A 57,671-nucleotide genomic window follows, 5' to 3' on the forward strand; every position below is an offset into this window, starting at 1 on the left:
AGCACACTGAAGCGATGCTCAAAGTGAAAATGCTCAATAGAATGACTGGGCTAGGTATGCCTGAATATCAGGGAAACAGCTGAAACCACAGTGCTGCTTGAGCTATCAGGATTTGATCAACAAGGCCCCTCAAATGGCCCAAATACTACCCCTGACTCATTAATTTCAATCATTTGAAGCTTCCTTCAAACTCAGCTTCAAACAACCTTATAGATTCATTGATAATTTCGTTATCAGGCAGGCCATCCTTCAGCAAGCAGCTTTGTGACCACACGCCTTCTGGTGTAGCCATAAAGGTAGGTATCGACATGTTATTTTCTTTAGCTACAAGTACCAATTTTTTAATAACATAATAAGAGTGAGTCGCCATAAAAAATTGAATTCCGGCCTGTGCTAATACGGTAATGATTTCCAGAAGTTCAATTATCGCTGTGGGGTGCAGCGCCGATTCTGGCTCATCAATAAATACGATAGAATCTTTATCTAAAAAGCGGTTACCCAGAAGAGTATCAAGAATGGCTATTTTCTTTACTCCTTCCGCAGCAGACATAATCGAGAACTTTGTATTGCCTTTTTTATAAATCCAGCTGTTGGTCTTGCCATCAAACTCGACTTTCCCTGAAAAAACATTCTCTAAACGCTTTCGAGAATCAGCGAATGCACTATGGTTACGCCCTTTTTGCGTCGGGATTTTTAATGCTGCCACTAAATCTGAGTAAGTCGCATCGAATCCAAAAATTTTGTCTACCATTGAAGACTTGTATATCACATCCATCAAAGATAAGACTTCTTTAGGTGGCAAAAAAACAGAGTTGGAATCGCGCTTTGATAAATTATTGAGGTTAGGTGTTACTTTCTTCGTAGTATCTTTTCCAAACCCAAATGCCAATGAGCTATTGTCTTGCAGAGAAATAGCTGCATTTAATCGATTACCTTCACCTTTAGTCACCAGTTCACCGATTTTTTCAACCTGAAAAGTCCAGTAAAGCTTGTCACTCAATACTTCAGAATAATCCTGATTGCTATTCCCTTTGTTGGCTTCTTCATGGCTACGAATTGCACTATACAAAGCTTTAAGCAGGAAAGTCTTTCCCGTACTGTTTTCTCCCAGCACAAGGTTAATGTTCCCTAACTCGCTTCCCTTTGCCTTTATAATTGGGCCGTAATTTTTCAGTTCAAATTCACGAATCATAGTAATACCTAATGTAAAAATTACATAACTTATTGCTTAGTCTAAGGTTACTTCACCCAAAAGCAACTCAGCGTTAGCAGCAAATGACGCTTTTTGCTGCGACTGCTGCACTTGCTGTTTAAGTGTTAAAAGCCAATTCCGGTATTCAAGGTCAGTGGTTAAGGCCATGATTACCTCTATTTTTCCTCTAACTTGATTTCACCGGAAAGTAATTTGGGAAGTAGTGTATCTCTTAGCAATGAAAGGGATCCGTTCTCACTGGTGTTTTGAGCCATCATTACACACAAGTTACCGACTATTGACTCAAATTTCTTAATGATGCTCTGAGGTGGCACTACTACTTTAAAGTTCTTTAGCGTAGGCCCACTCCAACTAGGAAATGTAGAACCCGTTGTTAAGTTCAAAAGGTTATTTAACTGACTTTTGAACAAGTAGTTAGCAAAAGCAGGTGAATCATCTGAGCGGATAGAGCATACCCCCCTTCCCAGACAATATTCACCATCACTAACTACATAGCGACCAGTGGTTGAACCGCGAACACATACAATGAGATCCTTATCCTTTGATAGCTTGGTTGGGGCCGTTGTCCACTTTTGAGCCACAGGGTGATATACACCAAACTCAACAGGGCCATTGACTAAAGGAGTTCCCTCATTTTGGTCATTGTATGTAGTCCCTTTAGGAGACTGACCCATTATGACTTCTACGATGGATGATAAAGTGCCTACTTCCCACGCCTCAGGAATCAACCCCAGTTCAGATTCAACTAGCTTGTCGGGGAATAGTGAGGCAGTCGCCGCATCCATACCCTCGGGTTGTTCGCCATTCATCTTGGCTTTCACGGGGTCGAAATCGACAAACCATGACTTGAAGATGGCTTGCGCCATTTCTTCTAGGGTTTGGTTGGTTTGAGTGTTGAGTGCTATTTTGTCATTCAAACTATCCAAAATTTTCACTGCAGAGTTTTGATAAGACAATGGAGGAAGACTAATAGGAAGTTTTTTCAAATAATTTAAATTAATTTTCGGTACACCAGTATGTTCTGACTCGCCTCGAATCTTATCGATCGCCTTCTTTGAAGAAACCCAGTAGTAAACATACTTTGGATTTGCTTTCGCTGGATCTACTCTCAAACGCATTTGATTAGATGAAATCAAATAAGAAGAATATGGCTCTTGAGGCACAAAACCAGTTTGCCCCAACGTCCCTTTTTTTGTAAATATAATGTCTTGAGGTAAACATTCGGAACGAGCTAAGCGAATATATGTATCATCATCTACGTAGACAAATTCATCAGATTTAAATTCATCCAAGCCTAACGATAAGTTGCTGCCTCGAATTACTGGTATACCTGACTCTGTATAGCTAGATGCCTTTAAGTTTGAGCCAAATGGACCATCAACAGCTCCATCGCTACCAAGTGCAATTTCACCTAACGTTGTCAGATCAAAACTCATAACCCAACCCCGCTAAGTTCTTCGTACTCTCAACTGCTAACGTCACCAGCTCAACCTCGTTATTATTCTTCATTGTTTTTTTCCTGCTGTGCCTGTAAGGCTTGCTGTGCTTTATCGCGCTCGCGCTGCAATTCTTGTTTTAGCTCTTCTTCACTTGGCAAGTAAGGGAGGTATTTGGCTGCAAACAACTGCTTTTGGTCCGACAGCACCGAGTATTCTTCGCTCTTTTCGCTGCACAACACCAGGCCGATGGTGGGGTTGTCGTCGCCGCCTTTTAGTTTTTCGTCGTACAAACGCACATAGGTGTCCATTTGCCCCACATCCTGATGTTCGTAATACAGCGCGCCTATTTGTCTTTCTAAGGCTCGCACGCTCCAATTCTGCGCGATGGCCTCTTGCTGATACCATAAGCGCGCGCTGTCTTTTTCTATCCGCGACAGTTGGTTGTAATGAGACCAGCTCAATTCGAGAGACACTGTCTCTCGTTTTTCAAACGCCAGATAAAACCGGCGCATATTGTGCAGGTTAGTCACATCAAAGCCTTTACCAAACTCACGGGTCAGCTGCTCAGAAAGCTGCTTTAACTGCGCCTTGCCATACTCTGCGCGGTTATTGCCTTGCTGTTCATGCTCAACTATCAAACAGCCGATCTGCCAGTAGGCTTGCACCATCGCCGCATTAACCGTCTGTTTAACTTGCCCTCTTGCCTGCTCAACGATTTGCTTAATGTCGTTTAGCAATGATGCGCTGCTTAACTCAGAGCTCATAGCCCAGCCCTTTGAGGTTCTTTTTGATTTGAGCTTCCAGCTGTGCGGATTCCGCAAACTGCTCACTCAGTTTAGCGGTTAGCGTTGCCATTTTCTCAGCGAAAGGCACACCATCGTCTTCTTCCTCAGCGGCACCCACATAACGCCCCGGCGTCAGTACACAATCGTGTTTTTTAATCTCTGCTATGGTTGCTGATTTACAAAAGCCGGCCTGATCTTCGTAAGTCACGCCGTTCAATGCTTCACCTGTTTTCCAGGCGTGGTACAGGTCGGCGACTTTCTGGATATCATCTGGGGTAAAGTCGCGCAGTACACGGTCTTTCATATAGCCAAGGTTACGCGCATCAATAAACAGCACCTCGCCTGTGCGATCACGCAGCTTGCGGCCCGATTTATCCGTACGTGCATTTTTGTTTTTGGTTAAGAACCAGATACAAGCCGGGATCTGGGTATTGGTAAACAGTTGTCCGGGCAGCGCCACCATACACTCGACCAGATCCTGCTCAACTAAGGCGGCACGAATGTCGCCTTCGTTGTTGGTGGTTGAACTCATCGAGCCATTGGCAAGTAACAAAGCCTGAGAGCCATCCGGGGCAAGATGGTAAAGAGCATGTGCTGCATCCAGGCAAAGTTGGCGTTACCTGAAGGCGGTGTGCCGTATAACCAGCGCGGGTCGTTATCATCGACACCCGTATTCCACTCTTTCATGTTGAAAGGCGGGTTCGCCATAATGAAGTCAGCGCGTAAATCGGGGTGCTGGTCATTAGTGTAGGTACTGGCAGGCTCTTTACCAAAATCGTAATCCAGACCGCGAATCGCCATGTTCATCGCAGCCAGCTGCCATGTGGTGTAGTTGTATTCCTGACCGTAAATCGAGATCCTTTGTTTTTGCGTAAGCGGGTCGATGTCTTTTTGGTGAGCCCGGCGCTCAATAAACTTCTCAGATTGCACAAAGAAACCGCCGGAGCCCATTGCCGGGTCATACACTCGGCCTTCAAACGGTTCAATCATCTCTACAATTAGTGAAACGATAGACGCTGGGGTGTAGAACTGACCGCCTTTTTTACCTTCGGCAAGCGCAAACTGACCTAAAAAGTATTCGTAAATATGGCCCAGAATATCTTTACTGTTAAGCGACTTATGATGAAACGGAATGGTCGCAATAAGGTTGATCAGCTCATTGAGTTTTGCCTGATCAATTTTTAAAGCGGCGTAGTGCTTATTGAGCACACCTTTTAGCTTTTGGTTGTCGCGCTCAATGCCTTCCAGGGCGTTATCAATCAGATGCCCGACAGATGTGATCTTCTTGGTGATTTTTTGCTGGTTTGGGCCATCAAACTCTAACTCAGCACCCCCAATGACCAGAGGGCCATTGTCTTGCAGGAACTGCCAGCGAGACTCCGTTGGCAACCAGAATACGTTTTTCTCTTTGTAATAATCGCGCTGCTCCAGCTCAAGTGCAATTTCTTGCTCAAGCTCCTGCGGCGTGACCCCTTCGGGGTCGAGATAATACTCGTGTTCCGGGTCTGCGAATTCCTGTTTCAGCTCTTGCTGGCGCAGCGAGAAGGCATCAGACACGTATTTAACGAAAATTAACCCCAGCACCGCATGTTTGTATTGAGAGGCATCCAGTGATGCACGCAGTTTGTCTGCGGCGGTCCAGAGCTTACTTTCCAGCTCTTTGAGAAATCGTTGTTCTTGTTCGTTCATTTCGGGTTTCTTGAGGTCGAAAAATTGACCCTATGATACCAGTAAATCAGCAAATCCAGTCAACCTTAGCATTAACTAAGGCAGGGTTTTAAATACAAAAAAGGTGCGTATAGCCAGTTTTGGGGCACGGTGCGTCGCCGACAGACAAAACCACAACTCACCGGCGGGCAAATAAGCACCCGCTTCCCATTTGACGTGACCTTGAAAACGCAGATCGGCGTATTTTACGCGTCGTTCATTATATTGTTCAATTTAAGTGACCTATTTTACGCTTGAGCAAGTGGTTTAGCAGTGCTAGTTTATTGTTTCTTATCGCAAGCAGTGATGAGCACGGAGCGCTTTTAGCATGCTGTCAGGTCTGGGCTCAGGTTAATCTCTCTGCATTTTTTCACAGGACCACGAGTCAATTGTTATGGCTACAAGCTACAAATTAACCAGGCTGAAAGCTGGCAGAGACTATATTGCTGACAATTTTCAAACGCCACTTAGCCTGTCTGATATGGCACAACGCGCATACCTCTCGCCCTACCATTTTTTGCGTGTTTTCAAGCATACTTATGGCGAAACACCCAACGAGTTTTTGATCCGGCTCAGAGTCGAGCAGGCAAAGAAAATGCTGATCACAGAAAATTTTAGTATTTCAGAGGTGTGCGAGCGTGTGGGTTACACCAGCCTGGGGAGCTTTTCTTCTTTGTTTTTAAAACAAACGGGTATGGCGCCGACTTTGTATCGCCGCAAGCTGTGGGCTTTGTCGGCTGAGCCATTTTGCTTTCCCGCACGGGCCATTCCCGCCTGTTACGCTTTTCACTTTTTAGGCAAATAGCGCAATATCGGAGAAATATCTGACTGATTTTATCTGTACAATAAAAACGAATTCACAATAAGGAATATAACCATGATCACATCCATAGCGCATGCAACAATCTATGTCCTTAACCAGGAAGAAGCACTTGATTTTTATATAAATAAACTCGGCTTCGAAGTCGGTGATGACATGCAAGTAGAGGGAGATTTTCGATGGCTGACGGTTTATCCGAAATCGAACTCTCAGCTTCAGCTGGTACTGGCCGAGCCAAAAGAGGGCCCCATGTTCAGCAAAGACGCAGCGGATAAAATCCGTAACCTGGTCAAAGAAGGCGCATTTGGCGCGGGCGTGTTCGAAACTGAAAATTGTCAGGAAACGTACGACGCACTTGTCGCTAAGGGCGTGGAGTTTATGCAGCCCCCCACAGAGCAGTTATACGGCATTGAAGCAATGGGTGTAGACAACTCAGGAAACTGGTTCAGCCTGGTCCAGCGATAAATGAGCGACAGTCATTAGCCGACGGGCCACTGTTCGCAGCCCATCGGCTAGTTACAAATTGCTGGAGGTGCAATTTTAAAGTGCCAAACTATGACGACTTCTTGGTGAGATAGATAAACAAGCCCAGTGCAGCCAATAGCATGGCGGTACTGGTAATTATGGCCACCGGGTAATATAAATTGCCGGCCAGCTCAAGCTGACTGTATTTAATCACCATGATCAACCCTTCCAGCGAAAGCGCAACACAAACCATACCAACAAACTTTGGCAGTGCGCGCTGAATGCCCGACACTTCTTCAGAGCTGGTTTCTCGGACTTCTGCGTATTCAGCATTGATAATGGTTGCCAGCTCAAAAACCGCCAAGCCAATAATGCCGGTATTAATTGAGTTAAGGAAAATCTGCATCACTTCTTCACCTGCCAGGAAGGAGGCATAAATATTACTGATCAAAGACACAACGATAGCGAGTGCAAGCAATAAAAAAATCAGCGCAAATACCAGTGAAATAGACCGCTTGAGATGCTCTGTTACAACTTGCTTAGATAGGCTCATAATACGATTCCAATACCTCGACAATGACGGTCATTATTCAGCGCTAAACATGAATAATAGGTTCAAAACGCTTTAATCATTGCACAGCCTGGCTGAAAGCGGCCTTAACGAGGTTTCAGCCAGCTCTGAGGCTTGCGTGTGTAGTTAGGCTCCCAGCCTCTGGGCAGGGAAGCCCCCTATCAGCAAAGCTATTTATTTGCGGCAAATAGCTGTTCAAGCAGTTGTCGGGACAGCTTCACGCCTTGCTCTGTAAACTGAACCGATTTTTGCTTTCCCCTGGGGTCGTGGATTAAGCCTTTTTCGTAAAGCCTGTTCATCACTTCCCAGTCAATTTGCTTCCAGGCACGGCCATCTTCGCTCAGTGTCAAAGACAATATCGTCAGCGCCGCGTCATCAATTTTATGCTCATCTATATTCATTGAAACCTCCATCCGGGACTCATTGCTTATCAACAGCCGTCACTAAAACTAAAAGACAACCACCGTAAAAACTACGTAATCTGAAATTTTTCCAGCGCAAAAAGCCCTTAGAACAAGCTAAACCCATAATAAGTGTCTAACTAGAAAACCGAGAAAGCAATGTTACCTGGCGTTGTAAAATCTACAGCTGTAGCGCACACCTCGAACATTCCCCGGGGAACCGGTATTTGTATCTGTTACGCTGGATGATTACACCTCCCGGTTTTGACTACAGTGTGTAAAACCAAAGCTGTAACAAGCAAATAAGCTACTGTCACTACATGCTTGGCAATAACACCAACTGAAGCCCCTGATTGGTATGCAAGCCACCCATCCGTCAATGGCATCACAGTGCCCAAAAGTGCCGCCCAGAATAGCGTTTTGTAATTTCTGAAATATAACAAAACACCGATAATGAGAGAAACAAACAAGGTGCGAGAAGCATATATATGTATCCAATCCAAATCTTGAGGCGATGCCAGTACTGTGCCTCTAATGTCTGAAAATCCTATTGGCTGGATATACGCAAATAAGGCGTAAAAGCCTTGTAGTACAGCCATAAGCAATACCAGTGTAAAAGCGACTTTCTTTATCATTTTTTCTTCCCAAACTTGTATAACTAATGACCCTGGCCTTTGAACGTATAATGTGAGTCGATAAAAATTCTATTTACACAGTGTCGTGCGGTTCCTTTTTACAATGTTACAGTTCCTATTAGCAAAACATGTTTTGTAACTGAATATGATATTACCGCACGGGGCAAGGTGTTGTTACTTTCCAGCAAAGCACACCCTTTATCTAATAGGCCAGCAGCTGCATGTGAGCACATTTACGGTGGCGCTTTTCGTAACAGTAAGTACATTTGTTACACTGGGCGTATGCGCTTCCCTGACAGCCAGATAATAGCAACCTCCCTTCTTTAGATAACTGCCGGGCATCAGGAACACCGCTCAATTACTCATAGCAACTACATTGGTGATTAGGTCAATATTACTATTTCGAAAAATCACCACATCAGCTTTAATGCTTACTGTATCTCGCGAGTATCAAGAACACCTGGTTTACCTGTGTTCATCCTGAACAACGACAGCAAACAACCGCGCCTTCGGGCGCGGATGGAGGATTTGTATGACTACTTTACACGCAAGATATAAAACATGGTTGCTCATAGTCACCAGCATGATTTTGGTTACTTTTAGCCTGGCCGCAAAGGCAAATAACGACTGGATCATCGGATCTGGGATCTATGATATCACTGGCCCGGCTGCCGATCGGGGCATGGTAGGTTATGGCGACACCGAAGAAACGACCCAGGGCATACATACCCGGTTGTGGTCACGCGCCTTTGTGATCGGCAAACCGGGGAGCAATCGGCTTGTTACCTTTGTTAGTGCCGATCTGCAAAGCATCACCCAGGGTGTACACCAGGGCGTGCTTAAAAAGATTTCCAGCGATCCCATGCTGGCTCCGTTCTTTAATCAGACCAATGTGATGCTCAGCGCCACCCATGTTCACGTCGGACCCGGCGGCTATGATCACAACATCATGCTAAATATGAGTGCACTTGGTTATGACGAAGACAACTATAACACCATAGTTAACGGCATTTATATGTCCATACGCAACGCCTTTTTGAGCCGGGATCTGGGCAGCATACGTATCAATCAGGGTCAGCTGTCAGGCGCCGCAATTAACCGCAATGTCACCGCGTATAACCGCAATCCGGATGCCGATGACTATGCCACCAACATCAATGAAACCATGACAGTGCTGAAGCTCACCAGAAGCAATGGCCAGGAAATTGGTATGATCAACTGGTTTGGCGTGCACAATGTGTCGAGTAATCAGACGCAGCGGCTGATCACTGGCGATAACAAAGGGGTTGCGGCGCAACTGTTTGAAAAGCAAAAAGGCGCTAACTGGCCGTTGTCGGGTCAGTTTGTTGCCGCCTTTGCCAACAGCGAAGAAGGCGATGTATCGCCCAATGTTTGTGGCGCAGAGGATGGCTGTGCGGGTAAAGGCAACAACGAAGCCAACGTGGCTTTGTCAGCACAAAAGCAATATAACAAAGCAATCAGCTTGTACAACAGCGCATCCGACACACTCAATGGCACACTGGACATGCGTTTTCAATACGTAAAACTGCCAGGATTAGGGGTTGCGAGCCAGTACACGGGCAACGGCAACCAGGTATTGTGTAAAGGCGCCATCGGTTTTTCGATGACTGCCGGTGCAACCCATGACGGTCCGTCTGGTCAGTCAGGCGTCTTCGAAGGGATGACACAAGACAATGAAGGCAGCAGCTGGAACCGCATCTCAGTGATCGGCGCGGTTGGTGGCATATATCAATTCATTAAAGATTTTGGCACGCTGCTGGGACTGGATAAAGATGTGCTGGGCAGCAGAACCGATGAGGCCTGCCAGTATCCAAAGCCGACTTTTTTACCTATTCAGCTAGGTAGCGGTGCGCACCTGTATACTGACACCCTGCCTTTCCAGCTCTTTCAGATTGGCAATCTGGCACTGGTCGGTATCCCTGGAGAAATGACCACTATGGCCGCGCGTCGCCTGCGTAGCGACTTACAGACAATTCTTGCACCTCGCGGCATCACTAAGGTGATATTTGCTGGCCTGGCGAATGCGTACGGTGGCTACATTACCACCAAAGAGGAGTATCAGGTTCAGTATTACGAAGGCGCCCATAACCTGTTTGGCCAGTACAGCCTGGCTGCGTATCGCCAGATCTTTGCCGGACTGGCCAGTGCTTTAGTTAACGACCAGCCCGTTGCAACGGGGCCAAGCCCGCTGGACTGGTCCAATAAACAGAAAGTCGATGCCATTGGCGTGGTTTATGACGACAAACGCGTATGGGAGTCTTTCGGACAAACCTGGAATGATGCCAACAGCAGTTACAACCGTGGCAGTACTGTTAAGGTGAAGTTTCGCTCCGGTCATCCGCAAAACAATTTCAAAACCATGTCGAGCTTTTTGGAGGTACAAAAATATGAGCATGGTATCTGGTCAACCATATTAACCGATAACGACCTGAGCACTAAATTCACCTGGATACGCGATACTGCAGCGGATTGTCTGGCGTGCTCATTCGCTCAGCTGGAATGGACCATAGATCCGGCGACGCCCAAGGGAGTTTACCGTATTAAACACCAGGGCCACAGTAAAAGCGCCTGGGGCGGGCAGATCCAAAGTTATTCCGGCACCAGCCGCTCATTTCTGGTGAAATAACTGAATTCATCTGAAGGCCGTGCACTGCATGGCCTTTTCATTTTACCTGAATTGTCATCTACAGCCCACATAAGGTGAATATCAAGCCCAACACACCAGGTTACAACTTCAGTAAAATCGAACGACGCAAACATAGTCTGGGTTGGGCAGGTCAAAACAGGCGTTCACCGTCTCAGCGTCAATGACTTTGCTTTTTATATACGTCTTCCCCTCGGATATATCAAACCGTTTCAAACACTTTGAGTAGTCTCCAGAGCCGTTGATCACGCATCCGATTTTGTTCTGAAATGAGGCAACAAAGCCTGCGCTTATTGGTAGTCACACAAAGTAACCCCTATGGCACAACTGACATTGCATAAAATGTCAAAAATACATAATTTTTGCTTATTTTGGCATTTTAATGAAGTGGTGCCCCAGCATGACGTCGTGTATGGCGCTGGAAAAATGAACCGCTGAACTGTGCGCGGTTGTCTGGTAATTCAGGTGAGATCTTAAAATTGGTATCATCTTGGCTTCATAGAAATCGCAGCTGTCAATATTGGTGCAGGCTAACTATATTTGCCAATAGTAAATTGGTATGACCAACAAGGAAAGAAATAGCATGATGACAACCGATACCGTTGCAAACACAGATGCCCTTATAGGCACCTTGTACCGTGAAGCGACGCGGATACCGCCTGCACAGTACAGAGTTTGGGCTCTGGAGCAGCTCTCCAGAGTAATAGAGTTTGACGCCGCATTCTGGGGCAGCGGTAACAGCGCTGATATGCATTTTCATTACGCTTGCCACATCGGATTAGATGATCAGTATGCCCAACAACTGAAGCAAACCTTACCCATCAATCCAATTAAAAACGCCGTGATCAGTAGCCTGGGCAGGCCAGTGAACATGCAGGATGTGATCGACGACGACACCTTCTACCAGTCACCGGTATATCAGCAACTCTTCAAACCCTATGGTATTGAGCGCATACTGGCCGCCGGTCACTTTGATCATGACAATGGCCTGTATTCACTGATCAGTTTATACCGCTTTGACCGCCAGCACGTTTTTACCGAGCAGGAGCGCAATTTACAGGCACGACTGATATTTCACCTGGTCAACGCCGTATCACACGCCTTTTTTCTGCACCTACGAGTTGGCAGTGCGCTGCAACAAACTCAGGATCACGCCACATCGGCTATTTGCGATCGCAACGGTTGCTTTCATGAAGTCCAGCCCCGGTTTGTTGCGTTATTGAATCAGTATTTCCCCAACCGCAGGGGAGTGACTCTGCCCTTTACGATTGGTAAAGACCAAACCACTACTGAAATTAATAACCTGGCCGTGTCCTTTAAATCCCTGGGCGAGCTGGTGCTGGTAACCCTAAGGTTGCCGGGGCCTTTGGACAGTTTAAGCCGGCGCGAAAGCCAAATCGTGGAATGGGTGTGTAAAGGCCTGACTTTTAAGGAGGTCGGCAGGCAGCTGAATGTGGCCCCTTCAACGGTATCTAATCACTTATACCGAATTTATGACAAGGTAGGGATTAACAGCCGCAGTGAGCTGGCGCAACTGGTTGATAGCCAGCGCGCTGGGTGACGTGAGTCGGGTCCAGGGTTGCATCAGTGCTAACCGCTGGATATAAGTACACAGAGCACTTATCACACTTTATTTAATCCGCCCGGTTAGAGAGCCGAGTGGCGTTAAGCAGATCCCGGGTCGCAAGCGCCCGGGATGACAAGGGTGTTGGTATCAATAAAGGGAGCAGTTTTTTGCTCTAAGTTCATTAATGGTTCTTAGCGTTATTCATGCATATAAATACAGCTCTCTCGAACCTCAAAGAGACTAATCGCCGTAATCTTTTGCGGCTTGTTCAATCTTTTCAAAGTTACGCTCTCTCGACTCAGCCTTCAATGCATAACTTAAAAAGCACCCACCAACAAAAAACTGGGCGACCATGATAAAGTTGTCTCTCACGTATAACTTTATATATGCGTTATCAATCCAGGAATATTTATAAGCAAGGACTTCCAACCAAGTGACCAGGTCCATAATAATTGTCAGACCAATTAATAGAAAAATAGTGCACTCTTGAGCGGAAAGAGTCTGCTTCTCATATACTATTTTATAAAACTTAAGCCCTGTCCTGTTGTAAAGCAGCAAAGCCAGATCTCTGCGATAGAAAATTGGTAGTAGAAACGAAATACTCATTAGCGCTTGTGCCAAATAGTAGTGCGTTCTCCACTGGATTATAGTAGGAAACACTATAAAGCTAAAAACGACAACAACTGCATAAGAAAGCAAAAACCATCTTGCTGTGGGTACTTTCCAGCAAAACAGTAATCCAAGCGCAATAAAAATGGGGTGAGTATAATCAGCAATAGTATAAATATCATACATAGACATTACTCTTTCTCCTGCTCGTTCTCTTGAACTTCATCTGAATTCGGCTCAGCAAAATCAAACGCATTGGTCAGATCTTTACCAAATATTAAAAATACCTCAAACAGCTGTACACTGCTCATATCGGTTTTACCGGACTCATAGTTGCTGATGGTGGCCTGATCAACACCGAGCTTTTTAGCCAGGGTGGCCTGAGACCATTTACGCTCCAGGCGCATGCGCCTGACCGAGCTCTGAATGTAGCGTCTGAATCTTTCTGTTTTGTTCCTTCTTGTTATGTTATTCACACACTTGTACCCTTTCCTTATACTGTGAGCGAAAAATACCACCCAATAACGCGCGCAAGCAACTAATTTTTAACATAAGAAACAAAAACTAGGCACTTTATGAATCTATTTATAAGCCTATTTTTATCAAGGCGTTAAACTATCTGAATTCGGCCCAGAATAGTCCGTTTACTTTTTATTCAAAATCAGAGGGTAAAAACGGAGATATTTCGCTTTTACAGCAATGCAGCCTGCTCAACCACTATGGCATGGCGCTGAGCCAGGCGCAGGTGGTCTTTGTCGTAGCCGCCGCCAATCACGGTGGCAACCGGGATACCCGCTTGCTGGCAGGTTTTGAGCACCAGAGCATCGCGTTGCTCCAGGCCGCGCCAGCTGATGTCCAGTTTACCCAAGCCATCGTGCTCCCAGATGTCCACACCGGCATCGTACAGCACCAGATCCGGGTTTACATCACTCAGCAGCCCTTTCAGCGTGTCTTCAACAATACTCAGGTACCGGGCATCTTTGAGGTTGGTCGCCAGGCCGATATCCAGATCGCTTTGGTGTTTGCGAAACGGAAAGTTCTTTTCGCAATGGATGGAGCAGGTAAACACATAGGGATGGTGTTTAAGCATAGCTGCGGTGCCATCCCCCTGGTGGACATCCAGGTCAAAGATAAGCACATTATTTACCTTACCTTGCTCTATCAGGGTCGTGGAAGTAAACGCTAAGTCATTCACCATGCAATAGCCAGAGCCAAAGTCATAATGAGCATGGTGGGTGCCCCCGGCCAGATGGCAGGCGATGCCATTTTGCAGTGCCAGTTCGGCTGTTTTGAGTGTACCAAGCGGGGCGGTAAAAGTCCGCGCCATCAGTTGTTCCGACCAGGGCAGGCCAATACGGCGCATGGCTTTAACATCGAGCTGGTTGCGCCACAAGTCCCACAGGTAGGTATCACAGTGTACCGTTTCCAGTGCTTGTGGCGAACCCAGTTGAGGCTGATACAGGTTGTCGCCAATCAATCCCAGTGCCTTCACCTGCTGATATAAATTGGCGAATTTACTCATCACAAAGCGGTGATTTGGGTCAAAACTAAATGAATAGTTGGGGTGATACACCAAAGGCAGACTGGTATTAAGGGATTGGCGATTTATATACATATCCAAAACAATGCAAAATACGGATGGCGTGAGTGTAACGCATCTTTCCAGCTGAGGGTTAGTGTGGCACCATATCGGTCCCTTTACTTTGCCTGTTTTGCTTTATGGAACTGAACTTTGCCGATTTTTCGCCAACCCAGATTTATCACCTGATGACTCAAACGGTGATCCCAAGGCCCATTGCCTGGGTGTTAACCGAGTCGGGCGAGCACAATTACAACCTGGCCCCCTTTTCTTATTTTACGGCGGTATCCAGCGCCCCGCCTTTGTTGATGTTTTCAGCCGGAAAAAAGCCGGGCGGAGAAATCAAAGACACTGTTAAAAACATTAAAGCCACGCAGCGCTGTGTGATCCACATTGCCTCAGAGCAAGACGCAGAATTAGTGACTCAGACTGCCGCGACCTTACCCCATGGCGAATCTGAAATCACAGCAAACAACATCGCGCTCACTGAATTTACCGGCTTTACCATGCCGCGGGTAGCCCACTGCGATATTGCCTACGGCTGCGAACTGTATGAAGTGCAGGAAATCGGCGACACGCCGCAAAACCTGGTGTTTGTGAAGATAGTCAGCTTATATTTGAGCGAAAAAGTTACGGAGCTGGACCACAAACAGCGTATTAAAGTACTGGCCGAGAAAGCCAAGCCACTCGCGCGCCTTGGCAGCGCAGAGTATAGCGGGATCACTGCCCCGTTTACTAAGGCAAGGCCAGACTAATCGGCAACCGCGCTACCAACTCGGGCATTATGATCTGCAAACGCAGTGAACGCCCTCACTGCGCTTGCCAATTATAAGCTCAACTGACCAGCGTTGTTAACCAATCACCAGAAAGCCAACAAACGCGATGCAAGCAGCCAGCAGTGCATAAGGCAGCTGGGTAATTGCGTGGCTAACCAGGTTGCACCCTGAACCTTGCGCCGCTAACACGGTGGAGTCGGAGTAAAAGCATGCCTGGCTACCAAAGGACGATGCCGATAACAACGCGCCAATCACCAGCGGAATATTTGCATCAACCGCCACCGCCAGAGGCAATACAATGGGAATGGTGACTGCAAATATGCCCCAGCTCGACCCGGTTGCAAAAGCCAAAATTGCCATGGATAAAAACACCATTGCCGGTAGCACATCGGCCGTCATGTAAGGGCTGAGCGTGTTGATGACATATTGTGGTAACAACAACTGATCACACACATCTTTAAAAATAAACGCCGCAATCACAGTGCCAATAGCTGGCAGCATGCATTTAAACCCATTGATCATCTGCTCCAGCATATCGGCCAGCGGCATTAATCGCTGTGCCAGATAAAACGGCATAGTCACAGCCAGCGTCGCCAGCAGACCTTTCCACACATCAATGTCAAAATATACCGTAAAGGTCACCAGCAAACCCAAAGGCAGTAAGAAGTTATACAACTTGCCTTGGGTATCTGCCTGTTCAAATTCCTGCTCTATCGCTTTTGCCGCATACTGATCCGGGGTTTGCACCTCTTCAAGATCAACTTGCGCCAGCGCTGGGTTGCCGCCACGCGCCGCCAGCTCTGCTTTTTTCATTGGGCCAAAGAGCGGGATCACACCCAGCACCACCAGCGGCACCATAATCACAGCCACCCATGCATAGAGCATGTAGGGAATAGCCGCAATATACGTACTGATCCCTTGCCCTTCCGGGGCCACACCGTTATCAACCAAAAGGCCACCAAAAAATACCGCCCAGGTCGACAGCGGAACCAGCACACAGATAGGGGCAGCCGTTGAGTCCACAACATAAGCCAGCATTTCGCGGGAGATTTTGAATTTATCGGTCACCCGGCGCATGGTTTCGCCGACGGTCAGGGCATTAAGGTAGTCGTCAATAAAGATCACCACGCCCAGCACATAAGTCATCAATAGCGACGATTTGGGTCCTTTGGCCAGCTTCAGAGCACTGCGGCCAAAAGCCAGCGCACCGCCGGTATGCACTAGCAACGCAATCAGGGCACCAAAAGAGCCACAAACCAAAATCAGCCAGCCGATGGTTTCATCGCCCATCACTTTAAGTGATACCGCTGCAAAGTTTGTCAGTACGCCCGATATATCCACCAAAGCCAGGCCAACCAGGGCCCCAACCACCAGAGATAAAATTGGACGACGAAGAATAATTGCCAGTGTTAACACGACAACAGGGGGAATAATGCTAATTGCACTGGGCTCAGCCATAACCATTTCCCAAATTTCTATAAACACAAAAGCACGCCTGGCATGGCGAGCAAGTTCTGCCTAATTTTGGGTTGACGAAATGCTGTATGGCCCTCATTGAAACATCGCTGCGAAAATAAACGCAGTTCAACACGACGTCAATCGTTTTATACCAATTTGCTTAATTAAGTGTTCTATCTTGAAGCGAGAAAATTTGGTCGATAACAAGGCAAAAGCTTCGCTATTTAGTTGTTCTAAATGAGAAATTTTTAACACCGTTAGCGTCCTATTTGCTCCTTCAAATTGAGCAAGTATTAAGTGAAATTGGTATTGATCACACTTTTACGATTTTTATTCAGCTGAGGCTGCATCCCTGTCTCTTTCGTTTGGTTTATGTATACTAGCCGCTTTTAGTCAAGAAGAAGAATAATAAGATGATTGGAATAGGCGAGGGTGCAGCCATTAGTGCTGCGTTTGTTTGGGCGTTTTCAACCTTGCTGTACAAACGCTTTAGCCATCACCTTAGTCCGTTCGAGTTGAATGTCAGTAAGGGCGTGATAGCATCAGCCTTGATGGTGCTGTGTTTGCTCCTTGTTCAGGATACCGGCTATCCAGCCCAGTTATCGAGCTGGGCCTGGCTTATCGCCAGTGGCGTGCTCGGTATTGCCATTGGCGACAGCGCCTACTTTGCCGCACTCAGAAACATTGGCCCGGCGCGCACCTTAGTCGTAGAAAGCCTGGCACCTGCGATTGCGGGTATGCTGAATATGCTGATCCTGGGGGTCTATCTTGGCCCGGTTGCCTGGCTGGGTATTTTAGTGACCACTTTTGGCGTGATGCTGGCGATAAAACCTGGCAAAGCGCAGCCTATTCCCAATCCAAAGCATTACTTTTTAGGCATTGCGTTTGCGCTGAGTGCCGCAACCTGTCAGGCCGCGGGCATGGTGCTCTCCAAAGGCGCATTAAACAATGAGTCCATCGGCAGTTTGTGGGCCGCCTTGATCCGTCTTGTGTCAGGCACTTTTTTTGTTGCCTGTCTGGTTGCTTGCCTGAAATCACACAGCCTCAACACAGCACTCACACTCAAACAGCTTTCAGGAAAACGCTGGCTATTCGTGGCGGTGTTTTTTGGCACCTTTATCGGGCTGTGGCTACAACTTATCTCCGTTAACCATACCGATCCGGCCATTGCACAAACTATTTTCGCGACCGCACCGTTAATGGTGATGACGCTGAGCCTGATCCGCAAAGAGGCGGTTACCAAAGCAATGCTTTGCGGCGGTGCAATTGCTTTATTTGGGGTGTTTTTGTTGTTGCAAGGGTAAAAGTAGCGTGCAGAGGAGTTTCCTTTTTTGATACCCGTTTACTTAATTAAGTGGACAGCACTAATGCTAAAACTAGTTGTTGAAAAATCTTAATTAAAATAAAATGATGTTTTAAATATAGGGAAAACTGATGAAATATGTATTTACTTTACTGATCTTGCTATTCAGTGCTGGCTCTTATGCCAACTACCAGTCTCAAGGCAAAGTAACTAGTATTATGACCTCTTATGGTAAAGTTATTGTAACAGTTAAAAACGTCAATGGTGCCCTCGATAAATTCTGGCTGACACCTGATTCAGAAATAAACCGAGTCTCAATTTCTTTATTCCTTACAGCAAAAGCTTCCGATGGTACTGTTTGGGTGAGTGGCTCAGATACGATTGATAGTCTCCAATACCCGCAAAAGGCGCGGAGATTCATTTCGATGGATTATAAATAGAGCCTGAATACTGAAAAGTAGCCTTAATGGCTTCTTTTCTATACAGATTATCTTTACTCTTAAACCCCTTTAAAAACATATTTTTCCAGTATCTTATCCAGTTCATCGGTTTTAAATGGCTTACCAAGGTGATCGTTCATGCCAATACTCAGGTATTTTTCAACTTCACTTTGCATCACATTGGCCGTTAAGGCGATGATCTTCAGCTGTGACTCATCATAACTTTCTCGCACAATGCGGGTGGCTTCCACGCCATCCATTACCGGCATCTGAATGTCCATTAAAACCAGGTCAAACGCGCCATCGCATGCCCTGATTGCGTCAACGGCTTGCTGGCCATTTTGTGCTACCACAACATCCAGCTTAAAGCGATCCAGCAACTTAGTGGCCACAATGCGGTTGATATCATTGTCTTCTACCAGTAAAACCCGGAATGTGCGGGACTGTTCCTGCCCTATAGCGCCATCAGAGCGCATTGATGGAATGTGCTCATAATTTGCCGTCTTATCGTTCAGATCATCTTTGATGAAAATATTGATAAGATCTTTTCTTAACAATGGCTTGTATAGTATAGGGTAGTCAACCATAGGCGTTATGCTCTGCTCTGAGTGAGCTGTATAAATCACCACTTTGGCAGGCAATATAGCCAGAGCTTCAAGCTTTTCTAATAATTCGTTGGCTTCATAATCTGGCAGCACCCAGTCAAGCAGCAGCATATCAAAGGTCTCGGCCGACAGCCGCGCTTCAGCTTCCGTGCCGTTGTGCGCTCGCGCTACCGTCAGCCCGATTGAAGTCGCAATGTTGACACTGACCTCCATATATATCGGGTCATCTTCAACAATGAGTACTGAGCCTTTTAGCAGGATTTTGTCTGTCTCCTCGATTGGCCCAGGGGCATGGCTCAGGATTGTCATCGGCAAACGAACCGTAAACGTCGACCCAACGCCGACTTCGCTGGCGACGCTGATATCGCCGTGCATCAACTCTGCAAGCAATTTACAAATGGTCAGGCCCAGCCCGGTGCCCCCGTAACGCCGTGTCGTTGAAGACTCAGCCTGAGTAAAGCGTTCGAATAGCTGCGCAATTTTATCCTGTTCAATTCCTATGCCGGTATCACTGACTGAAATCTCGATCCAGTCACTGGACACGTCGTTAGGTTGACGGTGTACCCCTAGTGTAATTGTCCCTTGTTCAGTAAATTTGGCGGCGTTAGAAGCAAAGTTTAGCATAATCTGGTTTATCCGAACCGGATCGCCGACATACCATTCATTAAGTTGAGGATCGATATCAAAGATCAATTTCACTCCTTTGGTGTTAGCTATAGGGGTGATCAGGGATCTCAGGTTGTCCAGCAATTCTTCAAACTGAAAAGGGATTTGTTCAATGTGAAGCTTCTTTGACTCTATTTTTGAAAAGTCGAGGATATCGTTGATGATGGTCGTCAGTGCATTCGCCGAGAACCGCACTTTCTCCAGGTAGTTTCTTTGCACCGACGTCAGTTCAGTCGCCAACAGAATATCAGTCAAACCCATGATCCCGTTCATCGGTGTTCTGATCTCATGCGACATGTTGGATAGAAACAGAGACTTGGTTTCGGCAGCCTGATTGGCCTGCACATTGGCTTTTTTTAGGTCATTCATTACGCGTAATAACACAACGACAATCAGTGTAAAAACCAAAAAAAGAAAGAGAAGAGTCGTTTGTATCATCTGCCAGTAAACGATATCTACCTGCTCGCCAAGCCGCTGAGTGTCTTGCAAAATAGCCGTTGACAGTGTGCTGTTTTGTATTGGTACCAGTAAGTTAGAAGCCGTTAACGCGTTCTCAAGGATGAATGCGATATGCAAACGCATGACCCTGAAACTGCGGTCTTCCTGCTCAAACTGCTCGAGCGACGTCATGGAATGTGCGAGCTGCTCACGGACCTGTTTAATAACAGTGTGCGAATTGGTCACTTGCAGATTAGATACCAATGCGGCACTGTGACTCACGACTGCCTGTGCCTGTGCCGGAAATGCGCTTTTTTCCAATTCTTGTTTTGCAATGTAGCGGTATGAGGTTTTAAGCATGGAGGCCAGCTGCATATAAGTATCTATAGCATCATGAAACCGGGCAATAGCCTGATTCATCTCATCACTCAGCAAGTGTTGCGACGTTAGTTCATTGTATACGCTTTCGAATTCCAATTGCTTTTGTGCATGCCGGTCAAAATGGTAGATATTGCTATCCATCGCCGACAACGTCTCAAGCGAAAGCTCAGTGGTTGCCCGGTTCAACCGTGATTTCAGTACCATTTTGGCCTGGGTATCCTGCAGTTGATGGTATTGGTCGATGGCCTGGCTGCCAGCCCACCAAATCAGCAAAAGCACAGAAAGTTCAATGATATATTTCACTCTTTTAATGACCTCGGAAGTTCGCCAGAAAAAGCGTGCAGCAGCGCTTCCAGATCTGCCACATCTTCATCGCTGAGTTCCAGCCCCAATTGCCCTCTCGCCATCAACCGGATAGCATCCGACAACTGTGCCACCGAACCATTATGAAAATAAGGGCCTGTGCTGACAACATTACGTAAACTGGGTACTTTGAAGACAAACTTGTCCTGCTGATTGCGGGTAAGCTGGTACCTGCCAAAATCCTTTAGTAATTCACCTGGCATGCGATCAAGACGGCCCATTTTCTGATAAATATTGCCTCCAATGTTACGCCCCTGATGACAGGTCACGCAGCCCAGTTCAACAAACTTGCGATACCCACGCTGCTGTTGAGCACTTAACGCGTGCTTATCCCCCAACAGATAAGCGTCAATAGGTGTATTTTCGGATACCAGTGACATCTCAAATGCCACAATAGCCTTGGTTATGTTCTCAGGTGTGATCCCGTCATCCGACAGCGCATTGAAGCTACTAACAAAGTGCGGTTGCTGCTTGAGTTTGCTAATCACCTGAGACCAGTTGCTGGCCATCTCTAACGGATTGTGAATAGGCAATGGCAACTGGCTGTTCAGATCGGCACTGCGCCCATCCCAAAACTGTCTGAAATTAAAAACCGCATTGATAACACTGGGCGCATTTCGATTCCCCAGCTGCTGATCTATGCCTACAGAGACGGGAAAACCATCGTCTCCGCCGTTATACAAATCGTGACAAGATGCACAGGAAGTGGTGTTGTCGGCCGAAAGCAACGGGCTTTTAAACAAAGCCTTACCCAGCTGCACCCAGCCCACATCGTACTGCTTTATCCGGGGCAATGGTTGAATTGCCGCGTCGACCCATTGCGGGTCATAACTGACAAGCTCTAAACTGTTGTAAGCGAAAGCCTGATTGCGGCGCTGCGGATCAAAAAAATAAAACTGAGCAGCGAGGATCAGAAATACTGCTGTAAGTGCGCTAAATACAACCACCACATATTTGGTACTCATACAGATAACGTCCCTGGTGAGTTTCTCAGACCTCAGTAATGAGAGTAAGTATAGACACTCAAATAAAAAACTCCTTATGCTGCTGAGATATAACGAGCATGGTACTGTGGCTACGCCATTACAGAGTTGTGCAGGCTAACACACAGACGCAGTCTGGATATCACAGAGCTGGTAACGACGAATTTAACTAAAGGGTTAAATAAAATGAAAAAGCAATAGAAATCATCAACCTAAGTAAAAACCCTACCGTTCTGTAGAACATGCGGTGGTGCAAAGCAGCCGAACCTGTTTTACTGCATGAAGCAGGCGTCTGCTGTACTTTTCACACCTGCAGATAGCCTGTCACCCGTATAGGTTTTCATTCAGTTGTTGGTTAATGGCGGCCATGAAGCTCTTTGCACCAAAACAGCGTAACCGAAATAAGCCATAAGGTGTTGTAAGCAAGATAATTTTGGTCAAAAAACCGGACTCAAGGCTCACATCTATGATATGTGACAATGGAATGGCCAATGAGTCATCACCGTTATGACAAATCATATTGATCAGGTTGGGAGAGAACGTGATATGAGCTTGGCTCAGCGTGACAGCGCCGCCTACCCAAAGCCCCCCATAGGCTTGACAGTACTTCTCTAGTACCGCCTCGACTGCCCAGTCATAGCAGTAAGCATCAATAAAATAAGTCAGGCTGTCTGCCAGGCTGAGATCTGCGACAGCACTGTCTATCAAAAAGTTACAGAGCTTGGTTGTTATGGGTTTATCGGACATCAGATTTCCTTTCATGTATCTCTGTTAACCAGGCGGGAGCTTTCCATACATAATATACTGCGGGCCTGCCGGTCCTCCCAAATACAGCTCCTCACAGACCGCAAGCCCGGCCTTTACATAGCAAGTGTAGGCTCCCACATTTTGACAATTCACGCCCAGATATAGCCATTTGTACGACGTGTAATGGACACCCAGATACGCCATAAGAGTCTGTACTGCTGCAGTCCCTAACCCTTTTCCCTGATACTGTTTGCCTATTACAAATGCACGTAAACCCAAAGCGTCAGGTGGGCAATACTCATATTTTTTAGCATAGGCAAGGTCAAGCTTAAAATAGCCAACGACAGTATCTTCAAAATATATCACATGCAGATGTGTGGTATCACACTCGTCTGTTAGAAACTCGTCAGGTATAGGCGCAAAGCGGACTTGCTCTGGTGCCAGCTGTATGCTCTGAACACCTGCTATATGGGAAGAAGATAATTTCTCAATGACGACCATACCCATCCTTATATCGTTATAACCTGTTAAAATTAAGCAGTATGGCGGTAGCTAATTGCACTATACAGTGCTAACTGGATTCAAACCGCCCAGAACTAATTTAGGAACAAAAACATTAACGAACAATAACTCAGGGATCAAGCAAACCGGATGGGTGGGCAATGCACTTAAAAGGCGCAGAGCAATTACGATGAGTTCAATCATACAGAAATGGCAAACCCGCTACATTGCCTGGGAATGTACTTAAACCCTTATGCTGAATAGTGCATCCGGTGTGAGAGCTGGCTTGCCTTTCAAGTGAGTGATGTCAGGAAGAGTGACACACCTATCTATATTTATTGACTCCCTAACTGTTTCAAAAAGGCCAGTTTCTGTTGCTCTTGCGCACTCGGTGTATAGGGCTGTCGTTTCAGATCTGATAAATCCACTGCCTCCAGCGAATACGAATCCACGTTACTGCGGCCAAAACGCGCTTTTTCCTGTGGCGAACCAGACATGCGCTCCACCACAAAAGTGGTTAATTTCAAATCGGTTGCCTGACTTGGTAATACACTTTGATGGATCTTAAGTGGCACTGTCTGCACACCTTCACTTAAACGTTTTCTGGCAACCACATGCGACAAGGGCTGCTCGAGCGCAAACAGATTGGCTCTGATCCGATAAATTCCGGCTTCCTGCACCTTAAGTCTGGCGTCAATCAGCAGATCGCTCTTTTCCACACGCGCCTGCTCAAGATTCAGCAGTTCAGCGCTGGGCTTCATATACTGCACGTGTGCCACCAGTGGGATCTCATCACCTCTGACATGCGCGCGAACAGTCAGTTGCAACTCCCTTGGAAAGTCTTTTTTTGCGGGTATATTGGCAATATAGCTACCTCCTTGCTCAGTCAGGCTCTGGGTAATCAGTGTTTTGTTGCCCTCTACTTCGCTGACAAATACGGTGGCACCATAAATATCACTCCCCGTCAGTCGTAACTCTATTGGCTCAGGATAAACAAAACGATACTGACTGACTTTGAGCGTCAGTACCTCCTCAATATTTTGCGTGGGCATGGTGACCGGATAAAAATGATTGGGGGTCAGCCTGTCGGCATCTTCCAGCGTAAGTGGCTGAGAATATGGCGCATAGTGCAGCTGTTGCGCATACAGCTCAGCAACTTGAGCAGCCGCCTCCGTCATTGCAACGGGCATGTGACGCTCACGCTGTGTATCAGGTTTGGTCTGAGCCGCGACAATTAACGCTTTTTCTGCTGGTTTCTCATGCTGTGATGATTCCTGCGTCCTGGCCCCAGCACCTGGCTGAGTGATGGGCTCAGCGTCATCGCTGAGCCACCAGTAACCAAGCCCGATTGTTACAAGCATCAGAATAATAAACATCCGGGACTTCATGCTCGTCTCTCCTATGGCATAGCATTAAGCAATAGGCGAGACAGGCTGTTATTTCCTGAGTTTTCAACATAACGATAGGTACTTTTCCAGAACCAGGCTCCGGTTTCTTCATCATAGGTATTAAAGTTTACGGTATTACCATCAAGCAACTGTCGGCTTGCCTGAGCGGCAGTCACTTTACCTTCTGCGCTGTCACTGATCACAGAGAAATGATCGTAATTATCACTCATCAGCATAGGATAATGGTGCGGCATAAACCCGCTAACAGCGTCACTCTGAGACGTTATCTTCCCGCTGATTGCAATACTGGCACTACAGCTGCCAAAGTCGTCGACCCGGCTTGCACCACATGCAGAGTGTGTTGCAACAACACTGTCGTCTGTACCTTTAAGGAAAAGTTTGGTGGCGCCCATAAACAGCGTACCATCCGCTACAAAGCGCAATCTTGGTGTTCTTGCTTCAGGTAACGCCGCAATTTGTCTGGCATTGTTCACTTTCAGATCATTCAGAACACCTAACCGGCCTTCTACGGAGCCTCCCAGCCAGGCCCTGATAGCCGCTTCGAGCAACGGGTTCAGGCCTGCGGTGCCTTGCGTTACACTGACAGCTAAGTCAGCCAGTTCACTGCCACCGCCAGCTCCGGCGATATCAAAGGTTGCTACAATATTCAGCGGTGCTAGCCCTGCATTTTCCAGCCAGTTCGCCTGATTGTCTAACAGGTAGCGCGCAACCAAATCGCCCGTAGAGTGCGTGACAAGTATGCAACCTGGCTGGCAAGTACCCTGCTGTGACATTTCCCGCAGTTTAGGCCAGACGTAATCGCTGGCTATCTTGCCTTCAATACGCTCCAGTGCAGGCCAATCAATACGAACATCTGCATGCTGACTCCAAAATTCTGACCAGTAAGACTCCCCATCTCCGGATACATCGACTGGGTAACCTGAGGTGATTTGACTGGTCTGAAGACCGTGAATAAGTACAACTTTATAACCATTTGCAAACGCATTAAATGCCACCGAACTTAGCAGAAAGAGCCAAGACAGACGCAGATAGTATTTTATTTTATGCTGCATAATTTCCTCTTTATCCTATTAAAATCACTGTGTTCTGTGGCCAGCCCACAGATCTATGTGGTTCGACAATGCGCTATTTCTCGATTGAAAATGTACGAAAATCACACTCATCTGACGTCTGACCTTTTAGTTAAAGCGAATAATAAGCTAATGAGTATGTGATCAAAAATCAACCTAAAAGAGAAATTAAGTTAAACTTTTATTAACGTTTGTAGTTTGGGGAATAGCTGATAGAAAAAAGATTAGAGGTGTGCTGAATAACAAAGCATGTAGGCAAAGCAACGGCTAATTCCGACTATTAACCGGCCACCTCAACCCGATCTCTGCCATGTGATTTGGCCAGATACAATGCCCTGTCAGCCAGTTCCACCAGACTCTGCCAGGGTGCACCGGCTTTGTGCAACGCTATGCCAAAGCTGGCCGTTATCTGCCTGATTGGCGTACCTGTTTTTTTATCTTTGACCGAAAGTTTACGAATATCCTGGCGCACCATATTGGCAAAACTCACCGCTTCGCTGACACTACTGAGCGATAAAGTCAGGCAAAACTCTTCACCACCATAGCGATAGGCGTCGCCGCGGCCTTGTGCGTGATGTGCCAGTTTTTCAGCCACCTTGCGAAGAATATCATCGCCTTTTTGATGACCAAAATCGTCGTTAAAGCGCTTAAAGTGATCGATATCAACAAACACCAGTACCTTCTGCTTACTCAACGGGTGAGCGCAGAAACTAACGATATCTTCATCGAACTTCCCCCGATTTAGCAAGCCTGTGAGCTTGTCGGTGTTGGCTTCTCGTTGTGAAGCAAATAGCGCTTCTTTGAGCAGTTTAATTTCGTCATAGGCTACTTCCAGCTTATTCTGAAAGCCCAATGCATTTTGCTGCATGGCAACGGCTTCGCGGGTAAGCCGGGACACATATTCAAGCACTTCATCATAGGTACGCGGGTCTTGCTCCGAGCCACGTTTTTTCAGGTTATGTAACCCGTAGTGGCACTCAGACAAAAATGCCGAAAAATCCTGCGAAGACTCCAGGGTTTCACAAATGCCACTTTGAACCTGATCGATGGTGCCCTGAAAAGAATGAGAAATTTCATGAAATAAGGCCAAATCTTGCTGAGAAAGGTACTTATCAAACAATTCTCTGGCCAGGTGTGGCGGGCAACTTTGATAGCGAGCCAGAATCTGATCTAACTCAACATTCAGCTCAGGTTGCGATCCCACCACATAACAATAACAAATTGAATAATTCAATGGTGTCAGCGGGATCCGGTAGCGGATCATGATGGGCAGCGCCTGTTTCAGGTAGTGCGCAGAGCGAGTCAGTGTTGTATCAAATTCCATAAAGGTCCATCAAGTCACATTGTCCGGTGGCAATGTTTTATTGTTTATTTATTGTTCTACTTTTGGAGCCAAACGCATGCAATACTAAATAATTAGAAAAAATTAATCAATCATATCGTGTCATTTACAAATAAATTCAAGTCGCCATGAGTGAAACATAAAATATTCCCACTCGTACACTTTAAAAATAAATAATTCAAACCTTTGATTAAGATATAAAACTTCAGTGCTTTGGTTTCTGAAGATATCTTGATTATTGCTTATTACCTTACAATGACGACTCACTTACTCAGCGCAAGACGTGCTGATAACGCAATAAATAATGCACCCAGCGCACCATCGAGGTGCACAGACCAACGCTTGATCCCTTTCATTCGCGTCGTAATCGTTTTTGCCAGATTACTAAAGGCGGCGGCAAATAACAGATTAAGAAAAAACGCAAACAGACTAAGCATGAGCCCAAGCACGACCAGCTGCGTGCTTAAATCGTGTTCGGCAGTCGTAAATTGAGGCAAAAATAAACTGAAGAACAACAGAGCTTTGGGGTTAAGTAAGTTATTAAAACACCCACGCTTGATCAATTCAGTACCTTTACGGTGTGTTTCGGTGGGTTCAGCTCTGTCCTGTGGTCGGTTTATGCTGCGATGCTGATACCAGTGCAGCAACATTTTCACACCCAGATAAGCCAGATAGATCGCACCAATTAACTTAACTGCCAACGCGACCAGGGGCATGGTTTGCATTATCTGGCCGAGGCCAAAAGCCACTAATGCCGTCTGCACAACTCCAGCAAGCAAAATCCCCAGCGCAATAAACGCCCCAGCCCGAAACCCTTTCGTTGCAGAGTAACTGGATAATAGCAACAAATCAGGACCAGGGCTGATCACCAAAAAGAAGATGGTCGTAAAGAACAGAGGTAACAGAGTTAGATCGATCATTATATTTCCGGGCCAAACGCCAATTCATCACACAGAACTTATGGTTTTAGTGTACCTATTTAAATGCCTGAAATACATCATGGCAGAGAGGTTTTTCGGCTTTTGCAACAGACTACTTCGTTTCACCGCGCCTGAGATCATTAAACAATCCCAGTTGCCATGGCCGCATTGCCAAAAACAGGCCTACGCTCTGACGTTTGTTCAGCGGCAGACGCGCATCCTGCTGATTGAGCTGAGCAACTTCTTTAGTGAGTTGTTCCAGGCGACGGCGCACCACACTGATCGTCGCTTCACTGTAGCTACCGCGCAAATAGAATCGAAAACTGTCCTCACGGTTAAAATCCCCCTGCAAAAACTTAGTCAGTACTTGCTGTTCAATAAAGCGTTCAAGCGGGCCGCCGGGGATCCAACGAAAATCCTGTGCGACCAGTGATTTATATCGGTTGTTAGGCAGCAGTTGGATCATCTTCAGGTTATCTAAGCGTGCGAGCAAACGAATGCACTCCAGCTCATCTATCTGATACTGAGACACAATATCTTCAAACTCCCAGCCATCTCGCACACAGACAGCCACCAAAAAGAGCTTAGGGTTTTCCATCAACTCTTGTTCCTGCGCCTGTGTCAGCTGACTTACCAGCGACTGCTTTTGCTCTCCCAGTGCAAACAAATCTGCCAGGGATAATTGCATCAAGTCACAGATCTGCTCAAGCCGTTGCAGGCTGAACTGCTCAGTGGCAAATACACGTTTAACATTGGCCTCGCTCATATCCAGTGCATTAGCGACCTCTTTATAGGTCAGTTTGTGTTGCTTCAACAGCTGTTTGAGTGTTGAAGTAATTAATGGGATCTGGCTCAAAGTATTACATTCCTATACTTACAGTCTCTAATTACTATACATCTTAATTTTTGGTATACAAATATAATCCCTTCGCTAAATTGGAAAACAAGTCAACGCAAGCCAGATGGTTTGCATACCAGGAGGGAAAGACATGACTCACTTACTTCGTTCAGTTTTATGTAGCGCACTATTAGGGTTGGTTTGCACACCAGCAATGGCCAATGACAGCCATGCATCACAGGCCAGCCATCATGGTAGTCAGGCCAGTAAGTACAGCGCACTTAGCGTAGGTGAAAGCGCCGTTGAAGGCGCAAAAGTGTCTATGATTGCAGTTGCTATCCCCGTTGCAGTAGTCGGGTTCAGTGCAATTTCAGTAGGTATGGCCAGTACCAAGGTCGCCGCAGACCTATCTGACGCCGCCAGCCCAAAACCTTTGCCTATTTGTGACGATGTATTAATTGCAGGACCTGCACCTGCGCAGGCGCTTAACGAGGAGCTGTAACAATGAAATGGATACAAGGACTGTGTATGGCCGCAGCAATATGTGCCAGCACACACACTTTTGCAGGTAGCCAGAATAACGGTGAGATCCGCTTTGAAGCAAACCAGATTGCTCAGTTTGCCAAACAGGTCGAGCGTTATGCCGCAGCCCAGGGCGCACACGTGTTTATTATTGGCCGCGTGGGCCGCCCTCTGGAAGACTTGCCTAAAGGCATAGAGTTTACCCATGTCGCACTGGCGGTGTATTCCGAACTCACAACTACAGATGGCGAGAAAAAACAGGGCTATGCCATTCACAATTTATATCAGCTAAGCGGCGACCCCGGCACCAGTCAACTGATAGTGGATTATCCGACGGACTTTTTCTGGTCTGTACATGACCTTAAAGCGGCCATTGCAATACCCACGCGGGCATTGCAGCAAAAGTTACTGGATGCAATCACACAAGAAGTACCTGCCAAGGTCCATAATCCGCGCTACTCGGTAGTGGCCAACCCCTTTAACAATCAAAAACAAAATTGCACCGAACACACACTGAATGTGATCAATGCCGCACTTTACAACACCACCAACATGGCACAGCTCAAGGTGAATACGCGGGCCTATTTTGAGCCGCAAACGCTCAATGTCAGCCGCTTCAAACTGGCTCTGGGCGCGTTCTTTAACGATGGTATCGACAGTAGCGACCATCAGGATAAGGTCAAGACGACCACCTTTACTTCTATCACCCGATACCTGAATGACAACCAGTTGCTGGCACACAGCACCGTGCTGACACCGGATGGGCCGGTCGCACTGAAATACCCGCTTTAGGAGAACAGATTATGACGCATTCAACCGCTTATGCACCAAGTAAAGCATTTCGATTGGCCTCGATAGCAGTCCTGCTGATTGGCATTGCCTGTTACCTGGTTGGCCTGTTCAACGCACAAATGGCCTTAAATGAAAAAGGCTATTACCTGATTGCCCTGCTGTATGGCCTGTTTTCTGCCGTATCACTACAAAAGTGTATTCGTGACCGGCAGGAGCAAATCCCGACCTCAAATATCTATTATTTACTGAGCCTGGTCTCCACCGTGCTGGCCATCGTCTTACTGGCATTTGCCCTGTGGCGCGCCGAGTTACTGCTCAGTGAAAAGGGCTTTTATGGTATCGCGTACCTAATGAGCCTGTATGCTGCGATAGCAGTTCAGAAGAACGTCCGAGATGGTCAGGGATTAGTGACAGACACTCCTGCACCAACCGCTAAAAACACGGAAGGTGAGGAGTAAGCTGAGATTATAAGGCCGCACAGGGCGGCCTTATAGCATATAAGGGTTTTCTCCTCTTGATTCATTACTGTCAGCAGGCGCCAGCTGCAAATTCTCAAGCTTATCAAGGATCTCTGTGAGTTGCGCCCGCAACCCCGTATCATTACCCAGCTGTGACGCCTGATGCATTTGGCTCAGTAACTCAGTGACCGCTGCTAACGCCTGGGCGCTGGCATCATCACTGTAGTTATCTACCTGTACATTAGCCGACTGAATGCGTGCCAGCTGTGCCGTTAATTCAGCGATAAGTACCTGCTGGGCATCACTTTGCTTCATCTGTTCAGATTGTTGCTGACTGCTCAGTGATGCCAACACGTTCTCCAGCGCGCTCTGATGATGTGCTAACCCTGCAACGGACTGCGCCAGTGCATTCGATACATCCAGAGCCTGAGCCGACATGTTGGTTTGCTGCTGCCTGAGCACCGAGTCCAGCGCTGAGAGCAGCGTTGCCTGATTGCTGGCAGCAAGCTGATCGCTTTGAGCCATCGCCTTCCCAACCGTCTCGCTCAGTGTCTGCACCAGCTCACTTTGTCCTGACTGTTGATAAGCCACCAGCACTTCGAGCACTTCTTTGAGCTCAGCCTGCCCCTGTCGAGTGGCACTGTCACTGCTCTGCGCCGCCGAGTTTATTGTCTCAGTGATGGTCTCCAGCCAGTGCGGTAGTTGCTGGTTTTGCGCCTTGTGCTGTTCAGTAAATTGCTCCAACGCCGTCAGGATGGCTGGCTGCTCAGCTTGTCGGGTCAGTTGTTGCAGCTGTGCTGTCACGCCCTGCTCACCAAGAATGGCTCGCAATCCTTCAAACTGCTCACTGTAATTGTGACTTAACTGCGTTTTATCCAGACGAGACGCTATCTGTGACAACGCACCGCTCACTTCAGCTAACTGCTCAACCGCCAGCAATGCCGGACTTCCTGCATCATTGGCCCGATTAAGGCGCGCATAGTCCGCCTTGATCTGAGCCCAGCGCTCGTTTTCCTGTACTGTCAGGGTATCGCGCAATTCACCCAGTTTAAGCAAGTTTTCTTCACTGCCCTTACTCAGTGTTTGCGCTTCACCCCGGTAGTGATCCTGGATCAGGTTTTCCAGTTCGTCCTGATTCATGGCGGCGACTACCTTTTCGGCCATCTTGTTCATGTTGCGGTAACTGCCCTGCAACTTAAATGGTGGCTCAGTACGATAATTATCGCCCTGCGCTGCTGAGGCAATATATTGGGCGTTCACTTTAAGCACGGTTTCGCGAATGACCAGCAACTTCTGAAGTACCGCTGTAATTTCATTCGCCTGGGCCTGAGAGTAACCATATTCCAGCTCGTTCAGAGAAATGTCTTCCCCTTGCGCAATTCGGACCAGCTTGTACAAATCAGCCATATTGCGGTTTGCCAGTGGCGCCAGCACGGCATTGGAAGTGAGTGCGTTCTCCACAAAGCTCATGGCAAACTCCTGCTCACACCCGGCCAGTGTATCGCCCAGGTTGTAAATGTCAGCCCGGTTCGCCAGCATGTCCGGGATCTTAAAGCTTTCACCCGATTCGGTATACGGGTTACCCGCCATCACCACTGCAAACTTTTTACCACGCAGGTCGTAGGTTTTACTCTTACCATTCCATACCCCGTCAATGCGCCGTGAGCCGTCACACAGCGAAATAAACTTCTGTAAAAACTCCGGATTGGTATGCTGAATGTCATCCAGATAGAGCATTACGTTATTGCCCATTTCAAAACTCTGGTTGATCTTATCTATCTCTTTAGCGGCCGTCGCATTGATCGCCTGTGACGGATCTAAAGAGACCTGATCATGACCGATAGACGGACAGTTGACCTTAACAAAGGTCAGCCCCAGACGGTTTGCCACATATTCAATTAAGGTGGTTTTACCGTATCCTGGTGGCGAGATCAGTAATAACATGCCCATTAAGTCGGTACGCTTCGCACTGCCTGAGGCACCAATTTGCTTGGCCAGGTTATCGCCAATGATCGGAAAATAGACCTTATCAATGAGCTGGTTGCGCACAAATGAGCTCAGCGGTCTGGGCTTAAACTCTTCCAGTTGCAGGCGCGCTTTTTGCGCCTGAAGCACATCCGCTTTTAACTGTTGATAGCCCTGATAAGCAGGCAAAGCCTGCTCAATGTAAGCACTGGTACGGGCCAAAAACTCAGCATAATCAAGCGCAAGAGTCTGCTCTTCAATACGTAGATGTTGCCCCATTAAACCGGATACATGCGTCTGCGTCTGCACATCCCGCACCTGATAACTGAGTGCCTTATGATCCATCAGCAACAAATAATTCGCCGCTTCAATCTGACAGTCGAGGCCCGCATCTTGTTGCTTTCCATAAGCGCTCAGCCAGCCAAACGCTAGGCGGCATTTTTCTGACAAGGTGGTTAACTCAGAAAAGGTTTCTTGCAGCGTCTGCCAGAAGCCTTTGGCTTTGGCCATACTCTGGAACTGCTCCGCCAGTTTGCGTGCCTCTGCCAGCACTTCAAACTGCGGCAGGCTGTTACTGCTTGCCAGCACCTGAATGAGGTATTCGGCGCTAAGCTGCGCAGAATAACGTGCCAGACTCGCAGTGTAATCACCCAGCTGCGCTGCAAAATCGCTAAGCTGCTCACTTAGCTCACCAATCAGTAACTGGTTAAAGCGCGGATCGCTGAGCGTAGTGGCCATCAGTTGCGCCTGAGTCGCTTGCTGCTGCAGCGGCTGTAATTTCTCACGCTCTAACGCAGAGACAAATAGTTGCGCCATCACCCGGCAGCTGGCCGGATAGATCAGCAACCCCAGCTCGCTCTTCTGTTTCAGTAACACACTCAGGATCTGGGTCGCATCAAAGTCATGAATGCCTTTTTCATAGCCTTCCTGATACCTGGGCTCAGCAAACGCTTGCACTAAGGTCAGTAACGAGTCTTCTTGCCGTGCACGCTGGAGCTGCTCTATCGACAAGTCAGACTCACCTCGTTGCGCCGCACGCAGGATCTGCGCTGCCAAAAACTCACCGCGATAAATCTCTGCACTTTCGGAAGGCAAGGTTTGCGCCCAGTAATCCGCGGCCTGTGCCAACTGTGAGCGGGCTTGCTGATCGGGAATAACATCGAAGTACTCGGTCCCGGTCAGGTGCAGCATTAACTCGTCATCGCGAGGCAACAACGTCAGGTCCAGCACCTGTTTATTTACACTAAAGCCATGCTTGCCGATTTTGACGGTTTGACCGCCATCGCTGTAGATATCCTGTTTATCTCTGAGCGAGCGGATCCCCTGATCTTTACTGGCTTTGAGCTTAGCGGCAATGTCATCAGCTTTAACCTCGTCGCCAAGCTCTTTTAGCTCCTGAGTCAGACTGCGTAATTTACTGATCATAGGATCAGAGGCAAAATAACCGTTTATCTGGTCCAGCTCAGTAAAGCTTTGGGTGCGCCGACTTACCCCCTGCAAAATCCGCTCGGCAGCGGTTGCCAGATTCAGTGCCCGACGTTGGCGTTCGTCAATCAGCTGCTGTTTATGCGCTTCAAAGCTTTCGTAAACATCATCCCGCTTTGCCAGGATCTCACCCAGAAACTCATCATACTCACTGAACTGAGACTCCAGCTCCTCCAGTTGTATAAGCAACCGAGAGAGCTGCTCGTCACATTGCTCAGGCGTTTTAGCGGCGCTCAGCGCACTGGTGATACTCTGACTGAACAGCTTAAAGCGCGCGGCAAATTCGGCTTTGGCCTCAACACTGCCGAGGCTTTTGCGGCGGATCTCAACGGCCGCTTTAGCACGGTTAACCAGCGCATAAACAGCGCTCACGTCTTCAAGAATTTGCGTTCTTACCCGGCTGTCTTCAATCTCCAGATCCAGCATAGTGTGATTGAGCAGATCCAGCTCGCCGCCCAGCGTTTCCAGTGAGCCAAGATACCCTTTTAGCTCAGTGACACTGTCGCTTTGCTCACTTTTCTCATTAATCTCCTGCAACTGCTCATGATAAGGCGCAAGCGCTTTATCCTGCTGTAAAAAAGTCGCCGTGGCATGGCTGAGTATGCGAGTCTGCTCATCAATACTGCTTTGAATGGTACTGAGTACATCCAAATTGATGAATTTCACTTCCTCCAGACTGATCACTTTGCCTTTGAGCAGTTTCAGCGCATCCAGACTGGCCACAAACTCGCTGGCCAGTTTAAAGCTGTCGGGGCGTACCTCACGCAGTACCTGATGGCTTTCCTGTTCAATATCTGCTTCGGCCTGTCGGGCACTGTGCTGGATCTGACTGACTTTTTCAAACTCGTCCAGCACCTGCTCTGAGGTTTCAAAGATGTCATGCAGCTGCGAATTTATCGCACTGAAATCCGCTTCTGCCAGCCAGTGGTAACGGTCAAGTATTCCACGGGTATGAGAGATCAGGTCCTCGTAATGAAAGACACTGGGGTTTTGTTCACTGATGGCCTTACAGACACTGTATAAATCTGAGATGGCTCTGACCAGATCCGGGTTACCTATACGGCCAAGGCCGCTTGTGGGTGCAGGCGCATTGGCTGCAAACTCTGCTGAACAAAAGGGGCTTTGCCAGATCTGGATGGGATGAACCCGCTCAGCTTCTTCCTGCTCTGCTTTAAAGGTCAGTGTTAAGCCATCTTCGTAAATGCCATAACCGTGACAATAAATGGGGTTTTGCAGGTTTTTTTCGATGATGTTGTAGGCAAACAGCGCATAACGACCCTCGGTGGGCTCATAAAACACGTACAGCACGTCTTCACCATTTGGCGATTTCAGCTGACGATGAAACTCCAGGTCATCGATTTTATCTTCGAAGTAGCGGGTCTGACCGGATTGCAGATAATAGCCTCCCGGAAAAATAATACCATGGTCTTCAGGCAACTGGACGCAAGCCTGACCAATAGCGTCCTGCCTGACAACCTGCTGTGTTCGGCAGTTATAGATAAAATAACGCCACTGCTTTTCGCGATAGGGTAATACCCTGAGCAGGATAAGCTCCCCGACTCGGGCATAATGCAACTCACAGTCTGCCAATGACTGATTGCTGTCTTCCACCGGCTCGCTGTAAATCCCTTCGCCAGTTTCCGTATTGTTCTCTATTTTGATGGTCAGGTCGCCACCAACGGTTTCGACAAACACTTTGTCGAGCACATTGATGTGCGGGTGTCGGCCTTCCTCATGCTGGGCACGGTCCGTCTTAATCCATTCAAAATCAAAGCCGCTGTGCTCTGAGATGTCTCGTTCACCACGGTTGTCGATATAGTCGAGTGTATTATCCGCGGCAATTTGCCAGCGGAATACCCTGACATCGCTCAGCCTGTCACCAATCTGGAACAGCGCAAACAGCTTGCCACCCTGCACAAACAGGTGCTGCAAACGGGTGTCTTTGTAATAGGTATAAAGCTCTTCAAAGTCCCGCAAAAAGCGGGCGTCGGTCAGAAACTTGGTCTCTGAAGGGTAAGGTTCAACCTCATAATGGTCGTCTTGTAACACCAGCTTGTGCACACTAAATACATCACTGACATGCGTGCTTTGTTTAAGGCCCATAAAGACGTTGTATGCAAAGATCAGTTTGTCGCCAATCAGTACTATGTCTCTGGGAATACAATTATGCTCAGTGCGGACCCGGGCGCGGCCCTGTACTTTCAGCTCAGTGCTGCCAAACGCATCAACACGCTGGCTATTGAGGTCATCCACCTGAGTGCGCAATTCGCTGCCAAAATTACTCAGGCGGCGTTTGATCAGCTGATAAGAGCCCTGCTCAAGCGCGCTATGTGACGCAGTATCCAGACTTGTAGGTTCCGTCATATTACTTTCCTGTCATCATATCGGTGTGCGTGATAACAAATCGCTGTTCACGCACTTCAGAAAAACATTGGGGCTTTGCCCCGGCGCAGGGGGTTATTCCTGGGTTGTGTTTTTAGCTGAATTGCCGTTCAGTGAACTGCCAAGCAGGCTAAGTAATTGTTGTTTCTCCGCATCTGACGTATTGCTCAACTGCTGAAAAAACTTGCTCATATTGATGTTCTTAAGTGTCTCGGATGAAGCATTAGCCCCAGCCAGCACGCCTTTAAGGTCGTCCATCAGGTTGCGCTCGCCGTTAAGGTGATCTTTAAATACCGTCTGCATCGTCTGGCTTTCATTGACCAGACCATCGATGGATTTACCCACAGTAATAGCATTCATAAACTGGTTGAAGAACTGGCCATCACCACCCATAAAGTTGATGTCAGCATCGCTCAGCGCCTTGGCCAGCACTTGTGCCTGATGAGCCGCAATCTCTTTGTTCGCTGCCAGCTGTGCCAGGGTCAGTTCTTTTTGCTGGTTCAGTTGCAGTGTAAAGCCTTCGTAGTCACGGGCATCTTTATCCATAGCATTCAGGGCCTGAAGCTTCTCTTCCAGACCTTTAGCTTCGGCCGACATTCTGCGCTCAAGGTTAATCGCTTCAGCTTCGCCCTGCTTCTCCATGGCGTCTGCCATCGCAGTTTGTACTTCGGCCTCTGCCAGACCGATATCACGCTTACCATGCGCTTCTGCTTCAAGCTGCTGCTGTAATACTTTGGCGTCTGTTTCGCCCTGCAATGCATTCGCCTGCGCTTTCGCTTTGATCACTTCAGCTTCGGCCAGACCGGAAGCTGCGGCCTCCACTTGTGTGGCTTCTGCCAGGATTTTCTTCGATTCCGCCTGTTGATTGGCAATGCGCAATTCAGCTTCTGCCATTTTCTCCATTTCACGGGCTTTAAATTCCGCAGCCTGCTCTTGTGCTTTGGCCGCTTCAATGTCTTTCACCAGCGCTTCCTCGGCTTCGGCCTGGGCTCGGATCACAATGGCCTGCTTATCACGTTCAGCGGCAGCCAGTGTTTGCACGTCTTTAATGCGCTCTTGCTCCTGCGCCACCGTTTTTTCAACCGCAACCCGATCGCGCTGCACGTCAGCAATCTCTTTACGCTCTACTTCCAGTGCTTTTTCTTTGTTAATGCGCAGGATCTCGGTTTCTTTTTCACGCTCAATGACTTCAATTTCACGTGAACGCGCTACTTTTTCTTCCTCAATAGCGAGTACCCGCAGGCGGTTTTGCTCCGCAATATCGACTTCACGCTGCCTGTTTTGCTCTGCAATCTGGATTGCTTCATCAGCCTTGAGGCGCGCTTCTTCAGCCTTCAGACGCTCTTCTTGCTTAACGCGCTCAGCTTCGGCCTCTTCGCGTGCCTGAACGGTTTCAATTTCACGCTTTTGCTTGGCCATAGCGTCTTGTTTCTGACGCTCAATTTCCAGTGTTTTTTCCAGCGCCGCCTGATTTTGGATCTCAATTTTCGCCTGCTCGTCACACTTTAACTGGTTCGTTTCAACGTTTTGCGCTGCGGTTTTTTCTGTAATGCGACGAATACCTTCCGCATCGAGAATATTGCTCGAGTCCAACTTATGAATTGAGGTTTGCTCAAGATAATCGATGGCCACATCTTCTAATGTATAGCCCGACAGGTCCTGACCAATGACTTCTTTGATGCTGTCGCGAAATTCGTTACGGTGTGTGAACAGCTCCTCAAAGTTCATCTGCTTACCCACAGTTTTCAGTGCTTCTGAGAACTTAGCTTCAAACAGCTCTTGTAGCGTTTCCGGCTCAGACGCGCGCGCACACCCCACCTGTTTTGCTACCCGCAGTATGTCTTCTTTATTTTCGTTCACGCGGATATAAAAGGTAATGGCAATGTCGGCACGAATGTTGTCTTTACAGATCAAACCACTGCTGTCGCGGCGCTCCAGCACCATGCGCTTGGTCGAAATGTCCATCACTTCCATCTTGTGGATCACCGGATAAACAATGCCGCCTGTGGTGGTAACATCTGGCTCATTCTTCATTTTATTGATGATCAGGGCATGGCCTTGTTCCACCTTACGATAGAATTTACCAATCAATAAAATGACAGCAAAAATGACGACTATCACTGTGCCAACGATAGTCAAAACAGGTCCAAGGTTATTTAAAAATTCCATATCTCTTCCTGATAAGTTTTATAAGTTATTCCCGGGCGCTTATCCGGCGCCGTTTAAAGTTGAGCCATCACCAGGGGTTGGTGACGATCGTATAGCTATGGGTTGTTACGTTGTGCTCAATCAGCAGTGCTTTATCACCCTGAGTAAACGTATTTTCTTCATCACATCTGACTTCGACTAACTGCTCGCTGCCCTCATGGGAAACGCGCGCCTGGCCAAATGTTGCGGTGACTTTTCCGGTGGCAATCACACATTCCAGTCCGACTAACGCATCTTTACTGCTTGTTTGCTGACTTTCAAATAAGCCACGCAGGGGTCGCACCGCAGCTGCGGCCAACGGCAACGCCACGAACAGGCTACCCAGCATAAAAGCGCCGCCTGTCAGGTAAAACATCACACCATCGCCCAGCAGATACGCAAATAGTTTTTGAGCGTAAAAGCTAACCACCCAGCTCAGTGCAACGATTAAGCTGATTGACACGGTTAAAGGAACGCCGCCAAAGCCCATTTGCCATAACGAGCCGCCGTCAGCCCCCCCTTCAACTTCGATATCAGCATCGCCATCAAGCATATCGGGGTCGGCAAAACCAGCTAAAGAAATCAGCCAAAACAGTAGTACTATCAGCAGTAATGTAGAGTAGACCACTGTGGGAAAAGTGAAGGCCGTGTTTAAAAAGTCCATATTTCCTCCTTACACGGGCAATTATTATTGCATTTGCATAAACAAAAAAGTTCTGCGTGGTAGTAGTGAACTAGGCAGATGATCAGCGACTATATTGTAAACCTATTTACAAACAGCGCCCGGTCCGTCTGGCTGAGTACACTTCACTTGCCTCAAGTCAGGGCAGGTGTCGTTTGCAATGGGAAGATTCCTTCTCACCCTCTCAGTTAGAGTTGTCTGGTCTGAAGCTCATCCCCTGAACATTTAGTTAGCCTGCCTAGCACACAATCAATCTGCCACACGGCGACATAATATGTCAAACGCTTTATTGCATATTGCGAACTTTGGTAGCCGCTTTTACCATTCTTTACTTGCATTTGAACACTATTAAGTTTAAATGACAGGAACAAGGATCTGATATTGTGAGGCACCTATGGAAAAATTACTGAACGCACGCCAATTGTCGCTCGTTGCTCTGTTGCAAAGCTTTTTACTGATCATCCTGCATCAGTCTGTCGAATTCACGTTCTGGCCAGGACAGTCACCGCACTGGCTGTTTGCAGCCTACTCCCTGGCGGTGTTTTTGCCCTCAACGCTCATTTATTCAAGCTTTACGCAGCTTAAACGCGCTTTTTACATTCAGCTGGGTATATACGCCTTGCTGTTCACACTGTGTGGTTATTATGTGGGTTCCCAACTACTACCTGAACGTGCGCCTTTACCCTCACAGGCCTGGCCTTACCCGCTTATTATCTTTTTAGCCTCGGTGCTGCTCGTTCCCTGGATCACCCAGAATACACCCAAGCGCTGGTTACCGGACTACGACACCCTGAGCCATGCCATGGGCCGTTTTTTACTGGTCTTTGTGGCGGCTCAGTGCTTTACCCTGACTGTGTTTATGCTGTTGACGCTCTGGGCTGGATTGTTTGAAGTTATTGAGATCAGCTTCTTCTCCGAGCTGTTTTCAGAGCCCTGGTTTTACTACCCGGTCATCACATTGAGTCAGGCCATTGGAGTGATCCAGGCACGTAGTCGCAGTAACCTGGCCAGTCAGCTGTTCGCCATTTGCCGTAACTTTGCCACCTTATTGTTGCCAGTGCTGGTTGCCGTGGCCTTGCTGTTTATTATCGCGGTGTTATTCAGCGAGCTGGAGACACTGTGGAAAAATGGCGGAAGTGCGCTGATTTTTGTACTCGTTGGTGCCATTGTATTGTGTCTGAACTTGTCGGGTGAAGTACTGTCTCAGCGTCTGTGGTATCGCTACTTCATCGCGCTGGGGCTGATGTTGCTGCCCTGCTACCTGGCGCTCAGCGGTTGGGGATTACACCTCAGAATCGAGCAGTATGGACTGAGTCTCGCTCGCCTCTGGGCCCTGCTCATTGCCCTTGTCAGCATGGTAGTTTGTATGAGCTATGTATGGCTGCTCATGACGCACAAAACCCGCTGGCACACCCGGCTAAGCACAGTTAATCGCCCGGTGATTTTATGTTTACTGAGTCTGCTGATAGTAACGCAAACCCCGCTGTTGGACTTTCGTGGTCTGAGTGTTACCTCTCAGATAAAGCGCCTCAAAACGGGTGTCACTCAGGCTGCAGATTTCGATCCTCGCTATCTGGTAAACGAGCTGGGGAAGCAAGGGCTGCAAGCACTCGAGATACTGCAACAGGACGTCAGCGACGAGCAACTAAAACGCCGGATCGACACCGCACTGGCTCTGGAAACACAGCCGCTGACCTCGCAAACCCTGCTGGCACTTATCGAGATGTCTGAGGATGAAAAGCAGGCACTGCCGGAAGAGTTAGTAACCGCACTGGAGGTATTTGCCAGTCACAATACACATTTGTTTGATGAAGCCACTGAATTGATACTACGTACAATTCAGCTGGATAAAACACCCGAGCCGGAATATTTGTTTATCGCTAACACGCAACATCGAGTGGAGTTACGGGTGTTTTATCTGGGTACCATCGATGGCGTGCGAGGGTGGCAAACCGGCTATATGGATCAGAAAATCTATGGTGAACAATCAAAAGAACTCCTGAACGCGCTCAAGACAGGCAGCTTTGACATTGTAGAACCCAGATTTAAAGACATTCAGATTGGCGAACAGCGTTTTGAACTGAACAGCCCGTTCTAACGGGCCGCCAGTTTTGCTTTGAGGTGATTACGGACTGCTGGCCATTCACTGGCTAAAATGGAGTAGACCGCCGTATCGCGAATCGAGCCATCCGCCAGGATCTGGTGGCTTCTGAGCACCCCGTCCAGTTTAGCACCGAGGCGCTCAATGGCCCGCCGTGAAGCATGATTGAAGAAATGTGTTTTAAACTCTAACGAGAGTGCACCACAGTGCTCAAACAGGTTTTCCATCAGCAGTAATTTGGCCTCGGTATTCACCGGTGTCCTGCGCACTGCAGCGCTATACCAGGTATACCCGATTGAAGCGCGCTTATGCTCAGGTTTAATGTCATAGTAGCGCGTAGTCCCGACAATGTGATCGCTGGCAATTGATCTGACGACATAAGTGACCTGATCCTCATTGCTCTTGCTAAGTGCCTTTTCAACATAGCTTTGCATTTGCTCGGGTGAAGGCACACTGGCATACCACAGCTTCCAGCTTTCACCATCCTCCACAGCTTGTTGGAGGTCTTCAACATGCTCTCTTGCGAGTGGCTCTAATCGTATATAGTGCCCTTCTAGGGGCGTATTTTTTATCCACATATTCAGCTCATGGTTATGATAAATAGACGTCTTTAAACAGCGCATACTGTTGTGAATTCATAAAGTTCTCACTGTTACTGATATCACTCAGCTCCTGCTCAGAAAATTGGATATCAAAGGTCTCTTTCATAAAGGTCAGCAACTCGATAGTATAATCGTGCTCGTCAGTGATCAGCGCAACCTGTAGCATGATTAAGTAGCCATAGGCGCCGCCAGCGTTTCGATATAATGCATCCAGTGCGATACCAAACGCTTCGCGTTTATGTCCTAAATGAGCATGCACCATGGCCTTTTCCATTAAGATTGGCGGGCTTGAACGAACATCGTCAGACAGTTGTTCAAACTTCGTCAGCGCCTGCTCGTACTGCGCCATACTGCGGTACAGGTTTGCTTTCAGCAGCCCGTGATCCGCTTCTTCACTTTCCTTGAGTAAAGTCTCGCAAAATATCTGATGCTGCTCTCCCTCACAGGTTTCAACAGAGCGAAATAGCGTTTCGTGCACGATTGGCAAGGTTTTTATTTCTGCAGGTAATTGGTGGTACTTTTCAAGCGCCAGCTGAGACTCTTTCTTTTCCAGGTGGTCAGTGACTGCTGATATCACCTCTTCATGTCCAGCAGATTTAACCTGCTGATCATACTCTGCAAAAAAACGCACCAGACTGGAGCGGTAACTCAGATTATTAACATCGACCAGTTTATAGCCCTGTTTAGTCAGGGTAATATCAACCAGTGCAAAGGTGCCATTATTGTGGGAGAAGATATAGCGGCTTAGCCAGTAGTCACCGACTTCCCGGCTATGGCTGTATACAATATGCTCAAAAGAAGCCAGACCAATGATTGCCCCTATCGAAACATAGGCACTCTTCATCGCAAACTTTGGGTCTGCCATCCCCAATTCATTTTTCACGTAAGCTTCACTGGCATGTCGGTCGATCATGGCCAGCAACACATCCTCATTAGGGTTTTTAAACAAATACTCCAGCTTTCTGTTGGCTTCGTAAATAGTGGCTGAAGTTTCCAAAAACGTGGCTTTGTTAGTCGACGCACAGCCAGACACCACACAGATTAAAACCAGTAGACTCAATAACCGCTTCATAGTGACTCTCCGACAAATTTCATCTTGGTTTTATTTTCAAGTTGTTTGATAAAGTCCTGAAATAAAGTGTAATGAGGGTTGCTCACAACCTCTGTGACGGTCCCACCAAAACCACTATACTTATTCGCCTGTTTGAGCTTGCTAAGGTGTGCCGGTACTGCCTCAACCGGCACAAATTCCTGCAAAGCCTTGTACCGGGCATGGAAAGTCACCCGGCGGCGGTCATACTCCATGGCACTATCAATTTGCACATAAGGATCGGTAAAAGATTTCTGATAAGCCAGCGCACTAAAGTCCACATCTGCCGGCATCAGTAAAGTCACACGTTGCGACAAAGACAAAGGATACGCCTTGGCTAAAGGCTGTTTACGACGCACTGTCTGAGGGAGTTTAACATACTGACTGACATTGCCGGCCGAGAGATAAAACTCAGCCGCGCCATTCTCTCCCGGTTGCCAGAAATCAGGTACCCAGTATGATTCAATGACTGTGATGACATTTTCCCTGCGGTTGTCGGTGAAGGAGATCGGCATTTTAACTTGTACACCCGGATAGAATTGGGCGTAGTAGTTCAAAGAATGTTCCTGAAATACCTTTTTCTGCGATGAGGCCAGCTGATAACGCAGGCGCTCAGCCTGCCAGCCATAATACTGAGATTCAATCCGCCACTGAACTGGCGAGACGTAATCTGGTGCAATGATCATCTCATTGATATCAATACCATGGCGTGCTGACTTTATGTTAACTTCGGTCAAAGAACCGGACTGACTATCGACCAGTAGCGCACTGCCATAGTCAGGCTGAAACAAGCTATTCAGCTTACTTCCCTGATAGTTAATGGTCGGATCAACCCAGAATGTTTCACCGTCCAGAGTAAAGTGGGTGATCACATGATTAAAGGCACTATGAGTGGGTAAATACTCACTTATATGGGCACGCTTATCTGTCGAAACCAGGGCTGGCTGGGCGTCAACATCCAGTGCTCGCAACAGGGTATTCAGCAGCAAGGTTTTATCCTTGCAATCTCCAAAACGTTTCTCATACACCAGATGAGGCATGTTGGGTTGATGCGAATTCACGCCCAGCTCCAGACCGAGATAACGGATCTCATCCTGTACAAACGTGATCGCCTGCTCAATGGCCTGCTGTTTGGGCAGGGCTTTTAATTCACGAATATATGCCTTGAGTTCAGGGCTATGCTCGGTTTTAACTTTAAACAACTCAGCAGCCCAGGACTGCACTTCCAACCAGGAGTTGAACTCGGTGAACTGAATATAAGGAAATGGACTGAACCAGTCAGGCAGCTCGTTCTCTACCGTGTGTGCGATACTGTTTTCAACTTTCACGGTATAGGTTTGTTTGCCATCACTATGCTGGTGCTGAACCTGAGCAGTGAGGTTACCAAAGACTTTATGCGTCACTTGCTTATCTTCTGGCAGAGTCAATTTAAAGGTCAGCAGATCAACCGCAACGCCCCAGCCAAGATTGTCAAAATAACTGAACTGCTCACCCAGAACCGGGTTTTTGCCTGATAAACTATAGCGATAATCAAGCTCATCGCCGACACGAATATCCTGAAGTAAGATCAATGCGTCAAACAAGCCCAGATACATGTTGTTTTTCTGGTCATCTTCCGCGTTGATCACTTTAATATCCTGTGGTGCTAACTGGTAAACGGCTTTGCCGTCACGCCATACCGTGACATTGTGAAACACCAGTTGCTGATAGGCTGGGTTAAAGCGCACTCTGACCGTGCTGCCCTCTTGTACTCCGGCTGCATCGGTAAACACAAAACGATTATGAGAAACCGTCGTCAGGCCAGCTAAATCGCTTACCTGGCGGTCGACCAGGCGATAGTGAAGTGGTTTTCTCAGGCTTTCTGGCAACGCAGGCAATGATGACTTTGAAACCCAGGCCGGGGCCGATGAAATCGTCACATCAGGGCGTTCACCGAGCGCCCTGGCAGGATTAAACCAAACCATCAGGACGATGGCGAATAGGATGTATAGTTGCTTCATAATACTCAACTTTTTACTCTTCCCTGAACAGCTTAAAATGGCTATCAGGCATCTTTTTGTACATAAACACATCAGTTTATACAGACAGATCAGACCTAACAGGCAATTGCCAATTGCTTACTGCCTGTCCGCTTGGCTGTTTTTCCCTACTGGCTGGCTGGTTTTTCAGAATAAGCCTGAGTGCCCCACAAAGGAACGGTCGACAAGCTATGCTTAAAGCTACCTGAGGTTTCTTTGGTGGTATAAGACAGGTACATCAGCGTCTGATGCTCCGCATCAAAAATGCGTCTGACTTTCATGGCTTTAAAAAACACACTTTTTGACTGCTTGAATACCACGTCACCCGATTTGCTCTTATCTATCTGCGCTATCATTTGTGGCGTAATTTCACCTGTCTGACGACATGCAATGGAGCTGTCACTGGGATCGGATAAGCTAAGATCAGCCTCTACGCTGGCCACATGGCAAGTCACGCCGGTCACAATCGGATCTGTCATCGAGTGTAATTTAATGTCTTTGAGCGTAAATAAACCGAGAGATACATCGCCAACTTCGCTATCGGAGCAGGCGCCCAGTAGCATCATCGCCGGGAGCAGTAATAGTCTTTTTTTCATTCTCTTTCCTGAGATGTGTGATTTTCTTCAGTCTACCATTGTTGCGCAAAGCTGCTATGAAAAATATCACGCGTATAATGCATTGGCATAATGCCCTGACTGGTATTTATCATATTGTGGGCTAGTTTTATGAATCTATTCATTAATAACTAAGGTAACCCATGGAACTGACACACCTTTCAAAAGCCACAGCAGAAAAACTCAAATTACTGGTTGAGCGGATAGAACAAAGCCATATACCGCCTTCAATGCTGGATGAAACCCTCAATATCGCCACCTGGAATATTCGTGACTTTGGTAAACGACGACGCAGTGAGCTGGCCATTACGCTTATCTCGCGAATTTTGTATCAGTTTGACCTGATTGCTATCACCGAGCTGAGAGACGATTTAACCGATTTTAAGCGGGTGATGCGTCAACTGGGGCCAGACTGGCAGTTTGTGATCAGCGACTGGCAAAGTGACTTTGGTGGCAACTGGGAACGCACCGCGTTTGTTTACGACAAACGCATGGTGCAGTTTACCGGCCTGGCCGCAGAAGCGCAGCCAGACAGGCAAAAAGTCGATGACCAGTATATCAGCGAACAATCCTGGTGGCGTGCCCCGTATATGGCTTCTTTTAAGGCTGGCAGTTTCGACTTTATGATGCTGGCCATGCATGCCCGCTGGGGTACGCGTCCCGGCCGCGAGCAAGAGCTGGCCAGTTTTGGCGACTGGATAAAGAGTCGCTGGGTCGACAACGCCGATACGGTATTTGATGAAGACCTGATTGTGGTTGGCGATTTCAATATTCCCCGCATCGGTGATCGCTATTATCAGGCGCTCACCCGCTCAAGCGGGTTACAGATGCCGCTGGCACTGGCAGAAATCAACGACACAGCAGCAAGCGCCGGAGATAAACGCTATGACCAAATTCTGCATCGTGCCAGGCATGCATTTAGCTATGCCGACAAGGGCGGCGTGATCGATTTTGCAGCACAAGGTCTGATGGCTGCGATATTTGATGATACCGGCATCCCTGAAAGCAAATGGACCTATGAGCTGAGTGACCACTTTCCACTTTGGGTTCAAGTCAATACCAATAATGAATTAGCCATACTTAACAACATCATACAAAACGAGTGACAAAATATTACCCGAATAATAGACAAGTATTTCATTTAATAGCACAATGCATTTTGACGAACGATACCTGAGCGCTTAAATGCATTGCCAGCCTAAAGGTAGGGAATACTTGTTGGTGGCAAAGAGCGGTGCCAGAGTGAGTCTGAGAGATTGGGACCGGCAGGGCCGAATGTCATCCAGAGAGTGGTATTCTTTCAAACAGGCTGGCTATCAAGGCACTGTGACAGGATATCTTCGTTAACCAAATTAAGTGTAACGATGACTTCAATAAGGAAGAAGCAATGAAAGACACGAAAACCCTCACGTTAACTCTGATCTCTGGCGCACTGGCGCTGTGTACGATTTCTCAGGCGCTCGCTGCGCAATGCAACATAGTGATCCCCTCCAGCCACCATTTGGTCGATGGTAATACGCTGGGTGTGGTCGCCGGCGATACCATCTGCCTGGCAGCCGGTGAGCGCGGTCCGCTGCGTATTCGCAACGTACACGGTGAAGCCGGCAACCCGGTGGTGATCCGCAACGAGAATGGCACAGTCACAACCTCCCCTTACGAGTACAGTATTGCCGTCGAGCAATCTTCTCAGCTGCGCATTACCGGTAGCCGGGATGAAGCAGGTTACGGTATGCGTCTGGGCGGCACAGTCGGCATTGGTGGGCTGAGCGAATACATCGAGATTGATAACCTTGAAATCTACCGTGCACGTTTTGCCGGGTTATTGATTAAAACTGACCCGACCTGTGACCCCGCCACCTGGCAGGAAAATTTCACCATGCGTGGACTGCGGGTTCATCATAACTATATTCACGACACCGAAACAGGCGAAGGCATGTACATAGGCTACACAGGGAAGAGCCGCAAGCTGGAATGTGATGGTGTTGTAACCACTGTGTACCCTCACAAGCTGGCTGATGTCGACGTATACAACAACACCCTTGAAAACATTGGTGCCGATGGTATTCAGCTCAACTCGGTGGCAGGAGATGCAACGATCCGCAATAACAAGATCTATCGCACCGGCGTCAGCCCGTTTGACCCTAAATATCAGAACACCGGTATTCAGGTTGGCGGTGACTATGTAGCAGTGACGAATAACCTGATCTATCGCAGCGGTGGTAATGGCATGATGCTCGATGGCGACGGTTTAATAATCCATGACAACCGTATTCTGTACGCCGGAGAAAATGGCATTTTTGCCCGTAACCCCGCGCAACAGGACAGCACTATTAGCGGGGGCGAGGCGCATGTCTACAGTGAAAACCTGATTGTGCATCCGGCCAGTTACGGCATTAAACTGTATGCTGTCAATACCGCAACCCCTAACCTGATCACAGAAAACACCATTGAAGATCAAGGTCAGCGTGATGCAGCCAACCGTCCAATGACCTACTCTTATCTGAACAATCATGTGTTCAGACAGGAGCGTAACAACCGCCACTACGTGGTTGAGCAGTAGTCATTAGACCCTGTCAACGGTAGCGCCTGTACCTGGCGCTACCATTAATTTTTCTGACCTCTGAGTCACAACTTTCCCTGCGAAGCCGTATTCGTCACATACTGATCCAATTCAGGATTTTGATGCACGCGCGCAATGCGCTGTTGCAGACTGGCAAGCTGACTGCCGCTCAGGCGCTGCTGTTTTACATGCTTCAGTGACAAAGGGTTAATGGGCTTACCGTTTTTGTGTACCTCATAGTGTAAATGACGGGCCTGCGACAACCCGCTGTTACCCAGATACCCTATCACCTCGCCCTGCTTGACCCGTATGCCCGGTTTCATGCCCCTGGCAAACCCGTTCAGGTGCGCGTAAAGGGTCTCAAAGTCATTGCCATGTCGGATCACAACCCGGTTACCAAAGCTACCACCCCACCCCGCTTTTTTGATGGTGCCATTGCCCGCGGCAAAGATAGGTGTGCCAACGGGCGCGCCAAAATCCAGCCCGGCGTGCAACCGGGTATAACCGAGAATAGGATGCTTTCGACTGCCGAATTTTGAGGATAAACGCGCGCCATTTAACGGGGTTTTCAGCAAAAAACTCTGCGCAGGACGCCCGTCGGCAAAGTAAAAGCCGCTTTGCGCGCCCTCTGCATCATGGTGATATACCGCCAGCTCTTCTCCCTGATTCTGAAGCCGGGCAAAGCGTAACTGGCCGGCCTGCTCCAGCTGCTGCTCCAGGCCGTCTTTGGTCATTAAAATGGCTTTGTCATACATCAGAGTCAGTGCATCGCCTCGGTGTATTTCCCGCTGAAAATCAACAAAGTGAGAAAACACGGTAATGCTCTGATTGACCACATCCAGTGGCACAGAATCAGCAATCAGCGACTCGTACAGGCTCTGCGTAATGGCAACATCGTGCACCGCCTGAGCCGGACGGGTATCGAGCTGATAACGGCGTTTTAGCCATTCGCCCGTCATTGAGATACTCAGGCGCTGCGCAAATCCGCTAGCCACAGTGACTGAGTGCAATTGACCCGCAGTGAGTCCTATTTTTACTTTTTGCCCGACTGGCAGCTTGCTGAGATCCACTTCAGGGGCCATCAGCTTCTGCAACTTATACGCCTGACGGTCACTCAGGCCGAAGGGTTTCAGTAGAGCAATAAACGACTGACCCGCGGACAGGGTCAGAATCTTATGTTCAATCGGTGACTTTTGTTCAGGCTCAGCAGGCGACTGAAAAGGCGCTACTTTTTCGCTTGTTTGCTCTGTATTTGGTTCGGCCTCTACAACAGCTGGCTTGCACAGCAGGTCGCTTTGTGGCTCTGTCTGCTCAGGTAAATCTGACACAAGTGTGCTTAGCACCATGCCCACAGGAATGGCGATCATCAGATGGTATTTCATAGTTTAGTCCTTTGAGAAAATGCTCAGCGGGTCGAGGCGCTCTCCGTCAGCCAGTATTTCGAGATGCAAATGGGCCCCGGTGACACGACCACTGTCACCTAAAGTGCCTACCACATCACCGGCCGATACCCAGTCACCGGATGACACAGCAACGCTATCCAGGTGTGCATATAAACTCTGATAACCATTGCTATGCTGAATGAGTACCACCTTTCCATAGTTTTTGGGCAGGGTAGCATCATCGGCAACCAACACTTTGCCTGTAGCAACGGCCTTTAATGGCGCGCCTTTTGCGGCAACCAAGTCAACCCCGCCATGAGGTTTGTGGTCACGAAATGCTGACACATGACCAAAGTGTGCACTGATCTCATATTCACTCAATGGCCACTGCCAGTTCGGGGTCTGGGGGCTTAACAAAGGCCTCACCTGAAAAGAAATTAATGCGCAGCACACACCTATCAACAGCAGGTTAATGAAGACAAAGTGATGCCGTGCTTTAACTGGCTTCATGATCTGCACCAGTCGACTCTTATAATCAGCCAGCGACAAAGCCTCAGAAGCAAATCCTGCAACTGCATTGGGGGTCTTGTTTAGTGTGCTATGTTTGAGTGCATCCAGCAAAGTTGCCGCATATTGCTGCCGGTTAATGCCATAGCGCCTTATGGTTTGCGCATCGCAGCGCGCTTCCATGGCATTGATAAATGCCGCTTCCATTTTGGCAATCGCCGGGTTAAACCAAAACAAACACCGCAGTAACTGCCATACCATAATTGCAATATGGTCTTTGTGAGCCAGGTGCGTGATTTCATGAAGTAGCAAGGTTTGCTGTTTATGCTCTGGTAAAGCACAAAAGTAATGTGGCATCACGATGATCGGCTTTTTAATGCCCGTTGCAAACGCCGTACAATTCAGCGGCAGTACATACACAGGTACCTGGCGGCTGTTAATCTGAGTGAGCGATGAAAAAGACGCACAAAGGTCTGCCCGAAGCGGCTCAGCGCAGGCCATTAAAGCACGCAGGCTGGTGAGCTTGTTCAGTAAGCGCGCTCCCTGGCGAATACTTTGCAGCACAACCAGCAATGTTAGCGCAATAAACACCCACAGCCAGTTCCACTCATAGTTCGTAGTCAGTAAAATCTCCGTGTTTAACTGCAACTTGCCCGTCTGCTGTGCAAAATCATAGAGTATCAACGGGACAGACTCGTTTGACGTCATATCTGGCAGCGGAATGAAAGGCACAAAACTCAGAGCCAGCACAGCCCACCATAAACCAGGAGACGCAGGGTGATAACGACTCAGAAAACGGCCCACCCGCACCAGAGCAACGCTCAGAAGACACCAGAGTAACAAATTACATATCACTGCAAGTAAGGTTGCCAGACTCATCCTATTGGCCCCGCTTAGCCTGCTCAGACAAAGAGGCCAGCAGGTGCTCCAGCTCTTCAAGCTCCTGCGATTCTATCAGGCGACTGTCGGCAAACATGGCAACCGGTAACGGACCGTCCAGCTCCAGCACATTCCTGGCAAATTCCTGAGCGTAAGCGGCCAAAGTCGGTACTTTTTCAACGCGGGCCATGTAAGATTTTTTATTGCCCTGCTCGCCAATGCTCAACAGCCCCTTGTCCCCCATGCGCTCAAGTGTTTTGCGTGTCGAGGAATAAGACCAGTTAAAACGCTCAGCAATGGCATCGTGAATTTCTTTGGCAGTACGCGGTTCCTGTTGCCACAGCAGCTTCAGGATCTCTAATTCGGTGGTGTTAGGTTTCATATCTGTTGTTGTTTTAATGTGACACTTGTCGCACTTTAACAGCTAAAAAAGTGCGACACAAGTCACACTTCCTAACATGACAACAAAAATTAACTCACAGCGACTGATAAATCACCCCACTCTCTTTGCATTGCGCAAGCTTACGATACTGATTCGGGGTTGTACCCGTTACAGACTTAAAGGCACGGGTAAAGGGCCCGACGGAGGCAAAACCACTCTCCAGCCCAACCACCAGCACGGGCCAATGCTGATTATTGGGATCCCGTAACAGCTTTTGTGCATGCTTGACTCTCAGCCGGTTAATATACTGATTGAAGTTGTACTGCCGCAACTGGGGCTTCAAGGCTCGGCTCACTCTGTATTCTGGTACATCCAGCGCTCTTGCCAGATCGGCGACTTTCAGATTAGGCCGCAAAAAGGCTTTATCTTCATTGATTAACCGGTTGAGTGCTTCGCACAATGTCGTATCTTCCGTGCCTGAGCCGACAGCCTGAGTAACAGTTTGAGTAATCGCCTCAGCAGGCCCCCTTGCATCTTCAACTCTGCCGGATAGGCCAAACCGCCAAAGTAGCTGAATTTGCGTACTCATTAGTACCACCAAAGTGATAATTGCTACAGTCCAGTCTTTGAGTTCTGGCGAGCTTGCATAATAAGACTGTAATGATTTACTCACCCCCACGGCCAACCCAAAGGTGAGCAAAAACAGGAGTCGCTGTGCTTTTTCTGTTTTGCTGCTTTCATTGTAACCCCGGCATCCTTCCCAAAAAGACAGCACCAGTACACAAGAAGACAGCAAAGTTGTCAGCTCAGATAACACACCTGACAACACAGTATAGGGATCACTGAGCGATACCCAGTGCGCATTGGCGAACAAATAGCCTTGCTTTATTACAACCAGCAGCGCAATCACTATGGCCAGCGCAATATGAACCAGACCTATCGCTTGATCTTTACGAAACATGCTGCGGGCCAGCAACCAGTAACAGTTACAGGTGGCACAGGCGCCCATGCCAATCAAATACTGGTAAGCGCCCACTGAGTGACCAGTAATCTTTTTGGCAGCAATCATAGCCAGCGAGCCACAAAATACCGCAAATAAAATATGCGCCGTTTGTTTGTGTTTCACACTGAGCTGCATCAGTAAACAGACAAGGCATGTGGCCAATGCCAGATAATGAAAAGATTGTAGGGTCATAAACGGTGTACTCATTGTGGTGCGCTCAGAGGATCATAAATGCTGAATCCGCTGGCTTCAATTTATGGTTGTAAGAAAACATTACAAGCTGCGTATTTAAAATTTGGCAAAAATACAAAAAACCTGTGCCGACTTTCAAATCCGGTGCGACGTCTCTAAAAATAAGTGCCACATTAGCATTCAAATCAAACAGTTAAAATGTGGTAAACTTATGCTAACGCTCATAAAAGAACAACTTATGCCATCCTGGTCGGCAGATAAATGCCTTCAGGGTGTACTCAAAAGCTGGATAGTCATCGCGCTACTTGGTCAGTGGGCCTTTGCCGTTTATATTCTCAGCATTTATGCACTGCCTTTGCTTATTGGCGCACCAGAGCATGCCGATAAGGTATCTCCGGCACAAGGTTTCGACAGTAGTGGCGGCTTTAATTCCTTAATGTTTTTCGGGCATATAATTCCCGCTGCCCTGATGGCGATGAGCGGTATCTTTCAGCTCTCGCCGGGAATGCGTCAACGGTATCCACGCTTTCACCGCTACAACGGCCGACTCTTTTTAGTGCTCGGTATGAGTGGCGCCCTGACAGGCCTGTACCTTTCATGGGGTGTTGGGATCCGTTTGAGCGATATTGGTGCTATGGGTGTCACGTTAAACGGTCTGCTGATCCCCGCTTTTGTCTTCCTGGCCTGGCGCAGCGCCCTGAACAAGCAATTTGCCGCGCACCAGCGCTGGGCAGTGCACTGCTTTATTCTGGTCAATGGTGTGTGGGCATTTCGTCTGTTTCTGATGGGCTGGTATGTGATAAATCAGGGACCCAACGGTAACACGCGCAGCCTGGATGGCCCGGCAGATATCAGCTTATCATTTCTGTGTTACTTGCTGCCTATGTTGGTTGCTGAGCTGTATTTCTGGGCCAAGAAACGCCGTTCAGACTCAGCAAAATGGCTTGCCACCACTGCCATCGGTGTCGCTGCCCTCATTACTTTGATTGGTGTCGGCGCGGCTACGATGATGATGTGGAGCCCAAGAGTGGTGATGATTTTCAATAATCTGGTCTGATATGCGACGTAAACCGGGTGTCTTGACTTTACCCGGTTCTGCTTATATCCCTAAATATAGGTGACCGCTCAAAAAGTTGACCTCAGACAACGCCCTTTTTAGCAATCGTGGTACTTTTTACGGCGGTAATATGGGATGGCCAGAACACGCTGTGCCACCACGATGGGATTGAGTAATTATGGATACACTTCAGCTGATAGGTAGCCTGCTTGGCGGTCTGGGGATTTTCCTGGTCGCCATTGGTATGATGACAGACGGCCTGAAGCTCGCCGCCGGTGCATCGCTGCGTAAGGTGCTGGCAACCTGGACGAAAACCCCGCAACGCGGCATTGCCTCGGGCTTTTGCATGACCGCACTGGTGCAATCGTCCAGCGCGGTGACCGTTGCTTCACTGGGATTTGTTAATGCGGGCCTGATTACTATGCATCAGGCGCTGGGTATTGTTTACGGTGCCAATGTCGGCACTACCATTACCGGTTGGCTGGTTGCCGCAGTTGGGTTTAAGTTTAATATTCAGGCCATCGCACTGCCGCTGATTGGCATAGGCGCATTGATGAAACTACTGCGTCCGCAATCCCGGCTGGCGTCAGCGGGCCTGGCGCTGGTTGGCTTTGGCTTATTTTTCATTGGTATCGATATTCTTAAAGGCGCGTTTGAACATGTCGTCGCCACCTTCGATCTAAGCCAGTTCACCGCCGAGGGGTTGACTGGTATGCTAACGTTTTTGCTGGTTGGCATTGTAATGACCACGCTAACTCAGTCATCCAGCGCGTCCATCGCACTAACAATTACAGCAGCAGCCAGTGGCATGATTGGCCTGTATGCTGCAGGTGCCATGGTAATCGGTGCCAATATTGGCACTACCTCTACCTCAATACTCGCAGCGATCGGTGCCACCTCTAACGCCAAGCGCGTGGCCGCGGCTCAGGTTGTGTTTAACGCGCTCACCGCCCTGGTAGCCTTTGTACTTTTACCTGTACTGTTTTATCTGATCACCGAGATCACCGGATTTTTTAATCTGACCGCCGATCCGGCGCTGTCACTGGCGCTGTTCCATACCCTGTTTAACGTACTGGGCGTGATGCTGATCTTTCCACTCAATAACCGCCTGGCAAGCTTTTTAATGAAGCGATTTTGCAGCGTCGAGGAAACCGCAGCCCGGCCACGGTTTTTGGATAAAACCATTGCCCAGACACCGGCACTGGCAACTAACGCGCTGCTGCTCGAAACCAAATTAGTGGCCGATAAACTACTGGCGCAGTACGAAAAATCCCGTCAACCACTGGACGCTCTGGCCATTGAACAAGCGATCCAGACCATTCAGAAGCTCTGTCAGCACATTAGCAACTTTATTGTCACCGTGGAGCAGTCGGCCCTGTCGGAAGAAACCACTGGCCTGCTGGCCAAACTGATGCGTGTTGAACACTACCTGATTACCTGCAGCCACTGTGTCGAAAAGCTGGCCCACTTGCAGCCACAAAGACAACTGGCCGAACACCCCGAATTGCACGCCCAGCTTCAGGAATATCAGTCGCAGCTGGGGCATTTTATGAAAACCAGCCTGACAGCCGAGTCGATGAGTGAAAGCACTTTAACCGCCGCACTTGAACAACTACAGCAGCTGCATGACGACGTTAAGGACGATCTGATCCTTGCCGGTACCAATGCGACCCTGCCAATCGACAATATGGTGGTCAACATCAATGGCCTGTCCGATATGTGGCAGCTGACACAGCAGTGGCAAAAAGCCATGTTATTGTTATATTTGATAGAAGCGCAATTGAGCCCGGAGCAAGGCACCAGCAGTACGGAGGCTTAGATCACCACCCCGATGGATCACGAGCCGGGCAAACGTAACAGGAGCAAGGCATGGCATCAGTATGGGGCGATTATGCGGCCTGGGCAGGCATTGTCTTTTGCCTGTCTCAGTCGGCAATGTTTTCGGGGCTGAACCTGGCATTTTTTAGTCTCAGTCGCTTACGCCTTGAGGTTGAAGTTGCCCAGGGCAACCCGGCAGCAAGAACCATCTTAGCACTGCGCGAGGATTCTAATTTTTTGCTGACGACCATTTTGTGGGGCAATGTGAGCATCAATGTGTTGCTCACTTTACTGTCGGACTCTGTGATGGCCGGTATGGTGGCGTTTGTGTTTTCCACCGTGTTTATCACCTTGTTTGGCGAGATTGTACCGCAGGCCTATTTCAGTCGTAACGCCATGCGCATGGGTGCGCTGCTGGCACCCGTGCTCAGGTTTTATCAGTGGCTGCTCTATCCGGTTGCCAAACCTTCAGCCGTGCTACTCGATAGCTGGCTCGGCAAGGAGGGCATTAACTACTTTCGTGAAACCGACCTGAAAAGCGTGATTGAAAAGCACATTGAAGCGGAAGAAGCCGAGGTCGACAGACTCGAAGGCATAGGCGCAGTTAATTTTCTGACCATAGACGATACTTTGGTATCGCAGGAGGGCGAGCTTATCGACCCGCGCTCTGTCATTACGCTGCCCAGTAAGGTCGACTTTCCCATCCTCCCTGAAGTCCAGCGCAGTTGCGATGACCCATTTTTACAACAGGTAAATGCCAGCGGGCACAAATGGGTGATCCTGGCCAACGAAGCCCGCCAGCCTTTGCTGGTGATGGACGCCGATGGCCTGCTGCGTGCCGCACTGTTCAATCCAGAGCAACCCTTTGAGCCCTACGAATTTTGCTTCAGGCCCCTGATCATCCACAGTGCCGACATGAATCTGGGTGATGTGCTTAAACATCTTAAGTCTGCCGAATCCCTGGACCCGGACCACGACGGCGACATTGAAGTCGACGTGGTGCTGGTCTGGACCGAACAACCCCGCATCATTACCGGGGCAGATATCCTGGGTCGGCTGTTAAAAGGCACCGGGGAAGTGGCGGCGCAAGCTTAGCCTGAGCCACCACTGCATGCCGTTATGCGTTTTGGTCTATGTGAACAGTCGTGCGAACGCTACGACGCCTGATTGGGAATAATCTTGATCTCCACGCGGCGGTTTTGTGCTTTGCCCTGCTCGGTGTTGTTGCTGGCGACAGGCTGAGATTCCCCCATCCCTTGTGCATGTATACGTGCCGGGTTTATCTGGTAGGACAGCAAAGACTGCTTCACACTGTTTGCGCGTTGCTCAGAGAGGGTCTGGTTAAATCCGGCTGAACCGGCCGAGTCCGTGTGACCAACGATGGTCAGAAAGGTTTTGTCATATTTTTGCATGACCCGGGCAATCCCCTGCAATGTTGTGTTAAAACCCGGGCTGATGGCCGACTGGCCGGTGGCAAAGGTGATATTGGCAGGCAACACCAGGCGCATCTGATCGCCCTCGCGCACCACTTCTACGCCGGTGCCCGCCAGCTCTTCGTTAAAAGCCGCTTCCTGTTGATCCATATAATTGCCAATGGCCGCACCGGCAATGGCGCCTACCGCCGCACCAATGGCAATGCGCTTGTCTTTATGATTGCCCGTGGCTTTACCCAACACAGCGCCCGTTGCAGCACCTATCGCCGCGCCTTTGCCGGTGTTGTTCATTTCACATCCCGACAAGGCAGCCAGTGCAGCGGCACCCAGTAGTATCTTATTGATTGTCATATTCATTCCTGAGTTAAACGTCATTATCACAATTATTGCAATAAATGATTAACTCGAACTGAAGCAGTGGTGAGCAGACAAGCAAGGTGCCAGAGTGGCATTTATTCAGTCACGCAGCTTGCAGGACAGCGCGTAGTGGTTCTGTTAGGATGCTTTTTTACCTGTTAAACCTTTGGAAAGCCCTTGAAATTGTCATATATATCTCGCTTACTGGCGTTACCCGCGCTGCTGTTGACGCTGACAGCTCAGGCCGTGCCTGTCTATGTACAAGCCGGACCGGGGAGTTTTAATCATGCCGCACTGGACTTGCTCGCTGCCCGTCTGTCCGGAGATTATCAGCGTCATTACTCAGGCACCCCGGCGCATACCTATGCCAGTGCGGCGCAGGCACAGACCTGGGCTTTCAGCGCACTGGCCAACTCCACCATTGAAGGGCAACTGGTCCCGGCCATTGTGGATGCAATGCGCAGCTATAAGGTCACGGAACTTAGCGCTGCCGTACATATGCCCATC

The 57,671-nt window shown here is 48.3% G+C and carries 48 protein-coding genes and 2 pseudogenes (1 of these 50 running past the window's edge); 17 read left to right on the forward strand and 33 right to left on the reverse strand.

Annotated elements, in window-relative coordinates:
- Window positions 1-169 precede the first annotated feature (169 nt).
- From MHN33_RS18855 to MHN33_RS18875, 5 genes and pseudogenes are all read right to left on the reverse strand, one after another.
- Entirely contained in the window at window positions 170-1,192 is a 1,023-nt protein-coding gene (locus tag MHN33_RS18855) for an ATP-binding protein (RefSeq protein WP_239400277.1), read from the reverse strand.
- A 176-nt stretch (window positions 1,193-1,368) separates the two neighbouring features.
- Window positions 1,369-2,649 (reverse strand): restriction endonuclease subunit S, encoded by a 1,281-nt coding sequence (locus MHN33_RS18860; RefSeq protein ID WP_239400279.1) that lies wholly within the window; start codon window positions 2,647-2,649, stop codon window positions 1,369-1,371.
- A gap of 62 nt (window positions 2,650-2,711) precedes the next feature.
- Window positions 2,712-3,416 (reverse strand): PDDEXK nuclease domain-containing protein, encoded by a 705-nt coding sequence (locus tag MHN33_RS18865; protein WP_239400281.1) that lies wholly within the window; start codon window positions 3,414-3,416, stop codon window positions 2,712-2,714.
- Window positions 3,406-5,126 (reverse strand): annotated as a pseudogene (locus tag MHN33_RS18870) (class I SAM-dependent DNA methyltransferase). The gene MHN33_RS18865 and the pseudogene MHN33_RS18870 overlap by 11 nt, the downstream one beginning before the upstream one ends.
- 100 nt (window positions 5,127-5,226) lie before the next feature.
- Window positions 5,227-5,324, reverse strand: a pseudogene (locus MHN33_RS18875) (glutathione transferase); the annotation flags it as partial.
- A 214-nt stretch (window positions 5,325-5,538) separates the two neighbouring features.
- Between MHN33_RS18875 and MHN33_RS18880 the strand changes: the two are divergent.
- Both MHN33_RS18880 and MHN33_RS18885 read left to right on the forward strand, forming a co-directional pair.
- On the forward strand, window positions 5,539-5,949 hold the full coding sequence (locus MHN33_RS18880; protein ID WP_239400283.1) for an AraC family transcriptional regulator: 411 nt from the start codon (window positions 5,539-5,541) through the stop codon (window positions 5,947-5,949).
- A gap of 72 nt (window positions 5,950-6,021) precedes the next feature.
- Entirely contained in the window at window positions 6,022-6,429 is a 408-nt protein-coding gene (locus MHN33_RS18885) for a VOC family protein (RefSeq protein WP_239400285.1), read from the forward strand.
- 88 nt (window positions 6,430-6,517) lie between these two features.
- On the opposite strand, the gene MHN33_RS18890 is transcribed toward MHN33_RS18885, so the two are convergent.
- The 3 genes from MHN33_RS18890 to MHN33_RS18900 form a co-directional block, all read right to left on the reverse strand.
- On the reverse strand, window positions 6,518-6,982 hold the full coding sequence (locus MHN33_RS18890; RefSeq protein WP_239400287.1) for a hypothetical protein: 465 nt from the start codon (window positions 6,980-6,982) through the stop codon (window positions 6,518-6,520).
- A 188-nt stretch (window positions 6,983-7,170) separates the two neighbouring features.
- Entirely contained in the window at window positions 7,171-7,401 is a 231-nt protein-coding gene (locus MHN33_RS18895; RefSeq protein ID WP_239400289.1) for a DUF6429 family protein, read from the reverse strand.
- Between the two features lie 236 nt (window positions 7,402-7,637).
- Window positions 7,638-8,036 (reverse strand): DUF4267 domain-containing protein, encoded by a 399-nt coding sequence (locus MHN33_RS18900; protein ID WP_239400291.1) that lies wholly within the window; start codon window positions 8,034-8,036, stop codon window positions 7,638-7,640.
- A 532-nt stretch (window positions 8,037-8,568) separates the two neighbouring features.
- Between MHN33_RS18900 and MHN33_RS18905 the strand changes: the two genes are divergently transcribed.
- Together MHN33_RS18905 and MHN33_RS18910 are read left to right on the forward strand one after the other, a co-directional pair.
- The gene (locus tag MHN33_RS18905; RefSeq protein ID WP_239400293.1) at window positions 8,569-10,683 is read left to right on the forward strand and encodes a neutral/alkaline non-lysosomal ceramidase N-terminal domain-containing protein; all 2,115 of its coding nucleotides are present in this window, start codon (window positions 8,569-8,571) and stop codon (window positions 10,681-10,683) included.
- Between the two features lie 601 nt (window positions 10,684-11,284).
- Window positions 11,285-12,262: a LuxR C-terminal-related transcriptional regulator gene (locus MHN33_RS18910; protein ID WP_239400295.1), complete on the forward strand. Its 978-nt coding sequence runs from the start codon at window positions 11,285-11,287 to the stop codon at window positions 12,260-12,262.
- A 246-nt stretch (window positions 12,263-12,508) separates the two neighbouring features.
- Here the strand turns inward: MHN33_RS18910 and MHN33_RS18915 are convergent, their stop codons facing one another.
- From MHN33_RS18915 to MHN33_RS18925, 3 genes are all read right to left on the reverse strand, one after another.
- Window positions 12,509-13,069 carry a hypothetical protein gene (locus MHN33_RS18915; RefSeq protein WP_239400297.1) on the reverse strand — a complete coding sequence of 187 codons (561 nt, stop codon included), beginning with the start codon at window positions 13,067-13,069 and terminating at the stop codon, window positions 12,509-12,511.
- Window positions 13,069-13,353, reverse strand: coding sequence for a helix-turn-helix transcriptional regulator (locus MHN33_RS18920; RefSeq protein WP_239400299.1), 285 nt, complete (start codon window positions 13,351-13,353; stop codon window positions 13,069-13,071). The genes MHN33_RS18915 and MHN33_RS18920 overlap by 1 nt, the downstream gene beginning before the upstream one ends.
- 215 nt (window positions 13,354-13,568) lie before the next feature.
- A complete protein-coding gene (locus tag MHN33_RS18925) occupies window positions 13,569-14,492 on the reverse strand; it encodes a histone deacetylase (protein WP_239400301.1) in 924 nt (307 codons plus the stop codon).
- 104 nt (window positions 14,493-14,596) lie between these two features.
- Between MHN33_RS18925 and MHN33_RS18930 the strand changes: the two genes are divergently transcribed.
- The gene (locus tag MHN33_RS18930) at window positions 14,597-15,211 is read left to right on the forward strand and encodes a flavin reductase family protein (protein ID WP_239400303.1); all 615 of its coding nucleotides are present in this window, start codon (window positions 14,597-14,599) and stop codon (window positions 15,209-15,211) included.
- A gap of 96 nt (window positions 15,212-15,307) precedes the next feature.
- Here the strand turns inward: MHN33_RS18930 and MHN33_RS18935 are convergent, their stop codons facing one another.
- Window positions 15,308-16,690, reverse strand: a complete 1,383-nt coding sequence (locus MHN33_RS18935; protein WP_239400305.1) for a Na+/H+ antiporter NhaC family protein — start codon at window positions 16,688-16,690, stop codon at window positions 15,308-15,310.
- Between the two features lie 413 nt (window positions 16,691-17,103).
- Here MHN33_RS18935 and MHN33_RS18940 point away from each other — a divergent pair, with 413 nt between their 5' ends.
- Both MHN33_RS18940 and MHN33_RS18945 read left to right on the forward strand, forming a co-directional pair.
- On the forward strand, window positions 17,104-17,994 hold the full coding sequence (locus MHN33_RS18940; RefSeq protein WP_239400307.1) for a DMT family transporter: 891 nt from the start codon (window positions 17,104-17,106) through the stop codon (window positions 17,992-17,994).
- Between the two features lie 130 nt (window positions 17,995-18,124).
- On the forward strand, window positions 18,125-18,433 hold the full coding sequence (locus MHN33_RS18945) for a hypothetical protein (protein ID WP_239400309.1): 309 nt from the start codon (window positions 18,125-18,127) through the stop codon (window positions 18,431-18,433).
- A 59-nt stretch (window positions 18,434-18,492) separates the two neighbouring features.
- Here MHN33_RS18945 and MHN33_RS18950 read toward each other — a convergent pair whose 3' ends face one another.
- From MHN33_RS18950 to MHN33_RS18990, 9 genes are all read right to left on the reverse strand, one after another.
- Window positions 18,493-20,802: a response regulator gene (locus tag MHN33_RS18950; RefSeq protein ID WP_239400311.1), complete on the reverse strand. Its 2,310-nt coding sequence runs from the start codon at window positions 20,800-20,802 to the stop codon at window positions 18,493-18,495.
- Window positions 20,803-20,822: 20 nt separating this feature from the next.
- Window positions 20,823-21,851: a cytochrome c peroxidase gene (locus tag MHN33_RS18955; protein WP_239400313.1), complete on the reverse strand. Its 1,029-nt coding sequence runs from the start codon at window positions 21,849-21,851 to the stop codon at window positions 20,823-20,825.
- Between the two features lie 342 nt (window positions 21,852-22,193).
- Window positions 22,194-22,616, reverse strand: coding sequence for a hypothetical protein (locus tag MHN33_RS18960; protein WP_239400315.1), 423 nt, complete (start codon window positions 22,614-22,616; stop codon window positions 22,194-22,196).
- A 24-nt stretch (window positions 22,617-22,640) separates the two neighbouring features.
- The gene (locus MHN33_RS18965; protein WP_239400317.1) at window positions 22,641-23,117 is read right to left on the reverse strand and encodes a GNAT family N-acetyltransferase; all 477 of its coding nucleotides are present in this window, start codon (window positions 23,115-23,117) and stop codon (window positions 22,641-22,643) included.
- Window positions 23,118-23,452: 335 nt separating this feature from the next.
- On the reverse strand, window positions 23,453-24,505 hold the full coding sequence (locus MHN33_RS18970) for a hypothetical protein (RefSeq protein WP_239400319.1): 1,053 nt from the start codon (window positions 24,503-24,505) through the stop codon (window positions 23,453-23,455).
- 11 nt (window positions 24,506-24,516) lie between these two features.
- On the reverse strand, window positions 24,517-25,578 hold the full coding sequence (locus tag MHN33_RS18975) for a hypothetical protein (protein WP_239400321.1): 1,062 nt from the start codon (window positions 25,576-25,578) through the stop codon (window positions 24,517-24,519).
- Between the two features lie 298 nt (window positions 25,579-25,876).
- The gene (locus MHN33_RS18980; RefSeq protein ID WP_239400323.1) at window positions 25,877-26,920 is read right to left on the reverse strand and encodes a GGDEF domain-containing protein; all 1,044 of its coding nucleotides are present in this window, start codon (window positions 26,918-26,920) and stop codon (window positions 25,877-25,879) included.
- 281 nt (window positions 26,921-27,201) lie between these two features.
- Window positions 27,202-27,858, reverse strand: coding sequence for a LysE family translocator (locus MHN33_RS18985; protein ID WP_239400325.1), 657 nt, complete (start codon window positions 27,856-27,858; stop codon window positions 27,202-27,204).
- A gap of 112 nt (window positions 27,859-27,970) precedes the next feature.
- Window positions 27,971-28,714: a helix-turn-helix transcriptional regulator gene (locus MHN33_RS18990; RefSeq protein ID WP_239400327.1), complete on the reverse strand. Its 744-nt coding sequence runs from the start codon at window positions 28,712-28,714 to the stop codon at window positions 27,971-27,973.
- Window positions 28,715-28,847: 133 nt separating this feature from the next.
- Here MHN33_RS18990 and MHN33_RS18995 point away from each other — a divergent pair, with 133 nt between their 5' ends.
- The 3 genes from MHN33_RS18995 to yiaA are packed head-to-tail and all read left to right on the forward strand — an operon-like array spanning window position 28,848 to window position 30,468.
- Window positions 28,848-29,198 carry a hypothetical protein gene (locus tag MHN33_RS18995; protein ID WP_239400329.1) on the forward strand — a complete coding sequence of 117 codons (351 nt, stop codon included), beginning with the start codon at window positions 28,848-28,850 and terminating at the stop codon, window positions 29,196-29,198.
- 2 nt (window positions 29,199-29,200) lie between these two features.
- Window positions 29,201-30,010: a DUF2145 domain-containing protein gene (locus MHN33_RS19000; protein ID WP_239400331.1), complete on the forward strand. Its 810-nt coding sequence runs from the start codon at window positions 29,201-29,203 to the stop codon at window positions 30,008-30,010.
- Between the two features lie 11 nt (window positions 30,011-30,021).
- Window positions 30,022-30,468 carry an inner membrane protein YiaA gene (gene yiaA, locus MHN33_RS19005; RefSeq protein ID WP_239400333.1) on the forward strand — a complete coding sequence of 149 codons (447 nt, stop codon included), beginning with the start codon at window positions 30,022-30,024 and terminating at the stop codon, window positions 30,466-30,468.
- A gap of 30 nt (window positions 30,469-30,498) precedes the next feature.
- On the opposite strand, the gene MHN33_RS19010 is transcribed toward yiaA, so the two are convergent.
- The 3 genes from MHN33_RS19010 to MHN33_RS19020 all read right to left on the reverse strand — a co-directional run bounded on the left by MHN33_RS19010 (window position 30,499) and on the right by MHN33_RS19020 (window position 39,151).
- A complete protein-coding gene (locus tag MHN33_RS19010) occupies window positions 30,499-36,282 on the reverse strand; it encodes a DNA repair ATPase (RefSeq protein ID WP_239400335.1) in 5,784 nt (1,927 codons plus the stop codon).
- A gap of 93 nt (window positions 36,283-36,375) precedes the next feature.
- Window positions 36,376-38,469, reverse strand: coding sequence for an SPFH domain-containing protein (locus MHN33_RS19015; protein ID WP_239400337.1), 2,094 nt, complete (start codon window positions 38,467-38,469; stop codon window positions 36,376-36,378).
- 67 nt (window positions 38,470-38,536) lie between these two features.
- On the reverse strand, window positions 38,537-39,151 hold the full coding sequence (locus MHN33_RS19020; protein WP_239400339.1) for an OB-fold-containig protein: 615 nt from the start codon (window positions 39,149-39,151) through the stop codon (window positions 38,537-38,539).
- A 412-nt stretch (window positions 39,152-39,563) separates the two neighbouring features.
- Between MHN33_RS19020 and MHN33_RS19025 the strand changes: the two genes are divergently transcribed.
- Window positions 39,564-41,267 (forward strand): DUF4153 domain-containing protein, encoded by a 1,704-nt coding sequence (locus MHN33_RS19025; protein WP_239400341.1) that lies wholly within the window; start codon window positions 39,564-39,566, stop codon window positions 41,265-41,267.
- Here the strand turns inward: MHN33_RS19025 and MHN33_RS19030 are convergent.
- The 4 genes from MHN33_RS19030 to MHN33_RS19045 form a co-directional block, all read right to left on the reverse strand.
- Window positions 41,264-41,848: a GNAT family protein gene (locus MHN33_RS19030; protein ID WP_239400343.1), complete on the reverse strand. Its 585-nt coding sequence runs from the start codon at window positions 41,846-41,848 to the stop codon at window positions 41,264-41,266. The genes MHN33_RS19025 and MHN33_RS19030 overlap by 4 nt on opposite strands.
- Window positions 41,849-41,861: 13 nt before the next feature.
- Window positions 41,862-42,944: a hypothetical protein gene (locus tag MHN33_RS19035; RefSeq protein WP_239400345.1), complete on the reverse strand. Its 1,083-nt coding sequence runs from the start codon at window positions 42,942-42,944 to the stop codon at window positions 41,862-41,864.
- Window positions 42,941-44,962 carry a DUF3857 domain-containing protein gene (locus tag MHN33_RS19040; RefSeq protein WP_239400347.1) on the reverse strand — a complete coding sequence of 674 codons (2,022 nt, stop codon included), beginning with the start codon at window positions 44,960-44,962 and terminating at the stop codon, window positions 42,941-42,943. Before MHN33_RS19040 ends, MHN33_RS19035 begins: the two co-directional genes overlap by 4 nt.
- A 146-nt stretch (window positions 44,963-45,108) precedes the next feature.
- Window positions 45,109-45,576, reverse strand: coding sequence for a CreA family protein (locus tag MHN33_RS19045; protein ID WP_239400349.1), 468 nt, complete (start codon window positions 45,574-45,576; stop codon window positions 45,109-45,111).
- A gap of 161 nt (window positions 45,577-45,737) precedes the next feature.
- Here MHN33_RS19045 and MHN33_RS19050 point away from each other — a divergent pair, with 161 nt between their 5' ends.
- Both MHN33_RS19050 and MHN33_RS19055 read left to right on the forward strand, forming a co-directional pair.
- Window positions 45,738-46,700: an endonuclease/exonuclease/phosphatase family protein gene (locus MHN33_RS19050; protein WP_239400350.1), complete on the forward strand. Its 963-nt coding sequence runs from the start codon at window positions 45,738-45,740 to the stop codon at window positions 46,698-46,700.
- Window positions 46,701-46,981: 281 nt separating this feature from the next.
- A complete protein-coding gene (locus MHN33_RS19055) occupies window positions 46,982-48,154 on the forward strand; it encodes a right-handed parallel beta-helix repeat-containing protein (protein WP_239400351.1) in 1,173 nt (390 codons plus the stop codon).
- A gap of 65 nt (window positions 48,155-48,219) precedes the next feature.
- On the opposite strand, the gene MHN33_RS19060 is transcribed toward MHN33_RS19055, so the two are convergent.
- The 4 genes from MHN33_RS19060 to MHN33_RS19075 all read right to left on the reverse strand — a co-directional run bounded on the left by MHN33_RS19060 (window position 48,220) and on the right by MHN33_RS19075 (window position 52,499).
- Complete coding sequence (locus MHN33_RS19060; RefSeq protein ID WP_239400352.1) at window positions 48,220-49,536, reverse strand: peptidoglycan DD-metalloendopeptidase family protein; 1,317 nt, start codon at window positions 49,534-49,536, stop codon at window positions 48,220-48,222.
- Between the two features lie 3 nt (window positions 49,537-49,539).
- Window positions 49,540-50,922: a M23/M56 family metallopeptidase gene (locus tag MHN33_RS19065; RefSeq protein WP_239400353.1), complete on the reverse strand. Its 1,383-nt coding sequence runs from the start codon at window positions 50,920-50,922 to the stop codon at window positions 49,540-49,542.
- Between the two features lies 1 nt (window position 50,923).
- Complete coding sequence (locus MHN33_RS19070; RefSeq protein WP_239400354.1) at window positions 50,924-51,304, reverse strand: crosslink repair DNA glycosylase YcaQ family protein; 381 nt, start codon at window positions 51,302-51,304, stop codon at window positions 50,924-50,926.
- A 94-nt stretch (window positions 51,305-51,398) separates the two neighbouring features.
- Window positions 51,399-52,499 (reverse strand): helix-turn-helix transcriptional regulator, encoded by a 1,101-nt coding sequence (locus MHN33_RS19075; protein ID WP_239400356.1) that lies wholly within the window; start codon window positions 52,497-52,499, stop codon window positions 51,399-51,401.
- 211 nt (window positions 52,500-52,710) lie between these two features.
- On the opposite strand from MHN33_RS19075, the gene MHN33_RS19080 reads away from it, so the two are divergent.
- From MHN33_RS19080 to MHN33_RS19090, 3 genes are all read left to right on the forward strand, one after another.
- Window positions 52,711-53,556 carry a DUF2306 domain-containing protein gene (locus MHN33_RS19080; protein WP_239400358.1) on the forward strand — a complete coding sequence of 282 codons (846 nt, stop codon included), beginning with the start codon at window positions 52,711-52,713 and terminating at the stop codon, window positions 53,554-53,556.
- Between the two features lie 178 nt (window positions 53,557-53,734).
- Window positions 53,735-55,375 (forward strand): Na/Pi symporter, encoded by a 1,641-nt coding sequence (locus MHN33_RS19085; protein WP_239400360.1) that lies wholly within the window; start codon window positions 53,735-53,737, stop codon window positions 55,373-55,375.
- 50 nt (window positions 55,376-55,425) lie between these two features.
- Window positions 55,426-56,469, forward strand: a complete 1,044-nt coding sequence (locus tag MHN33_RS19090) for a CNNM domain-containing protein (protein ID WP_239400362.1) — start codon at window positions 55,426-55,428, stop codon at window positions 56,467-56,469.
- A gap of 59 nt (window positions 56,470-56,528) precedes the next feature.
- On the opposite strand, the gene MHN33_RS19095 is transcribed toward MHN33_RS19090, so the two are convergent.
- The gene (locus tag MHN33_RS19095; protein WP_239400364.1) at window positions 56,529-57,158 is read right to left on the reverse strand and encodes an OmpA family protein; all 630 of its coding nucleotides are present in this window, start codon (window positions 57,156-57,158) and stop codon (window positions 56,529-56,531) included.
- Window positions 57,159-57,341: 183 nt separating this feature from the next.
- Here MHN33_RS19095 and aroQ point away from each other — a divergent pair, with 183 nt between their 5' ends.
- Window positions 57,342-57,671, forward strand: partial view of a gamma subclass chorismate mutase AroQ gene (gene aroQ / locus MHN33_RS19100; protein WP_239400366.1) — the beginning only. Its footprint extends 876 nt past the window's final position; 330 of the gene's 1,206 nt are visible here — the first part of the coding sequence; its start codon is at window positions 57,342-57,344; its stop codon lies beyond the right edge, outside the window.

The sequence above is a fragment of the Pseudoalteromonas sp. OOF1S-7 genome, assembly GCF_022347765.1.
Taxonomy (GTDB): Bacteria; Pseudomonadota; Gammaproteobacteria; order Enterobacterales; family Alteromonadaceae; genus Pseudoalteromonas.

Coding starts and splice junctions, on each gene's coding strand:
- MHN33_RS18930 (WP_239400303.1), top strand. CDS start 14,597: ATGGAACTGAACTTTGCCGATTTTTCGCCAACCCAGATTTATCACCTG.
- MHN33_RS18905 (WP_239400293.1), top strand. CDS start 8,569: ATGACTACTTTACACGCAAGATATAAAACATGGTTGCTCATAGTCACC.
- MHN33_RS19000 (WP_239400331.1), top strand. CDS start 29,201: ATGAAATGGATACAAGGACTGTGTATGGCCGCAGCAATATGTGCCAGC.
- yiaA (WP_239400333.1), top strand. CDS start 30,022: ATGACGCATTCAACCGCTTATGCACCAAGTAAAGCATTTCGATTGGCC.
- MHN33_RS18935 (WP_239400305.1), bottom strand. CDS start 16,690: ATGGCTGAGCCCAGTGCAATTAGCATTATTCCCCCTGTTGTCGTGTTA.
- MHN33_RS19060 (WP_239400352.1), bottom strand. CDS start 49,536: ATGAAATACCATCTGATGATCGCCATTCCTGTGGGCATGGTGCTAAGC.
- MHN33_RS19035 (WP_239400345.1), bottom strand. CDS start 42,944: ATGAAGCGGTTATTGAGTCTACTGGTTTTAATCTGTGTGGTGTCTGGC.
- MHN33_RS19040 (WP_239400347.1), bottom strand. CDS start 44,962: ATGAAGCAACTATACATCCTATTCGCCATCGTCCTGATGGTTTGGTTT.
- MHN33_RS18980 (WP_239400323.1), bottom strand. CDS start 26,920: ATGGAATTTGATACAACACTGACTCGCTCTGCGCACTACCTGAAACAG.
- MHN33_RS19065 (WP_239400353.1), bottom strand. CDS start 50,922: ATGAGTCTGGCAACCTTACTTGCAGTGATATGTAATTTGTTACTCTGG.
- MHN33_RS18955 (WP_239400313.1), bottom strand. CDS start 21,851: ATGAGTACCAAATATGTGGTGGTTGTATTTAGCGCACTTACAGCAGTA.
- MHN33_RS18890 (WP_239400287.1), bottom strand. CDS start 6,982: ATGAGCCTATCTAAGCAAGTTGTAACAGAGCATCTCAAGCGGTCTATT.
- MHN33_RS19030 (WP_239400343.1), bottom strand. CDS start 41,848: ATGTGGATAAAAAATACGCCCCTAGAAGGGCACTATATACGATTAGAG.
- MHN33_RS19085 (WP_239400360.1), top strand. CDS start 53,735: ATGGATACACTTCAGCTGATAGGTAGCCTGCTTGGCGGTCTGGGGATT.
- MHN33_RS19055 (WP_239400351.1), top strand. CDS start 46,982: ATGAAAGACACGAAAACCCTCACGTTAACTCTGATCTCTGGCGCACTG.
- MHN33_RS18915 (WP_239400297.1), bottom strand. CDS start 13,069: ATGTCTATGTATGATATTTATACTATTGCTGATTATACTCACCCCATT.
- MHN33_RS18860 (WP_239400279.1), bottom strand. CDS start 2,649: ATGAGTTTTGATCTGACAACGTTAGGTGAAATTGCACTTGGTAGCGAT.
- MHN33_RS18970 (WP_239400319.1), bottom strand. CDS start 24,505: ATGAAGTCCCGGATGTTTATTATTCTGATGCTTGTAACAATCGGGCTT.
- MHN33_RS18855 (WP_239400277.1), bottom strand. CDS start 1,192: ATGATTCGTGAATTTGAACTGAAAAATTACGGCCCAATTATAAAGGCA.
- MHN33_RS19045 (WP_239400349.1), bottom strand. CDS start 45,576: ATGAAAAAAAGACTATTACTGCTCCCGGCGATGATGCTACTGGGCGCC.
- MHN33_RS19020 (WP_239400339.1), bottom strand. CDS start 39,151: ATGGACTTTTTAAACACGGCCTTCACTTTTCCCACAGTGGTCTACTCT.
- MHN33_RS18910 (WP_239400295.1), top strand. CDS start 11,285: ATGATGACAACCGATACCGTTGCAAACACAGATGCCCTTATAGGCACC.
- MHN33_RS18900 (WP_239400291.1), bottom strand. CDS start 8,036: ATGATAAAGAAAGTCGCTTTTACACTGGTATTGCTTATGGCTGTACTA.
- MHN33_RS19070 (WP_239400354.1), bottom strand. CDS start 51,304: ATGAAACCTAACACCACCGAATTAGAGATCCTGAAGCTGCTGTGGCAA.
- MHN33_RS19095 (WP_239400364.1), bottom strand. CDS start 57,158: ATGACAATCAATAAGATACTACTGGGTGCCGCTGCACTGGCTGCCTTG.
- MHN33_RS19080 (WP_239400358.1), top strand. CDS start 52,711: ATGCTAACGCTCATAAAAGAACAACTTATGCCATCCTGGTCGGCAGAT.
- MHN33_RS19090 (WP_239400362.1), top strand. CDS start 55,426: ATGGCATCAGTATGGGGCGATTATGCGGCCTGGGCAGGCATTGTCTTT.
- MHN33_RS19050 (WP_239400350.1), top strand. CDS start 45,738: ATGGAACTGACACACCTTTCAAAAGCCACAGCAGAAAAACTCAAATTA.
- MHN33_RS18880 (WP_239400283.1), top strand. CDS start 5,539: ATGGCTACAAGCTACAAATTAACCAGGCTGAAAGCTGGCAGAGACTAT.
- MHN33_RS18965 (WP_239400317.1), bottom strand. CDS start 23,117: ATGGTCGTCATTGAGAAATTATCTTCTTCCCATATAGCAGGTGTTCAG.
- MHN33_RS18885 (WP_239400285.1), top strand. CDS start 6,022: ATGATCACATCCATAGCGCATGCAACAATCTATGTCCTTAACCAGGAA.
- MHN33_RS18945 (WP_239400309.1), top strand. CDS start 18,125: ATGAAATATGTATTTACTTTACTGATCTTGCTATTCAGTGCTGGCTCT.
- MHN33_RS18940 (WP_239400307.1), top strand. CDS start 17,104: ATGATTGGAATAGGCGAGGGTGCAGCCATTAGTGCTGCGTTTGTTTGG.
- MHN33_RS18995 (WP_239400329.1), top strand. CDS start 28,848: ATGACTCACTTACTTCGTTCAGTTTTATGTAGCGCACTATTAGGGTTG.
- MHN33_RS18865 (WP_239400281.1), bottom strand. CDS start 3,416: ATGAGCTCTGAGTTAAGCAGCGCATCATTGCTAAACGACATTAAGCAA.
- MHN33_RS18985 (WP_239400325.1), bottom strand. CDS start 27,858: ATGATCGATCTAACTCTGTTACCTCTGTTCTTTACGACCATCTTCTTT.
- MHN33_RS18960 (WP_239400315.1), bottom strand. CDS start 22,616: ATGTCCGATAAACCCATAACAACCAAGCTCTGTAACTTTTTGATAGAC.
- MHN33_RS18925 (WP_239400301.1), bottom strand. CDS start 14,492: ATGTATATAAATCGCCAATCCCTTAATACCAGTCTGCCTTTGGTGTAT.
- MHN33_RS19010 (WP_239400335.1), bottom strand. CDS start 36,282: ATGACGGAACCTACAAGTCTGGATACTGCGTCACATAGCGCGCTTGAG.
- MHN33_RS18895 (WP_239400289.1), bottom strand. CDS start 7,401: ATGAATATAGATGAGCATAAAATTGATGACGCGGCGCTGACGATATTG.
- MHN33_RS19025 (WP_239400341.1), top strand. CDS start 39,564: ATGGAAAAATTACTGAACGCACGCCAATTGTCGCTCGTTGCTCTGTTG.
- MHN33_RS18975 (WP_239400321.1), bottom strand. CDS start 25,578: ATGCAGCATAAAATAAAATACTATCTGCGTCTGTCTTGGCTCTTTCTG.
- MHN33_RS19015 (WP_239400337.1), bottom strand. CDS start 38,469: ATGGAATTTTTAAATAACCTTGGACCTGTTTTGACTATCGTTGGCACA.
- MHN33_RS19075 (WP_239400356.1), bottom strand. CDS start 52,499: ATGACCCTACAATCTTTTCATTATCTGGCATTGGCCACATGCCTTGTC.